This is a genomic window from Rhodococcus sp. NPDC055024, from assembly GCF_053608585.1.
Genome location: NZ_JBSGVT010000005.1, coordinates 285,770 through 337,720, shown reverse-complemented (window position 1 = coordinate 337,720; position 51,951 = coordinate 285,770). Strand labels below are relative to the sequence as shown.

General features: G+C 61.3%; 54 protein-coding genes (1 of these 54 running past the window's edge). 38 read left to right on the top strand and 16 right to left on the bottom strand.

Going from position 1 to position 51,951, the window contains the following annotated elements:
* The first annotated feature begins 9 nt into the window (after window positions 1-9).
* Window positions 10-4,218, top strand: coding sequence for an amino acid adenylation domain-containing protein (locus ACWF6P_RS14465; RefSeq protein ID WP_452621438.1), 4,209 nt, complete (start codon window positions 10-12; stop codon window positions 4,216-4,218).
* A gap of 166 nt (window positions 4,219-4,384) precedes the next feature.
* Here ACWF6P_RS14465 and ACWF6P_RS14460 read toward each other — a convergent pair whose 3' ends face one another.
* The 9 genes from ACWF6P_RS14460 to ACWF6P_RS14420 form a co-directional block, all read right to left on the bottom strand.
* Window positions 4,385-5,386 carry an alpha/beta hydrolase gene (locus tag ACWF6P_RS14460; protein ID WP_452621437.1) on the bottom strand — a complete coding sequence of 334 codons (1,002 nt, stop codon included), beginning with the start codon at window positions 5,384-5,386 and terminating at the stop codon, window positions 4,385-4,387.
* A gap of 208 nt (window positions 5,387-5,594) precedes the next feature.
* A complete protein-coding gene (locus ACWF6P_RS14455; protein WP_452621429.1) occupies window positions 5,595-6,455 on the bottom strand; it encodes an ABC transporter permease in 861 nt (286 codons plus the stop codon).
* Window positions 6,452-7,315 carry an ABC transporter permease gene (locus tag ACWF6P_RS14450; RefSeq protein ID WP_124566559.1) on the bottom strand — a complete coding sequence of 288 codons (864 nt, stop codon included), beginning with the start codon at window positions 7,313-7,315 and terminating at the stop codon, window positions 6,452-6,454. The genes ACWF6P_RS14455 and ACWF6P_RS14450 overlap by 4 nt, the downstream gene beginning before the upstream one ends.
* Window positions 7,312-8,283: an ATP-binding cassette domain-containing protein gene (locus ACWF6P_RS14445; protein WP_452621428.1), complete on the bottom strand. Its 972-nt coding sequence runs from the start codon at window positions 8,281-8,283 to the stop codon at window positions 7,312-7,314. Before ACWF6P_RS14445 ends, ACWF6P_RS14450 begins: the two co-directional genes overlap by 4 nt.
* Window positions 8,284-8,799: 516 nt before the next feature.
* Complete coding sequence (locus ACWF6P_RS14440) at window positions 8,800-9,759, bottom strand: diiron oxygenase (RefSeq protein ID WP_452621427.1); 960 nt, start codon at window positions 9,757-9,759, stop codon at window positions 8,800-8,802.
* A gap of 6 nt (window positions 9,760-9,765) precedes the next feature.
* Window positions 9,766-10,686 carry a prephenate dehydrogenase/arogenate dehydrogenase family protein gene (locus ACWF6P_RS14435; protein ID WP_452621426.1) on the bottom strand — a complete coding sequence of 307 codons (921 nt, stop codon included), beginning with the start codon at window positions 10,684-10,686 and terminating at the stop codon, window positions 9,766-9,768.
* Window positions 10,687-10,694: 8 nt separating this feature from the next.
* A complete protein-coding gene (gene pabB, locus ACWF6P_RS14430) occupies window positions 10,695-12,779 on the bottom strand; it encodes an aminodeoxychorismate synthase component I (protein WP_378447823.1) in 2,085 nt (694 codons plus the stop codon).
* Window positions 12,776-13,300 carry a chorismate mutase family protein gene (locus ACWF6P_RS14425; RefSeq protein ID WP_452621425.1) on the bottom strand — a complete coding sequence of 175 codons (525 nt, stop codon included), beginning with the start codon at window positions 13,298-13,300 and terminating at the stop codon, window positions 12,776-12,778. Before ACWF6P_RS14425 ends, pabB begins: the two co-directional genes overlap by 4 nt.
* A gap of 96 nt (window positions 13,301-13,396) precedes the next feature.
* On the bottom strand, window positions 13,397-13,873 hold the full coding sequence (locus ACWF6P_RS14420) for a hotdog fold domain-containing protein (protein WP_378534470.1): 477 nt from the start codon (window positions 13,871-13,873) through the stop codon (window positions 13,397-13,399).
* A 553-nt stretch (window positions 13,874-14,426) separates the two neighbouring features.
* Between ACWF6P_RS14420 and rpsJ the strand changes: the two genes are divergently transcribed.
* Genes rpsJ through rpsQ form a run of 11 tightly spaced genes read left to right on the top strand, consistent with a single transcriptional unit; the run spans window position 14,427 to window position 19,691 of the window.
* A complete protein-coding gene (rpsJ, locus tag ACWF6P_RS14415) occupies window positions 14,427-14,732 on the top strand; it encodes a 30S ribosomal protein S10 (RefSeq protein WP_003938093.1) in 306 nt (101 codons plus the stop codon).
* A gap of 17 nt (window positions 14,733-14,749) precedes the next feature.
* Window positions 14,750-15,406 (top strand): 50S ribosomal protein L3, encoded by a 657-nt coding sequence (gene rplC / locus ACWF6P_RS14410; RefSeq protein ID WP_003940826.1) that lies wholly within the window; start codon window positions 14,750-14,752, stop codon window positions 15,404-15,406.
* Window positions 15,403-16,077 carry a 50S ribosomal protein L4 gene (rplD, locus tag ACWF6P_RS14405; protein ID WP_003940723.1) on the top strand — a complete coding sequence of 225 codons (675 nt, stop codon included), beginning with the start codon at window positions 15,403-15,405 and terminating at the stop codon, window positions 16,075-16,077. Before rplC ends, rplD begins: the two co-directional genes overlap by 4 nt.
* On the top strand, window positions 16,074-16,379 hold the full coding sequence (rplW, locus tag ACWF6P_RS14400) for a 50S ribosomal protein L23 (protein ID WP_003940990.1): 306 nt from the start codon (window positions 16,074-16,076) through the stop codon (window positions 16,377-16,379). The genes rplD and rplW overlap by 4 nt, the downstream gene beginning before the upstream one ends.
* Before the next feature lie 39 nt (window positions 16,380-16,418).
* Entirely contained in the window at window positions 16,419-17,255 is an 837-nt protein-coding gene (gene rplB / locus ACWF6P_RS14395; protein ID WP_033231378.1) for a 50S ribosomal protein L2, read from the top strand.
* A gap of 13 nt (window positions 17,256-17,268) precedes the next feature.
* Window positions 17,269-17,550, top strand: a complete 282-nt coding sequence (rpsS, locus tag ACWF6P_RS14390; RefSeq protein WP_003940820.1) for a 30S ribosomal protein S19 — start codon at window positions 17,269-17,271, stop codon at window positions 17,548-17,550.
* The gene (rplV, locus tag ACWF6P_RS14385) at window positions 17,547-17,951 is read left to right on the top strand and encodes a 50S ribosomal protein L22 (RefSeq protein WP_003940717.1); all 405 of its coding nucleotides are present in this window, start codon (window positions 17,547-17,549) and stop codon (window positions 17,949-17,951) included. The genes rpsS and rplV overlap by 4 nt, the downstream gene beginning before the upstream one ends.
* Window positions 17,951-18,757 carry a 30S ribosomal protein S3 gene (rpsC, locus tag ACWF6P_RS14380; protein ID WP_003941003.1) on the top strand — a complete coding sequence of 269 codons (807 nt, stop codon included), beginning with the start codon at window positions 17,951-17,953 and terminating at the stop codon, window positions 18,755-18,757. Before rplV ends, rpsC begins: the two co-directional genes overlap by 1 nt.
* A gap of 3 nt (window positions 18,758-18,760) precedes the next feature.
* On the top strand, window positions 18,761-19,177 hold the full coding sequence (gene rplP, locus ACWF6P_RS14375) for a 50S ribosomal protein L16 (RefSeq protein ID WP_003940899.1): 417 nt from the start codon (window positions 18,761-18,763) through the stop codon (window positions 19,175-19,177).
* Window positions 19,177-19,413 (top strand): 50S ribosomal protein L29, encoded by a 237-nt coding sequence (rpmC, locus tag ACWF6P_RS14370; protein ID WP_003940734.1) that lies wholly within the window; start codon window positions 19,177-19,179, stop codon window positions 19,411-19,413. Before rplP ends, rpmC begins: the two co-directional genes overlap by 1 nt.
* Entirely contained in the window at window positions 19,410-19,691 is a 282-nt protein-coding gene (gene rpsQ, locus ACWF6P_RS14365) for a 30S ribosomal protein S17 (RefSeq protein ID WP_003941020.1), read from the top strand. The genes rpmC and rpsQ overlap by 4 nt, the downstream gene beginning before the upstream one ends.
* Before the next feature lie 78 nt (window positions 19,692-19,769).
* On the opposite strand, the gene ACWF6P_RS14360 is transcribed toward rpsQ, so the two are convergent.
* From ACWF6P_RS14360 to ACWF6P_RS14350, 3 genes are read right to left on the bottom strand one after another with little or no spacing between them, the layout of a single operon-like run.
* Window positions 19,770-22,928, bottom strand: coding sequence for a helicase HerA domain-containing protein (locus tag ACWF6P_RS14360; protein ID WP_452621424.1), 3,159 nt, complete (start codon window positions 22,926-22,928; stop codon window positions 19,770-19,772).
* Window positions 22,925-23,572 carry a hypothetical protein gene (locus tag ACWF6P_RS14355; RefSeq protein ID WP_452621423.1) on the bottom strand — a complete coding sequence of 216 codons (648 nt, stop codon included), beginning with the start codon at window positions 23,570-23,572 and terminating at the stop codon, window positions 22,925-22,927. Before ACWF6P_RS14355 ends, ACWF6P_RS14360 begins: the two co-directional genes overlap by 4 nt.
* Window positions 23,569-24,708, bottom strand: coding sequence for an endonuclease domain-containing protein (locus ACWF6P_RS14350; RefSeq protein ID WP_452621422.1), 1,140 nt, complete (start codon window positions 24,706-24,708; stop codon window positions 23,569-23,571). The genes ACWF6P_RS14355 and ACWF6P_RS14350 overlap by 4 nt, the downstream gene beginning before the upstream one ends.
* Window positions 24,709-25,470: 762 nt before the next feature.
* On the opposite strand from ACWF6P_RS14350, the gene rplN reads away from it, so the two are divergent.
* From rplN to truA, 21 genes are all read left to right on the top strand, one after another.
* Window positions 25,471-25,839 (top strand): 50S ribosomal protein L14, encoded by a 369-nt coding sequence (rplN, locus tag ACWF6P_RS14345; RefSeq protein WP_003940951.1) that lies wholly within the window; start codon window positions 25,471-25,473, stop codon window positions 25,837-25,839.
* Window positions 25,839-26,156 carry a 50S ribosomal protein L24 gene (gene rplX / locus ACWF6P_RS14340; protein WP_003941019.1) on the top strand — a complete coding sequence of 106 codons (318 nt, stop codon included), beginning with the start codon at window positions 25,839-25,841 and terminating at the stop codon, window positions 26,154-26,156. Before rplN ends, rplX begins: the two co-directional genes overlap by 1 nt.
* Window position 26,157: 1 nt before the next feature.
* A complete protein-coding gene (rplE, locus tag ACWF6P_RS14335; RefSeq protein WP_003940924.1) occupies window positions 26,158-26,724 on the top strand; it encodes a 50S ribosomal protein L5 in 567 nt (188 codons plus the stop codon).
* A gap of 4 nt (window positions 26,725-26,728) precedes the next feature.
* The gene (locus ACWF6P_RS14330) at window positions 26,729-26,914 is read left to right on the top strand and encodes a type Z 30S ribosomal protein S14 (RefSeq protein WP_003940698.1); all 186 of its coding nucleotides are present in this window, start codon (window positions 26,729-26,731) and stop codon (window positions 26,912-26,914) included.
* 464 nt (window positions 26,915-27,378) lie between these two features.
* Complete coding sequence (gene rpsH / locus ACWF6P_RS14325) at window positions 27,379-27,777, top strand: 30S ribosomal protein S8 (protein ID WP_003940873.1); 399 nt, start codon at window positions 27,379-27,381, stop codon at window positions 27,775-27,777.
* 14 nt (window positions 27,778-27,791) lie between these two features.
* Complete coding sequence (gene rplF, locus ACWF6P_RS14320) at window positions 27,792-28,331, top strand: 50S ribosomal protein L6 (protein ID WP_003940970.1); 540 nt, start codon at window positions 27,792-27,794, stop codon at window positions 28,329-28,331.
* Between the two features lies 1 nt (window position 28,332).
* Window positions 28,333-28,740, top strand: a complete 408-nt coding sequence (gene rplR / locus ACWF6P_RS14315) for a 50S ribosomal protein L18 (RefSeq protein WP_003940996.1) — start codon at window positions 28,333-28,335, stop codon at window positions 28,738-28,740.
* A gap of 31 nt (window positions 28,741-28,771) precedes the next feature.
* Window positions 28,772-29,443: a 30S ribosomal protein S5 gene (rpsE, locus tag ACWF6P_RS14310; protein ID WP_003940718.1), complete on the top strand. Its 672-nt coding sequence runs from the start codon at window positions 28,772-28,774 to the stop codon at window positions 29,441-29,443.
* Complete coding sequence (rpmD, locus tag ACWF6P_RS14305; RefSeq protein ID WP_003940751.1) at window positions 29,443-29,622, top strand: 50S ribosomal protein L30; 180 nt, start codon at window positions 29,443-29,445, stop codon at window positions 29,620-29,622. Before rpsE ends, rpmD begins: the two co-directional genes overlap by 1 nt.
* Before the next feature lie 2 nt (window positions 29,623-29,624).
* Window positions 29,625-30,068: a 50S ribosomal protein L15 gene (gene rplO / locus ACWF6P_RS14300; protein WP_138869531.1), complete on the top strand. Its 444-nt coding sequence runs from the start codon at window positions 29,625-29,627 to the stop codon at window positions 30,066-30,068.
* A gap of 257 nt (window positions 30,069-30,325) precedes the next feature.
* Window positions 30,326-31,645, top strand: a complete 1,320-nt coding sequence (gene secY / locus ACWF6P_RS14295; RefSeq protein ID WP_230812251.1) for a preprotein translocase subunit SecY — start codon at window positions 30,326-30,328, stop codon at window positions 31,643-31,645.
* Entirely contained in the window at window positions 31,642-32,187 is a 546-nt protein-coding gene (locus ACWF6P_RS14290) for an adenylate kinase (RefSeq protein WP_003940868.1), read from the top strand. The genes secY and ACWF6P_RS14290 overlap by 4 nt, the downstream gene beginning before the upstream one ends.
* Window positions 32,187-32,984 carry a type I methionyl aminopeptidase gene (map, locus tag ACWF6P_RS14285; protein ID WP_452621421.1) on the top strand — a complete coding sequence of 266 codons (798 nt, stop codon included), beginning with the start codon at window positions 32,187-32,189 and terminating at the stop codon, window positions 32,982-32,984. Before ACWF6P_RS14290 ends, map begins: the two co-directional genes overlap by 1 nt.
* A gap of 314 nt (window positions 32,985-33,298) precedes the next feature.
* Complete coding sequence (gene infA / locus ACWF6P_RS14280) at window positions 33,299-33,520, top strand: translation initiation factor IF-1 (protein ID WP_003418601.1); 222 nt, start codon at window positions 33,299-33,301, stop codon at window positions 33,518-33,520.
* A 90-nt stretch (window positions 33,521-33,610) separates the two neighbouring features.
* A complete protein-coding gene (gene rpmJ / locus ACWF6P_RS14275; protein WP_003938068.1) occupies window positions 33,611-33,724 on the top strand; it encodes a 50S ribosomal protein L36 in 114 nt (37 codons plus the stop codon).
* Between the two features lie 250 nt (window positions 33,725-33,974).
* Window positions 33,975-34,349 carry a 30S ribosomal protein S13 gene (gene rpsM, locus ACWF6P_RS14270; protein WP_003940834.1) on the top strand — a complete coding sequence of 125 codons (375 nt, stop codon included), beginning with the start codon at window positions 33,975-33,977 and terminating at the stop codon, window positions 34,347-34,349.
* Window positions 34,349-34,762 (top strand): 30S ribosomal protein S11, encoded by a 414-nt coding sequence (gene rpsK, locus ACWF6P_RS14265; protein ID WP_003940683.1) that lies wholly within the window; start codon window positions 34,349-34,351, stop codon window positions 34,760-34,762. Before rpsM ends, rpsK begins: the two co-directional genes overlap by 1 nt.
* Before the next feature lie 22 nt (window positions 34,763-34,784).
* Entirely contained in the window at window positions 34,785-35,390 is a 606-nt protein-coding gene (gene rpsD, locus ACWF6P_RS14260; RefSeq protein ID WP_452621420.1) for a 30S ribosomal protein S4, read from the top strand.
* 120 nt (window positions 35,391-35,510) lie between these two features.
* Complete coding sequence (locus tag ACWF6P_RS14255) at window positions 35,511-36,572, top strand: DNA-directed RNA polymerase subunit alpha (protein WP_003941016.1); 1,062 nt, start codon at window positions 35,511-35,513, stop codon at window positions 36,570-36,572.
* 29 nt (window positions 36,573-36,601) lie between these two features.
* Window positions 36,602-37,159, top strand: a complete 558-nt coding sequence (rplQ, locus tag ACWF6P_RS14250; RefSeq protein ID WP_020906897.1) for a 50S ribosomal protein L17 — start codon at window positions 36,602-36,604, stop codon at window positions 37,157-37,159.
* A 6-nt stretch (window positions 37,160-37,165) separates the two neighbouring features.
* On the top strand, window positions 37,166-38,050 hold the full coding sequence (gene truA / locus ACWF6P_RS14245) for a tRNA pseudouridine(38-40) synthase TruA (RefSeq protein ID WP_452621419.1): 885 nt from the start codon (window positions 37,166-37,168) through the stop codon (window positions 38,048-38,050).
* 58 nt (window positions 38,051-38,108) lie between these two features.
* On the opposite strand, the gene ACWF6P_RS14240 is transcribed toward truA, so the two are convergent.
* Entirely contained in the window at window positions 38,109-39,251 is a 1,143-nt protein-coding gene (locus ACWF6P_RS14240; protein ID WP_230812255.1) for an acyl-CoA dehydrogenase family protein, read from the bottom strand.
* A 57-nt stretch (window positions 39,252-39,308) separates the two neighbouring features.
* Between ACWF6P_RS14240 and ACWF6P_RS14235 the strand changes: the two genes are divergently transcribed.
* Together ACWF6P_RS14235 and ACWF6P_RS14230 are read left to right on the top strand one after the other, a co-directional pair.
* Window positions 39,309-39,887 (top strand): TetR/AcrR family transcriptional regulator, encoded by a 579-nt coding sequence (locus ACWF6P_RS14235; RefSeq protein WP_452621418.1) that lies wholly within the window; start codon window positions 39,309-39,311, stop codon window positions 39,885-39,887.
* 22 nt (window positions 39,888-39,909) lie between these two features.
* Complete coding sequence (locus ACWF6P_RS14230; protein ID WP_378447816.1) at window positions 39,910-40,467, top strand: NADPH-dependent FMN reductase; 558 nt, start codon at window positions 39,910-39,912, stop codon at window positions 40,465-40,467.
* A 16-nt stretch (window positions 40,468-40,483) separates the two neighbouring features.
* On the opposite strand, the gene eccE is transcribed toward ACWF6P_RS14230, so the two are convergent.
* Window positions 40,484-42,124 (bottom strand): type VII secretion protein EccE, encoded by a 1,641-nt coding sequence (gene eccE, locus ACWF6P_RS14225; RefSeq protein WP_452621417.1) that lies wholly within the window; start codon window positions 42,122-42,124, stop codon window positions 40,484-40,486.
* A gap of 96 nt (window positions 42,125-42,220) precedes the next feature.
* Here eccE and eccB point away from each other — a divergent pair, with 96 nt between their 5' ends.
* The gene (gene eccB, locus ACWF6P_RS14220; protein ID WP_452621416.1) at window positions 42,221-43,687 is read left to right on the top strand and encodes a type VII secretion protein EccB; all 1,467 of its coding nucleotides are present in this window, start codon (window positions 42,221-42,223) and stop codon (window positions 43,685-43,687) included.
* 14 nt (window positions 43,688-43,701) lie between these two features.
* Here eccB and mycP read toward each other — a convergent pair whose 3' ends face one another.
* Window positions 43,702-45,114, bottom strand: coding sequence for a type VII secretion-associated serine protease mycosin (mycP, locus tag ACWF6P_RS14215; protein ID WP_452621415.1), 1,413 nt, complete (start codon window positions 45,112-45,114; stop codon window positions 43,702-43,704).
* 14 nt (window positions 45,115-45,128) lie between these two features.
* The gene (eccD, locus tag ACWF6P_RS14210) at window positions 45,129-46,595 is read right to left on the bottom strand and encodes a type VII secretion integral membrane protein EccD (RefSeq protein WP_452621414.1); all 1,467 of its coding nucleotides are present in this window, start codon (window positions 46,593-46,595) and stop codon (window positions 45,129-45,131) included.
* A 237-nt stretch (window positions 46,596-46,832) separates the two neighbouring features.
* Between eccD and eccCa the strand changes: the two genes are divergently transcribed.
* Together eccCa and ACWF6P_RS14200 are read left to right on the top strand one after the other, a co-directional pair.
* A complete protein-coding gene (gene eccCa, locus ACWF6P_RS14205; protein WP_452621413.1) occupies window positions 46,833-50,837 on the top strand; it encodes a type VII secretion protein EccCa in 4,005 nt (1,334 codons plus the stop codon).
* Window positions 50,834-51,951, top strand: partial view of a type VII secretion-associated protein gene (locus ACWF6P_RS14200; protein WP_452621412.1) — the 5' portion only. It continues 385 nt past the right edge of the window; only the first 1,118 of its 1,503 coding nucleotides appear in the window; it begins with the start codon at window positions 50,834-50,836; the stop codon falls past the right edge of the window. The genes eccCa and ACWF6P_RS14200 overlap by 4 nt, the downstream gene beginning before the upstream one ends.

Below are 51,951 nucleotides of genomic sequence, written 5' to 3'. Positions count from 1 at the left end.
GTTGCGTCGGTGTTTGCGGATCTGCTGGGTGTGGATCGGGTGGGTCTTGATGATGATTTCTTTGCTTTGGGTGGTAATTCGCTGATCGCGACACGAGCAGCGGCAAGACTCGGTACTGCACTGAACACCAGGGTGGCCGTTCGCATCTTGTTCGATGCCCCCGCTGTCGAAGCGTTGGCAGCACGGCTCGGGTCCCATGCGGGATCAGGTGGACGGCCAGCGCTAATTGCGCAGGACCGCCCCGGGTATGTTCCGCTTTCGATGGCGCAGCAGCGGATGTGGTTCCTGAATCGGCTTGACCAAGCCTCAGCTGTGAACAATATTCCGGCGGCGATACGGCTGTCTGGCGTTCTGGATGTTTCAGCGTTGCAGGCGGCTATCTCAGATGTGATAGCGCGCCACGAGGTTTTGCGAACGCTGTATCCAGAATTCGATGGTGTCGGCTATCAACGGGTGCTCGGAGTCGGGGAATTCGAGTTGGATCTAACCCCCGTCTCGGTCGACGAATCTGATGTGCAAGCGAGCGTGACCCGCTTTGTCAGCGACGGCTTCGTTGTCACAGAGCAGGTTCCCGTGCGGGGTCGCCTGTTCGAAGTCGGTGAAGACGATTACGTATTGGTTCTGGTCGTTCATCACATCAGTAGCGATGGTTACTCGATAGCTCCGATGACGCGGGACGTGATGATTGCATACGCATCCCGGAGCGTGGGGCAGGCACCCAGCTGGGCTCCGCTACCCGTGCAGTACGCCGATTACACGCTATGGCAACGTGAGGTTCTGGGATCTGAGCACGATCCCACATCGGTAATTGCACAACAAATCGACTACTGGTCAAATGCCCTGGCCGGACTGCCGGAACAACTGTCGCTGCCACGAGACAGAGCGCGCCCAACCGTCGCCACGCATGACGGTGCGCGTCATGACTTTTCGGTTGATGCCGAATTGCACAGCGCTCTCAAAAGTCTCGCACAAAGATTGAACTCGACAATGTTCATGGTTGTGCATGCGGCATTGGCCATACTGTTGAGTCGCCTGTCGGGAACTCGCGACGTATCAATCGGTACCCCGGTTGCAGGTCGCGGCGAGCAGGAACTCGACGACTTGATCGGGATGTTCGTCAATACTTTGGTGTTGCGGACGCAGGTAGATCCGGCGATCTCGGTGGATGGACTGTTGGCATCGATACGGACGGTTGACATTGAGGCGTTCGATCACGCGGATGTTCCATTCGAGCGTTTGGTGGAAATACTCAACCCTGCACGATCACAGTCACACAATCCGTTATTCCAAGTAATGCTCGCCTTCCAGAATTTGGAACAGGTCGCATTGGAGTTCGGTGAGTTGAAGGTGTCAGGAGTCGAGTTCGATTCGGGATTCGCCAAGTTTGATCTGTCCGTCACCGTGGTCGAAAATATCGATGAGAGAGGCGCCTGCGGCGGAATGTCTTTCGGCGTCGACTACTCGACAGATTTGTTCGATGAATCGACCGTTGCGGGATTCATGCGGAGATTCGTATCGATCTTGCGCGCCTTCGCGGTACAGGATTCGGAGTCGGCTAGATCGGTGGGCGACATCGAGATCATGGACGATATCGAACGCACGCGAATGATCGAAAAGCGGAATTTGACCGAACATCGGCTGCCGACAAGTTCGTTGGTTGACCTGTTCGACGCGCAGGTTCGTCGGTCGGCCAACGAGATTGCCCTCACATGTGGCGAGCATGAGCTGACATATGCCGAGTTCGACGCAAGAGCTAATCGTCTTGCCAGGCATCTTATTTCGATTGGAGTCGGTGCTGAGACTCTCGTTGCTGTCGCGCTTCGCCGATCGCTTGAGATGATGATTGCGGTCTATGCGGTCCTCAAGGCAGGAGGCGCGTATGTTCCGATCGATCCTGATCAACCGGATGAACGCAATTCGTACGTTGTGGGCGCCGCCGACCCGATTTGTATGCTCGTCACCAGCGATGTCCAGATCGATTCCGCTGGCGTTCCAGTTGTTGTGATCGACGCCCTGGGTATCGATGCTCTTTCGGATTCTCCTGTCACGGACGAAGATCGGATTGCTCCGCTCCACGTTGAGAACGCGGCCTACACGCTGTTCACTTCGGGCTCAACAGGAAAGCCGAAGGGCGTTACGGTTTCCCACGATTCCGTCGTCAATCAGGTGAGCTGGATGCAGGAACGATACAAACTCGATGGCTCGGACGTCGTTTTGCACAAGACTCCGTTTACCTTCGATGCCTCGGTCTGGGAAATGTTTTGGCCCCTACAGGTTGGCGCGAGAGTAGTTCTCGTCGGGCCGGATGCGCATCGCCGACCAGAGCATCTGGCCGAGATGATTTCGAGTAACGCTGTGACTGTTGTTCAATTTGTGCCCGCAATGTTGTCGCCGGTCTTCACTAGTTCAGTGAAGCACGACCTCTCGCGTCTGCGCATGGTCTTTTCCGGTGGTGAGCAATTGCTTGCATCCACAGCAGCGTTGGTGTGGGAACGATCTGGTGCTGCGATACACAATCTTTACGGCCCTACGGAGTCGACCATCCAGGTGACCTCGCACGAGTACACAGCGGCGGAAGCGGCGATCGTCCCGATCGGCGTACCGGCTTGGAACACCCAGGTATTCGTTCTGGACGAGCGGTTGAACCCAGTCCCAGAGGGGGTTGCGGGCGAGTTGTACGTGGGAGGTGTGCAATTAGCGCGTGGTTACCATGGGCGCGCTGACTTGTCTTCTGACCGTTTCGTGGCCAATCCGTTCACAGGTGAGCTCTCGATCAACGAGCGTGGGCGTTCGATTGGTACTCGGATGTACCGCACCGGTGACATCGTTCGGTGGAGTCGGTCTGGGCAACTTGAATTCGTTGAGCGCAGTGACTTCCAGGTGAAGTTGAGGGGCCAGCGCATTGAGTTGGGAGAGATCGATGCGGCACTGACGACTCTTCCGTCGGTGAGCAATGGGGTCGTCGTCCTACACGAAGACCCCACGGCCGGGGCTAGGCTCGTTGCCTATTTGACTGGAGATACGGCAGCACGTATCAAGACCGAGGATGTTCGTGAAGAACTTGCGAACAGACTGCCTTCGTACATGATTCCATCGCAATTTGTCGTGTTGGATACGCTGCCACTCACGGCATCGGGCAAGGTGGATCGTCGGAAACTGCCTGAGCCAGTGCTCGAAGCAAGGCCATATCGTGCTCCGGGTACTGAGACCGAGAAACTAATTGTTTCCGTGCTCGAGGACGTGTTGGAAACTCGGATGGTCGGTCTTGACGATGACTTCTTCGAACTCGGGGGCAATTCGCTCATAGCTGCAAAGGTCGTCGCGCGATTGAGTGCTGCGGCGTCCGCCGATGTGCCGATTCGTGTGTTGTTTGCTCACTCCCGAGTCGAATCCTTAGCCGACGCTCTGGCTTTGGGGATCCGAGTAGGGTTTGAATCTGACGGCGGTGCAGCACTGAAGGTGGTCCTTCCGCTCCGAAGTAGCGGCTCGGAGTCGCCTCTGTTCTGTGTGCACCCTCTGATGGGGTTCGCATGGCCGTTCGCGCCTCTGGCTGGCTACATCGACCGATCAGTCCCCATCTACGGATTGCAGACACCGGTTCTGTCCGACGACGGGTTCGTCCCGACGCGTCTGACTGACTATATCGACCGGTACGTGTCGGAGATGATGCTGATCCAGCCTGAGGGCCCATATCGAATTGTCGGCTGGTCGTTCGGTTGCATTCTGGCTCAAGGAATTGCGGCCAGAATCGAGTCGCTCGGAGGATCGGTGGGCGCTTTGATTCTGCTTGACGGAACTCCCGAGAAGCGAGATGAGAACGAATTCGCAGATATGGTCCGGGTCGAGCTCTCGGCGCTCGGGTTGGACGTCGACCGAGACGAGCGGATTGATTCTCTCTCGGTCGAACGGGCTGCTGAAATCCTCGATTCCGTTCAAGGTGAACGAATCGGCTTGACCGTCGAGCGCGTGCAGCGATTGTTCGACAGCATCGCGCGTACGGCCACTCTGATCAACGAACATCAACCAAGTGTGTACACCGGACCGACGACGTTTGTTGCATCGCGGACCAGAAGTTCAGAAGTCGAGGGCGCAGACCGGTGGCGTCCATTCGTTCAAGGGGGATTGGCGACACACAGTGTCGACATCGAGCATATCGAGATGATGACGCCACATGGACTCACGAAGCTCGGCCCGATTGTCGGGGAGGCTCTCAAGTAGGCCATGGGTAAGTATCTGCCTCGCTCGTCTGCCGACGCGGGTGGTGGCAGATTTCGAACTACGTCGATGCACAATTTTGAGCTGCGGCAGGCGGGGATTCGCATAACAGAAGGGGTGGTGCAGTGGACCCTGTTGTCCACTGCACCACCCCTTGGGTTTGAGTTCGTCAGATCCCGAGGGACTGCGCAATAAATGGCCAGGACTTGTGTAGGTCGTCCTGCCAGTAGCCCCACGAGTGAGTGCCGGTCGGCCGGAAGTCCACTACGGCTGGGATCTTCAATTCGAAGAGGCGTTTGGCCATGTTCGAGGTGCAAAGGTTGGTTGCAAGCTCGATGGGGCTGCCGACAACGATTTGGTCGAACATCGCCGCGCGACCGTCTTGGATACGCGGATTTGCGGGTGTGTCATTAGGGAAACCGGGGAGTCCGCTACCGGTGCTCATGTAGATCTGTGTGCCACGCAGCTTTTCGGCATTGACTAGAGGGTCGTGTTCTCGCCAGCCAGGCCCGTCGAACGGTCCCCACATGTTCTGTACATCTTCGACGCCTCCGATCCATTCTGTGGTGGTCTTGATGAACTGTTGTCCGAGAGGATCACTCGTCTGAGCGCATCCACTGAATGCGGCGACGGAGTTGTAGAAGCCGGGGTATTCGATCGCAAGGTTGAGCACCGAAGTGCCTGACATCGAAATTGCGGCGATCGATTGTTGGCCGTTGCTACCGAGCTGCTTGTTCAGCAGTGGCGGGAGCTCCTTTCCTAGAAAGGTGCTCCACATGTTTTTTCCGAGCTTCGGGTCTTCCTTCTCCCAGTCGGTGTAGTACGACAGGCGACCACCTACAGGTGTTGCGACGTTGACATTCTTGTCCTGGAAAAAGTCGACGACGTCGGTCTGGTACTCCCATGTTGCCGAGTCTTCGCCGCCGCCGGCGCCGTTGAGAAGATAGAGGACGGGGCGGGGAACAGAATTGTCCGCGGGGGTGATGACCTGGATCGGAACAACGCGTTCCATCGACGCCGCGTACACGTTTACGATCTGTTGGCGATCGTTGACCTGCTCGACAGACTCGATGTAGGAACCATCCGATATGGACCTCGCTTCATCCCCGCCGCTCTGGTGAGCGACAGGCGACGCGCTTGCGATGCCGGCCGGAACCAGAGCGCACACCATCGACACGGCTGCGACGCCCGTCGCACGCCTCCATATGGACTGTCTCGTACGCGTCAAGTTAGATCCCTCTCGTTGCGCGGCACGGGAATGTCAATCTTCAACCCGGAGCCACTTGTTTTTCTCGAACTGTGAAGTCGGTTTTCGGGCCGAGATCGTTACGGCGCGATCAAATTCCTTGGCTCCATGAGGAGCCCCTGATCCGCCCTCGTCACGACATCGACGCGGCGCGCCGGTATCCACGAACTGCGGGGTACACAAAGACCGCGACCATGCCTAGTGACCAAATCAGGGTTTTGATCACGGGTTCGGCTACCGGGCCTCCGAGCGATAGCCCCTTCATCGCATCGATTGCAACCGACATGGGTTGTTCGGCAACTATGGGCTGCAGCCACTTGGGGTACGCGATCACTGGAACGAATCCGGAATTGAAGAACATCAAAAGTGTGCAGGAGATCGATACAATCTCGACGAGCGGCAGGTTGTCGGAGACAGTGGCCAGTGCCGTCACCATCATTGCGAAGCCGACACCGAAGATTATGGGTAACGCCAAGAGCGCAACGGCCGCGAGTGGGCCCTGGTTGAACCTGAATCCCAGCAGATATCCGACACCGAGGATCACAATTGATGTGACGAGAACGCGAACTGCTTCCGCGATCATTCGGCCTACGAGGCCTGACGCACGATGCGCAGGGAGCGTCCAGAATCTGCTCAAAAGGCCAGATGCTCTTTCGCCTTTGAGGCCGACTGCACTCGCAATCGACCCGAACATGGCGCCGACGAGAATGATCAGCGGAACTGTTCCGAAGATGCTCGACTGGCCGGTTGCTGCGGTGATCGAATTGCCCAAGACAACCCGAAACATCAAAAGCATGAAAGCGGGATATACGAGCGCCTGAATAGTCGTCGACGGATCCCGCAGCCAGGTGAGTAGCAGACGCCTTGCCTGTATCCCACTGTGCACGACGAGGGCCTTGAACGAGCTTTCCGGAAGCGCATTGTCGGGGTAGGGGAAGTTGAATCCCTCGACCGGACGAACAACCGCCATGAAACGATCTGTCGGCTCGCTCATGATCGCCTCATACTTGCCCAGAACGCCAACGGCGCAAAGAAGACGATCAATCCGACGGTCCAAGCGACGACCGGAAACAGGACATTCCAGGTGACGCCTCCTTGCGCAAGATCGCGCATGGCAAACGAGAACTGGGAGACCGGTTGATTACGCACGAATGGGCGTATCCATTCGGGGAAGCCGGTCTCGGGTGCAAAACCACAGGACAACATCCCCAAAATCAACTGTGGGAGTGTCAACGCCTGACTGGTTGCCTGTGGGCTCTTCGACAACGAACCGATCGCGTCACCCGCGAAGGACAGACAAGTGCTGAAGGCCAAGGCAATCGCACAAAACAGTGCGGCCTGGCCCACGCCCGCGGAGAACCGGAATCCAATCAGGTGCCCGAAGGTCAACGCCGCGGCGAGGGAGACTGTCGAACGTACGAAGCCGCTCGACTGACGGGACAATAGGGGTACGGGGCCGACGACTGGCATTGTTTTCATGCGGTTGCTGAAGCCGGTGATCGATTCTGTCGAAGACATCTGGGCAGCCGAGATCGATGTGAAGGCCATGGCTTGCAGCACGATGATCGGCATCAAGAACTGTGCGTAGTTAATGCCCTGAAGTTGCATGACGAACTTCAACGGGAGGTAGAAACCGATCGTGAAGATCAACGGCGCGATGACCGCGATCAACAGTTCGTAGCGCTTCACCATTGATTTGACGGTGCGTGCCGTCAATACCCACCACTGATTGATCGCTGAGGGGTGTGGTCGGCGGTGCTTGCCGACGCTCAAAGCTTCGGGGACTGCAATCTTGCTGCGCGTGTCTCCACGGACAGCCACCTGATCGACCCCGAATTTGGTTGTTGTCGTCACGGTGTCTCACTTACATGCTGTTCACCAGTGAGTGCGAGGAAGACATCATCGAGTGACGGGCGGCGAAGTGCGATGTCGGCAAGCGGTATCCGAGCATGATCGAGACGGCGAAGGGCTTCGGAGAGTGTTCCGGCACCGACAGGCGCAGGGATAGCGATTCGGCCGCTCTCTTGTGCCAGGTCGAATCGGAAGTCTCGGGGCACCAGATTTCCTAGAGCGTGGACCGCGTGGGCCAACTGCTTGAGGTCTGCAGGCACGATCTCGCAAAAGCTTGCGCCAGTTCGTGCCTTCAGTTGATCAGCAGTTCCCTCAGCGATAACTGCGCCTTTGTCGATGACGATGATGTTGTCGCTCAGGAGATCGGCTTCCTCGAGATACTGGGTGGTCAGGAGCACCGTGATGCCCTGCTCCTTCAGAGATTGAACGAGTGACCAGACACTCTGACGGCTTCGCGGATCGAGGCCGGTCGTCGGTTCATCGAGGAAAACTACCTCTGGGCGAACAACCAGGCCACACGCGATATCGATTCGTCGGCGCATGCCGCCGGAGTAGTTCCTGACTACTCGGGATCCAGCCTCGACGAGGTCGAATTGAGAGAGCAGGTCGGCGGCGCGCACCTTGGCGGACATTCGGTCGAGCCCCATCAACCTGCCGAACAACTCGATGTTCTCTCGGCCGGTGAGTGAATCGTCTAGGGCTGCGAATTGCCCGGTCATCATGATGGAGCGTCGAACCTCTGGAGCATTGCGCACGACGTCGTAGCCAGCCACCATCGCGCGTCCGCTGGTGGGGCGAATAAGTGTGGAGAGAACCTTCACCGTCGTCGTCTTGCCTGCGCCGTTGGGGCCCAAAATTCCCAGGACGGTGCCGCGTGGGGCCGTGAAGTTGATCCCTCGCAGCGCGTGCACGTTCTTGAAAGACTTGTGGACGTCTTCCACTAGTACTGCTGCATCCGTGGAAAAGGGCATCAACACTCCGCTGTCTGCATGGTCGGAACGGGCACGCGCTCCCGACGGGCGCACAGATGCCTTCTGTCTTCTATCTGTGATCTCCGGTCAGATGTTACCGGAGGGTCACGCGCTGGCCCGTTTGTCGGGCAGGTCCCAAGGTTGGGAGCCTCTCCAACTGCTGGTCCCGGCGGGGAGTTCACCCTCCAATTCACCTTGTGTTCGATGTCACAGGCGATTTGAGCTGTACGAATTGCTCGCGGATGTGCACTAATTACTCATTCTTTGAGCTGCTCGGCCGTAGCTGTCCTGATCTGGAGGAATTGGTTTATCTGGCTGACAAGTGTCGAACGGAATCGGGTTCTCCATGTGGGTTGATTCTTCATCGGACGAAACACGGTGTTATTCCGAAGCGCGTGTGGTGGTGTGACTGGGGATGGTTCTGACAATGCGATACCTCCTTGAGTTCGCGGATTTCGTGTAGGTGGCGTTAATTCCAAATCTTTGGATCTGTAAATAAGGAAAATTGATAAGGAATTAAGATTCCGTTGGCGACAATGGTTCGATCGTCAATTTTTTGCACAAGGATTGAATGCCGCTGTAGTCCTGCACGAACAGTTCGTTGCGCGGTTCCGATTCGACATCGTCGAGCATCTTCTGCCTGCCGGGTATGGCTTCGATCTCCATGATTGCTCGCCAAACGCCGAAGTCGGTTCCGCTGAAAGCGCGCATGGCGCCCTCGAAGCCTTCCAGTAGGTAGCTGCGATCTCCACGATCCAGGGAATCCCAGACCAGCACTGCCAGTTCCCTGGCAATCGAGGCATGGCAGTACTCGTCGCGAGCGTGCAACCGAATCGTCGCGCGGTTGATCGACTGCACGCCCGGGTCGTCCGAGATCAGGTCGAGGTATGCGGTGATCGATACCTCGGCGACGGTCATGAACGCCAACTGTGTCAGGGCGATCTTGCGCGGCCCGTCGGCTGCGTCGAGAGCTTTCGCGCGGGTACGGACCGTCAACACGTCGGGCAATGCCCTCGACGGAAGCTCCCAGCCCCTGCCTCGACGGGTCGCTGAGCTGGCATTGAAATGCATGAGCGTGTGATATTGCTCGTCGACCATCGCCTGATTGACCGCAACTGCAGCCGATTCTCCGAGCCCGACGCCGAGTCGGTCTTCGGCGAGAACGTCGAATCCGGGGTTGACGACGTACTTCTCGATGTCCATGACGTTCTTGTTGAACGCAATCCATGCCCAGGCTTGCAGGCGCTGCTTCTGCTCGGGACGCAATGCCAGGTAGGTCGGATGCTCCGCGAACGGGAGAAGCGCTTCGGGGTAGTCGGACAGCGACGAATCGAAGAGGTCGTCCAGTTCAGGCTCCGCCTTCTTCACCGTCGCCCGGCGCGCCCAATTGCTCGCAAGCCGGCTGACGATCGCACTCTCGACGGGATCGGAGGCGTCGTGATCCGGCAGGCTGGGCGGCCTCACCCCAGGTCTCATCGTGCCCTACTCTCTGTGCCCTTCGGCAATCTCGCGGTGCCCTTCGGCAGTCTCCCCGTGCCCTTCGGCAATGCGATCGAACAAGCTCTGGCACTCCGCGTTCAATTCGCCCGAGCGATCGTCGAGCGCTGCCTCGGCGGTTTTCATCAACGTCGTGAAGTCGCCGAGTGCCCTCGTTGCGGTGTCCACCTGCGCGGTTGCTTCCGCCAGCGCTTTCCGTGTTGCTCCTGCATACGGATTGCCCGCTTGCACGTCCCAATACACCTCCGGTTCGCCGCCGACTATCCGCGCGAGGAGCGCCAGCAGTGTCCGATGCGGGGGAGGAGCGACCGCAAGGAGTTCGTCCGCGGAAAGTCCGAGTTCGGCCAGGGCAACGCCGAATGCCAGCACCGACGCGTGGGTCAGTACCTGGGTCGCTGCGGCCAATCGGTCGTGCCGATCGGCGTCCATCACCGCGACCGACGCTCCCCACGAGCGCACGACGTCGAGGAACTTTGTGGTTTGCGGACCGTCGACGTACGGCACCGCGATGACGGATCGACCGCGCGGGCCCAGCGACGGGCGGTACATGGGGTTGAGTCCGAGAAACTCCTGTACTCGGCCGGCGTCGGCGATTGCTGCGTTCATTCGCGATTTGACGGACAGTGTGTCCACGACGAGAGCGTCGGACGTTTGAAGCGCCGGCAGTGCAGCTAGGGCGACCTGTTCGGGAACCGCGAGCACGATGATGCTCGAGGACTCCACGAGGTCAAGGACCCCGTCACTCGGCGCCGTGATGTCGCCGACGACTACATCCCTGCCAGCGTCGCAGCGGGCAGTGTCGACGACGGTGACCGTCAGGCCATCGGCGCGAAGCAGTTCTACGAACATCGCTCCGACGGCACCCCGACCGCCGACCACCGTCGCAGTACCTGATGCCGCCGTCATGGCTGGTTCTACCCGCCGTACTCGAGAACCCGAGAGGACACCGCATCGAGGGCACGGAGCAGCGTGGACGCCTTGACCGTGGTCTCGTCGAATTCTTCTTCCGGATCGGACAACGCGGTGATAGCACCGCCGATTCCGAAGGTCACGCCGCTCTCGGTGCAGACCAGCGACCGGATCACGATGGAAAGGTCCGCGGCGCCACCGAGAGCGAAGTACCCAATTGATCCCGAGTAGACCCCGCGCGGGCCGGATTCGAGGCGGTCGATGATCTCCATCGTCCGTACCTTCGGGGCGCCAGTCATCGATCCACCGGGGAAAGCGGCCCGGACACAGTCCACTGCCGACGATCCCGGACTCAGATGTCCACGCACGGTCGACACCATTTGATGAACGGATGAGTACGACTCGATCGCGAACAGCCTCGGAACGTGGACGCTTCCCGGAACGCAGACTTTAGTGAGGTCGTTGCGAGTGAGGTCGACGATCATCAGGTTCTCGGCGCGGTCCTTCTCGCTGTCGAGCAGGTCCTGCCGAAGGGCCGCATCTCGCGCCCGAGTGACGCCGCGCGGACGGGTGCCCTTGATGGGCTTGGACTCGACGTTGCCGTCCGCGTCGACACGTAGGAACCGCTCTGGTGAGGCCGAAACGACCGAGATGCCGGTGAAGTCGAGCAGTGCGCTGTACGGCGTCGGATTGATCGAGCGCAAATACTCGAACGCCCGCAGCGCGTCGATCGTCTCGTCGACGCTCGCCATGTTGGTCAGGCACACCTCGTACGACTCACCTGCCCGGATCTCCGAGAGGGCCGTACCGATCAATGACAGGTACTGATCGCGATCATGTCGAAGCCGAGCCTGTGTCCAGACCGTCTCGCTGATCAGTGGAACCGGGGTGCGTTCCGGAAGGTCCGCGCCGATCCGCGCCAAGGTGTCGATGGTCGATTCGAGCCAGTCGTCGTGGCCGGCGTCGCGGACTTTCTCGCGCAACCTCAAAACGTGAGTGCGGCCGGCAGTGTGATCGATGACGACGGCGCGATCGGCAAACACCAGGGCGGCATCAGGGGTGGGTGCCGGATGTACTGCCCGCCCTCCGGTCTGTGCTTTCAGTTCGTAGCCGAGATAGCCCACGTAACCGAGGTTGAAGTCGAGTTCCGGATGCGAGGGTACGAAGCGCGTCGCGAGTTGCGCGTCCAAGTAGTCGAAGAACGGAACTCGAATGTGCTCGTCGGACAAGCCTTTTCGGCTGACCGTCAGCACCCCGGCTTGTACGTCGTACGTGATGAATTCGGCCAGCGGACCCGCGGAATCGCCCAGAATCGAAAAGCGTGCACTCGGTTCCGCAGTGGCCGCGCGGTCCAGCCAGAACGCGTTGGGGCCGTCGGCGAACAGTGCTGCAAACGCCGCCGACGGGTCCACGGCAAAATCGAGGGTCACGTCGTCGACGTCGTAGTTGATGGCCGGCCGCAAGTCGGGCGTTTGTGGCGCCGGTTCGTGTCGGATCACGGAATCCAGAGTTCGTCCGACAGACAGATCGCGGAAGTTCGCGAGCAGATCGATGCCGAACTCGGTACTGATGGACTCCGGATGAAACTGCACGCCCCACATCGGCTTGGTCCGGTGTCGGACGCCCATGAGCAGTCCGTCGGAGGTCCACGCGGTACGGACGAAGGCATTCGGCAGATTCTCGACGGTCAATGAGTGGTATCGAACAGCTCGAAACGGCGACGGAAGTCCGGCAAAGATGCCCGAACCGTCGTGATCGATCAGCGAGATCCGGCCGTGCATCGGGACGGGCGCAACCACCACGTCTGCACCGAACAACTCGCACAAACCCTGATGACCGAGACAGACGCCGAGAAGTGGGAGGGGCGCTTCCTCGATGAAACGGCGGCTGATTCCGAAATCACGCTCGCGATCCGGCCGGCCGGGACCGGGGGAGATGACCACGTTGTCGTACGACGCGAGATCGAGGGAATCCCAGTCCGCGTCGTTGCGGACCACGGTGGGCACAACCCCGTTGACCTCGGTCAACAGGGTGAACAGGTTGTAGGTGAACGAGTCGTAATTGTCCACCAGAAGGGTGCGGGAACTCATGTCGATGATCCTGATCTCGGTCCGACGGATTCCCGAACAGTGTCCTCCTCCTCAACAGGTGCGTTGATCACCAGGTCTTCGAGTCGACAGGTCTCGGCAATCATCAGCTCGTACAGCGAGTTGAAGAAGTCGGGGGAGAGGTCGTGACTACGGGCGAATTCGCGTGCCCGTTCCTGCACGAGGCGAACTCGGCCGGGTTGCATCATCGGAACCTCGCGGGAGCGCTTCCACTCGCCGATGCGCAGGCAGAGTTCCAGCCGTTCTCGCACCGTTTCTAGAAGCAGGGCGTCGATGGCGTCGAGGTCGCGCCGAAAGCTGTCCAAGCCCTCGGCATTGTCCGGATATGCCCGGGTCTCCGTGCCTGATTCGGAACTCGTTGTGGTCAAGAACTCTTCCACGAGGCCTCCCGGTGGTCGGCGTGACGCGAGGTCGACAATGCGGTGTCCGGAACGCAAATCACCTCCGGACACCGGCACCCCGACCGACCATCGCCGTTCGGGGAGGTGTTCCACGATCGTCATTCGCCGAAACCTGCGGCGGCCCGAATTTCTGCGAAACCTGTTGGCGGGCGAATTCGCTTGCGATGCAGGCAGGTTCGTGACCGCCTACGTGGGTGCCTATTTGGGGGTGACCCAGGTGGTGATCTCGGCGTGGACTACTTCCTTGCCGTCCCGGTCGAAGATCGAGATGGGAACGACCAGTTCAGTTCCGCTGTCGATCGCCGCGAAGTCCGGCAAGGTCTCGAGGCGGGCGACTGCTCGCAGACCTGTTTCGGCCTTGGCGAGGTAGTCGACCTTCATCGACTTGGGGATCCAGCGGTGCGAGTTCGGAACCGTCGCTTCGCTCAGCATGCCCATTGCGACCTCCGCGAGATTGCAAGCTGCGATCGCGTGAAACGTGCCGAGATGGTTGTGGACACCCCACCATTTGGGGGAGCGGACCTCGCACAACCCTGGTTCCAGCTTGGTCACCCGAGGTAGAACGGAGGCGAAATAGGGCACGCGGATGGACATCGCCGCCGAGAAAACTGCATGTCCGAGGGCATTGTCCGGCAATTTCTGCCATCCGCGATAGGTAGGGCTGGAGGTAGTCATGGACATATCTTACTTCTGAGTAAGGTTGTTGTCGCGCAGCTCACTCGGAAAAGGCAGTTGGGGGGAGTTGAGGAATTGCGCCAGGTACGGCATACTGGTCGGGTTGCCTTGTCCGGGACGCGGTCGTTTGCGGCCGTGATCGGGTAAGGGTAAGACGTCACAGACGATCGATCGCAGATCCCGTCAAGGGTAATCGGGTCTACGACTGTGACCATGCAAGACGAGATGTAATGCAGGACGGAAGCAGTGCCTACTTTGTGTTCGACATCGAACACGTCCGGTGCACATCACGCGCCAGATGATCGAAAGATCGTCCGGCGCAGGATGAGTGAGAAGGCGACACGCCCGACCGCGTGTACCGGAGAACAATGACAAACGAACAGCGGCAGCAGATCCTGATCTCGATCCGAATCTCGGTACTCCCGAGAGCTTGGACTTGGTCCCGATCGCTTCAGTGTTCGTCGTGTCATCGTCCAGGCAAGGACTGTGCAGACGAGGTAGCTCGAGCCTGACCAGGCGGGCTACGAAACGCGGCAAGAAAAGGACACTAAGCGTGGCGGGACAAAAGATCCGCATCAGGCTCAAGGCCTACGACCACGAGGCGATCGACGCGTCAGCGCGCAAGATCGTCGAGACGGTAACCCGTACGGGTGCCCGCGTCGTTGGACCTGTGCCGTTGCCGACCGAGAAGAACGTATATTGCGTCATCCGCTCGCCGCACAAGTACAAGGACTCGCGCGAGCACTTCGAGATGCGTACTCACAAGCGGCTGATCGACATTCTCGACCCGACGCCGAAGACGGTTGACGCGCTCATGCGCATCGACCTTCCGGCCAGTGTCGACGTGAACATTCAGTGACGGCGGAGACAAAAACAATGACTGATACCAAGATCAAGGGAATCCTGGGCACCAAGCTCGGCATGACCCAGGTCTTCGACGAGAACAACCGGGTTGTCCCGGTCACCGTCGTGAAGGCTGGGCCGAACGTCGTAACCCAGATCCGTACCGAAGAGCGTGACGGCTACAGCGCCGTTCAGCTCGCGTTCGGCGCCATCGACCCGCGCAAGGTGAACAAGCCGACTTCCGGCCAGTTCACCAAGGCTGGTGTGACCCCGCGTCGCCACGTAGTGGAGCTCCGCGTTGCGGACACCTCCGACTACGAGGTCGGCCAGGAGCTCACCGCCGAGGTCTTCGAGGACGGCGCATACGTCGACGTCACCGGAACCAGCAAGGGCAAGGGCTTCGCCGGAACCATGAAGCGTCACGGCTTCAAGGGACAGGGCGCGTCGCACGGTACCCAGGCTGTTCACCGCCGCCCGGGCTCCATCGGTGGCTGTGCAACTCCCGGCCGCGTGTTCAAGGGCATGCGCATGTCCGGACGCATGGGTAGCGACCGCATCACGACGCAGAACCTCTCGGTCCACAAGGTGGATGCCGAGAACGGCCTGCTGCTGATCAAGGGTGCGATCCCCGGCCGCAAGGGCGGCCTCGTGATCGTCAAGAGTGCAGTGAAGGGTGGTGCACGGGCATGACCAGCACCGAGACCAAGTTGACCCTGGACGTCAAGGTCGCCGGCGGCAAGACCAACGGCACCGTCGATCTCCCCGCTGAGATCTTCGACGCTCCGGCCAACATCGCGCTTCTCCATCAGGTTGTCGTCGCGCAGCTCGCAGCTGCTCGTCAGGGAACCCACTCCACCAAGACCCGCGGCGACGTCCGCGGCGGTGGAAAGAAGCCGTACCGCCAGAAGGGCACCGGCCGCGCACGCCAGGGCTCGACTCGCGCACCGCAGTTCGTCGGCGGCGGAACCGTTCACGGCCCGCAGCCGCGTGACTACAGCCAGCGCACCCCCAAGAAGATGAAGGCAGCCGCTCTGCGCGGAGCCCTCTCTGACCGCGCACGCAACGAGCGCATCCACGTCATCACCGAACTGGTTGCAGGGCAGACGCCTTCGACCAAGGGCGCTATCGCGTTCCTCGGCGAGATCTCGGATCGCAAGAAGCTGCTGCTCGTCGTGGGTCGCCAGGATGTAGCCGCTTGGAAGAGCGTGCAGAACCTGGAAGGCGTGCATCCCATTGCACCCGACCAGCTCAACACCTACGACGTGCTCAATGCAGACGATGTCGTGTTCAGCGTCGAGGCACTCAACGCGTTCATCCACGGGCCCGCAGAGAGCGCTCAGAACAAGGAGGACGCCAAGTGAGCACCATCGCTGACCCCCGCGACATCCTGCTCGCTCCGGTCATCTCCGAGAAGTCCTACGGACTGATCGAGGAAGGCACCTACACCTTCCTGGTGCACCCGGACTCGAACAAGACGCAGATCAAGATTGCCGTCGAGAAGGTCTTCGGCGTCAAGGTGACCAGCGTCAACACCGCCAACCGTCAGGGCAAGCGTAAGCGGACCCGATTCGGTTACGGCAAGCGCAAGGACACCAAGCGCGCGCTCGTGACCCTGTCCGCTGACAGCAAGCCCATCGAGATCTTCGGAGGACCGGTCGCGTAAGCGCCGGGACTTGACGAGACATAGAGGACGAGAAGACTCATGGCAATCCGTAAGTACAAGCCGACAACACCGGGCCGTCGTGGCTCGAGCGTCTCGGACTTCGCCGAGATCACTCGGTCGACCCCCGAGAAGTCGCTGGTTCGCCCGCTGCACGGTCGCGGTGGACGTAACGCACACGGTCGTATCACCACCCGTCACAAGGGCGGCGGACACAAGCGTGCATACCGACTGATCGATTTCCGTCGCAACGACAAGGACGGCATCCCGGCAAAGGTCGCTCACATCGAGTACGACCCCAACCGCACAGCAAACATCGCACTCCTGCATTACGCAGACGGTGAGAAGCGCTACATCATTGCCCCCAAGGGCCTGGTGCAGGGTTCACCGATCGAGTCCGGTGCAGGCGCCGACATCAAGCCGGGCAACAACCTGCCGCTGCGCAACATCCCGACTGGTACCACCATCCACGGTGTGGAACTGCGTCCCGGCGGCGGAGCCAAGATGGCTCGTTCCGCAGGCGCCAGCATCCAGCTCCTCGGTAAGGAAGGCAGCTACGCCACGCTGCGTATGCCTTCCGGTGAAATCCGTCGCGTCGACGTGCGCTGCCGCGCATCCGTCGGCGAGGTCGGCAACGCCGAGCAGTCGAACATCAACTGGGGCAAGGCCGGCCGTATGCGTTGGAAGGGCAAGCGCCCGACCGTTCGTGGTGTCGTGATGAACCCGGTCGACCACCCGCACGGTGGCGGCGAGGGCAAGACCTCAGGTGGACGCCACCCGGTCAGCCCGTGGGGTAAGCCGGAAGGCCGTACCCGCAAGAACAAGGCAAGCGACAAGATGATCGTCCGTCGCCGCCGCACCGGCAAGAACAAGCGCTAGGAGGGAGTGAAGGATGCCACGCAGCCTTAAGAAGGGCCCGTTCGTCGATGACCACCTCCTCGCGAAGGTGGATGTACAGAACGAAAAGGGAACCAAGCAGGTCATCAAGACCTGGTCCCGTCGTTCGACAATCATCCCGGACTTCATCGGCCACACGTTTGCAGTTCACGACGGCCGCAAGCACGTCCCCGTGTTCGTTTCCGACTCCATGGTCGGACACAAGCTCGGAGAGTTTGCACCGACCCGCACGTTCAAGGGTCACATCAAGGATGATCGGAAGGCGAAGAGGCGATGAGCAACACCGAAACCGCCAACCCGACTGCCAAGGCCGTAGCGAAGCACGTTCGCGTTACGCCGATGAAGGCACGTCGAGTTGTGGACCTGGTCCGCGGGCGCTCGGTTGAAGACGCCCTGAACATCCTGAAGTTCGCGCCGCAGGCAGCGAGCGAGCCGGTCGCCAAGGTGATCGCCTCCGCAGCAGCCAACGCCGAGAACAACCTCGACCTCGACCCCAGCACGCTTGTCGTTGCTACGGCGTTCGTGGACGAGGGCGCGACCCTCAAGCGGTTCCAGCCGCGTGCACAGGGACGTGCGTTCCGTATTCGCAAGCGCACCAGTCACATCACCGTGATCGTGGAGAGCCTGCCGAAGACCGGAACATCGACCCGTAATCGCCGGAAGGGAAGTGCTCAGTAGTGGGCCAGAAAATCAACCCGCACGGCTTCCGTCTCGGCATCACCACCGACTGGAAGTCTCGCTGGTACGCAGACAAGCAGTACGCGGAGTACGTCAAGGAAGACGTCGCGATCCGTAAGCTCCTCGCCACCGGCATGGAGCGCGCAGGAATCGCGAAGGTCGAAATCGAGCGCACCCGTGACCGTGTTCGCGTGGACATCCACACTGCACGTCCGGGCATCGTCATCGGCCGCCGCGGCGCCGAAGCCGATCGCATCCGCTCCGAGCTCGAGAAGCTGACCGGCAAGCAGGTTCAGCTGAACATCCTCGAGGTCAAGAACGCAGAAGCTGAAGCACAGCTCGTCGCACAGGGTGTGGCCGAGCAGCTCTCGAACCGCGTTGCCTTCCGTCGTGCAATGCGCAAGGCCATCCAGTCGGCCATGCGTCAGCCCAACGTCAAGGGAATCCGCGTTCAGTGCTCCGGTCGTCTCGGCGGCGCCGAGATGTCCCGGTCGGAGTTCTACCGCGAAGGCCGTGTGCCGCTGCACACGCTTCGTGCGGACATCGACTACGGCCTCTACGAGGCCAAGACCACCTTCGGTCGCATCGGCGTCAAGGTCTGGATCTACAAGGGCGACATCGTCGGTGGCAAGCGCGAGCTCGCCGCCAACACGGCCGCACCGGCCGGGGATCGCCCGCGTCGTGAGCGTCCGAGCCGTCCGCGTCGTTCCGGTGCCACCGGTACCACTGCGACCAGCACCGAGGCCGGCCGCGCAGCGACCGCAACCGCCGATGCTCCCGCAACTGAACAGAATCAGGAGGGCTGACGCATGTTGATCCCACGGCGGGTCAAGCACCGCAAGCAGCACCACCCGAGCCGTTCGGGTGCCGCCAAGGGCGGTACCCAGGTGACCTTCGGTGACTACGGCATCCAGGCTCTCGAGCCTGCCTACATCACCAACCGGCAGATCGAGTCCGCTCGTATCGCCATGACTCGGCACATCAAGCGTGGCGGCAAGATCTGGATCAACATCTTCCCGGATCGCCCCCTCACGAAGAAGCCGGCCGAAACCCGAATGGGTTCCGGTAAGGGTTCGCCCGAGTGGTGGATTGCCAACGTCAAGCCCGGACGCGTTCTGTTCGAGATGACATACCCCAACGAGGAGATTGCTCGTGAGGCCCTGCGCCGCGCGATGCACAAGCTCCCGTGCAAGTGCCGGATCGTGACCAGAGAGGAGCAGTTCTGATGGCTACTGGAACCCCAGCAGCAGAGCTCCGCGAGCTCAGTGAAGACGAGCTGGTCACCCGGCTCCGTGAGTCGAAGGAAGAGCTTTTCAACCTTCGTTTCCAGATGGCTACCGGCCAGATGGACAACAACCGACGACTGCGCACCGTTCGTCACGAGATCGCGCGCATCTACACCGTCCTGCGTGAGCGTGAGCTCGGACTCGCTGTGGGTCCGGATGCAGGTGACGCGGCATGAGTGAGGAAAAAGCAGTGAGCACAGAAGAGCGCGCGAGCCGTAAGGTCCGTGTCGGATACGTCGTGTCCGACAAGATGGAAAAGACGATCGTGGTCGAGCTCGAAGACCGCGTCAAGCACAAGCTCTACGGCAAGATCATCCGCCGTACGACCAAGGTGAAGGCGCACGACGAGAACGGCGTTGCCGGCGTCGGCGACCGCGTTCAGCTGATGGAAACCCGTCCGCTGTCCGCGACGAAGCACTGGCGTCTGGTCGAGGTCCTCGAAAAGGCCAAGTAAGCCTGATCGATATCTCGAAACCCGACACAACAGAACGGCCCGCCTCTTTCGAGGCGGGCCGTTTTGTTGTGTGTGTGGCTATCGGGTGACGGTGAGTTCACCACGAGCGAGAGCGAGAACCTCTTCTTCTGTGGGTGGGCTCTTGGGGTGGTACGTCAGACACAGCGGTGTCTGAGTCTTCTGAAACCCCGAGCCTTCGATTGCCGCGTAGAACTGACCCGTTGGCAGGCGTCCGATGTCGTCGACTTGACCGCCTTTGACTCGTGCCATCTCCTTCGCGGACTCGATCTGGGCTGGACTGTTGAGCAAACCGTAGAACTGAGTCGCCGCGTTTCCGGGAATCCGGTTGTGCAGGCCCTTGGGTGCCTGCGTGGCGAACACCAAGCCCAACCCGTACTTTCGTGCTTGTGATGCCAGCGCGAGAGTGCTTTCGGTCGACGCGACTGTTTTGCCCGACGGCGCGAAGTTCTGGGCTTCGTCCATCACGAACAGTCCGCCGAGAGGACGATCGCCAGCAGGGTTCTTCTTGATCCAGGCAAACAACGCCATCTGCAGTTGGTTCACAAATCCGTGCCGCTGCTCGTCGGACGACAACCCGGAGAGGTTGACCACTGACACGCGAGCGCGCTTGCCCAAGGTCGGTGTCAAGAGCAGTCCGGGATCCATGGGGGAACCGGAGCCGCCGAACAACGGGTCGTTGGCCGTCGAAGCCTTCAGGTTTTCGGCCAGGTCTGCTGCGAGCGCTGCCGCATTGCGAAGATCACTGGTGCCGTCCGGCAGGTTTTCGAGCAGATCGATCAAGTCTGCGAGCGAGCCCTGTGAACGTCGCGCGAAGTCACCGACGGTCTGGGTGAGAACGGCGCGCAGGTGTTGCGGCCGAGTGCCTGAGCCGACCGCGCCTGCCCGTGGCGCCAATGCCGCGACGGCGGAATCGACTGCCGCATCGAGTTCGTCCGGGTCGTCGAGAATGCTCGCGAAGTCCGGTAGGGCCTGCAAACTCAACGGCCGTCCCCCGGCTCGTCTGGGCGTCCAGACAAGTACCTCAGTGTGCTCCAAGTACTCGGCTGCTTTGGCCTCGTCACCGGCCTGCCACTGTCTCGAGCCCGCAGGCCAGGCTGTCCCGAGCCGAGTCAGGTCGTTGTTGGGATCAATGATGATCGACGAGACTCCTTGCAGGGCGCACTCTTCGACGAGTCGGCGGATGAGGACGGTCTTGCCTGAACCCGAACCCGCGAAGATCGCAGTGTGCTTGCGCAGTGCCTCGAGTTGAACCGAGATCTGGCGGTTCGAGCCGACGGTAGTGCCGATCGGAACAGAGTGCGGTGCCAGAGCCGGTTCGGGCTCCACCAGGTCCGTGGGCGTAGGTACACCGGTCGGAGTACGGACGGGCACCGGTGACGCTTCGTCGGTTTCTCGATCGATGCCGCCGAGTGTTTCGTCGAAAAGTTCGACGCCGTGCGCTGGTTTGCGCGCCAGCAGCCACGACTCCAGACCGGGCGCGTTCTCTCGCAACAGACCTCGGATGGCGTGCAGAATCGCCTCGTCGTTCGATGACAGACGGACCGTCCGGCCGCCGGCTTTCTCGAAGGCTTGCACGGTGGCAGCCGTCTTTGCGCCAGTGGGCCAGGGGTGGTTGCGGATCAGGAACAGGCGACGGTTCGCGACGTCAGGATCCAATCCCGCTGCTGCGCTGGCTTTTTGGATCCGATTGAGGACCGCGACGGCGTTGGTTGCCGCGATGGACCGGTACGACCAGTGCTCTTCGGCCTCGGAGGCAGGCAAATGTTTCATTCGCGCATGAAGGGCCGGCTTCGCGCCGGGTTGCGCGTCGAGAGTCAGGACGTCGTCACCGAGCTGGCACTCGTGAATCCACGCAGTGAGCCCGTCTGCGAGAAGTGCCGGCAACTCCGAATCCTCGAGATCCGATTGGAGTACCGAACCGGTGGATTTCGCGATCAGTTCCGCGAAACGGCGGTCGAAGGTGGCGAAACCGTCCTCGGAAATCTGATCGCCGATTACCTGCACGGACCCACGGCTCGACGCTTCTGCGGCGGGAGTCTCGTCGAACGCGTGCAACTCGGAGACTTGGTCGGCGCTCAGACACGAGCGAATGTGTTTGTCCGCCATGACGAGCAGCTGGCGAGGTGTGTAGTTCGGTGCTTGAATGAATGCGGACTCCGTGATCGGCCAAGTCGGGTAGTCGGGTACAAAGCCCAGGTCCTGGTAACCGGCCGCGAATCGTCTGGCCAGCAGTGACCGGCCGATGTCCGACGACGGAATGCGCTCCAACGTCGCACTCCGCCGAAAGCGGTCCTGGACGGATGCTGTCGCTCGGGTAGAGATCAACTCCCATGCTGCAGAGAGGCAGGAGACCACCGACGCCGTACGACACATGGTTTCACGCAGTGCCATGAGCCCGTGCGCGATCTTCTCGACGAGCAGGTCCTCGTCGCCGTAGTCTTCATGATCGCTACCTTGACGAGATTGCGCTACCAATGTGTCGATCTGGTCTACCGCGAGCACCGTCGGCCCGGTGATCGCCAGCAGCCGCGAGATGTTCTCGGCGATTCCCTGGTGGCCGAGGTTCGCGACACGGATACCCCACCTGGAGAACTCCGCGGTGTCCACGCTGTCGATGGACTGCAGGTAGGCGTCGCCGGTGTCTTGAATCGCAGGTTCCGCCGACGACAGCAGCACCAGCGCCCGCAGGGTGTGCTGTGAAGATCGGCGGTGTCGCGGGTGCGCGCGGTAGAGCGCGGCTACGAAGGCTTCCAACGACTCTGACGTCAGCGTCTCGGCGCCGAGTATCGAGTGCCGGACCGTGTCGTCGACTTTCGCCTCGTCCGCGAGCCTACTGAGAAGCCAGACGAGTTGGGTCGGGTGCGCGACGGCCGGCCGGCCGAGATCTTCGAGCATCCCCACCAGAACCGAACGCCAGAAATCCTCGGCGTCGAGTAGGCGAATGAGGAAGAAGTAGCCACCTTTGCGCTGCACTTGCTCACGAACCTGGCCGAGTAGGTGCGTCTTTCCCGAACCGGCAGGACCGTGGACGACAACTCCGAGCGGGCTCGCGTCGCCGCCGCTGGCGCCGTCTCGGAAAGCGGCCATGACGTCTGCCATCGCATGTTCGTGCAACCCCTGGACGTGCAGATCGGTCTGCGGTGACCAGACGTCCTCCGGTGTTGGAGCCCAGCTGAGCCGGATCGATTCGAGCGCCGCCCGTTCCTCGGGTGTCATCTCGCCTCGATGGAGAACAGGTGGTTGTTCTGGTTGCCCAAGAACACTGCAGCGTCGTGATCTTCGACAGTGATCGTCTTCTGGTTCTCCTCGGGGATCAGATTGACTCCTGGTCGACGCTGGAATCCGATGACTGCAAGATCGAATTCCTCGCGGGATAAAGTCGGGAGCGTCGGCCGCAGCCTGGCCAGCCGTACCCAGGCGCCGGGGGAGGAGGCAAGGTCTTCGTATGCGCGGGCGATCAAAGCCTCCACGTCCATGCTGTTGTCCGCTGGTGCCGAAGGTGTTTCGGCTGACGATTCCGGCAGGAAGACTTCGGACACGCGCAAGTCGTTTCGATCGAGATGGCGTCGCAAACCTGCAAGCACCGTGAAGAGTGCCTTGGCCGGGCTGAACGAGCCTGCGGGCGCTTCGCTGCCGATCAACTCGGCCGCTCTGGCCCAACCTCGATCGGTGAGTGTGTGGGTGTACGGACGTACTCCGGTGTTGCTCTCGACGAGTCCCAACGAGTTGAGTTTGTCGCGGCCTGCTGCCCGAAGTTCTGGACCGAGGGTTTTGAGCTCGGGATTCGAGACCTCGCGGGATTCGGCCATCAGGACCAAGAGGACCAACGCCTCGTTAGGGGTCAGGTCGGAGTCGGTCACATCGATGTCCTTTCAGGTTGTGTGGGCACTGGCTGTGTGAGCTCTGGCCGTTCGGTCGATACTCGCGCGGAAGGCGGACGAGAATGGATCCGGCGCTCGACCGTTCCGTTCTCGCGGCGGCTGGAGAGAAGCGTTTCGACGGTGCGCAGAACAGCGTCGAGGTCGTCCGAGACCTGCTGATTGGTGAATCGTAGAACGGTAAACCCGTCCAGGTGAAGAGTGTTGTCCCGCAAACGATCTGCGGCGTACTTGTATGCAGACCTGTGGTCGTCGCCGTCGATCTCGACTATGCACTTTTCGTCAGCCCACAACAGGTCGACCCGGATGGGTGGGCGAAGCGGATTCGGCTGGTAGGTCGGATTCCATTGTCTGCCGACCGCCCACTGTGCCGTGGCCATGGCAGTTTCGAGTGTCAACTCGGCCTTACTGCCGGGATGTGGGCGACCGGCTACCGGGGGAAACGAGAGACGGGGCGCAATGCTCTCGCCGACCGCGTATGGCGTAGCGAGGGAGTCGAAGTCGACTGGAAGGTCGGGTGACTCCCACGGAACCGTCACGACCGGAAATCGATCGACGTCCGGAATCGGTGTACCGGTCAGCCACACCACTACGTCACCGTGCAAGTTCAGCCACTCGCACGCCCAAGAGAGCGCACGTTGCCGTTCGACGGAAAGGTCGTCCGGGGCGGCAAGCAACAGTGCGAGGCGACTCCGCCCGTACGAACTGGAGATGACTCGCGCGAGACCGACTGCGCGAGTCTCGCGCGAGAAAGTGCCGCAGGCGGGGCGTCTGCCCGCCACGGACGACGTCGCCAGCCATTCGACGAATGGACCGAAGTGATCGGATGTCGCCGCCAGTCGCCGCGCGAGTGCACCTGCTGCGAGAGTGTCGAGCTTGCTCGCGAAATCAACGGCATGCCCACCCGGGAGCCAGGCAGGGAACAGACTGAGCGCAGCCGATTCGAGTTGCCCAAGTATTTCGTCGACGATCCTTGCGGCTGTTGTCACGTCGGCGACCCGGTAGCTGACAATTGCGAGATCGCAGTCGGGCAGCGGGTCCGACCCGATCTGCAGAACGTCGAGGGGAGCGCCGCGGACAGCGGTGACCCCTGCCGACGGCAGCACAGACCAACGCATACTCGCCCCCTGACATAGTCGGCCCATCATTCCAAACCCGTCTGACACAGTCCGTGGCGGTCCGGGCATGCTTGCCGCCCGATCATGCTCATGCGGCATTGGGAGAAGTGCTTCCGACAGCAGATCGCTGGGCCGTCGTCTGGTTCAATTCTTCGCAGACGTCAGAGCCCGCTCGGAGAAGGTCCAAATCCGCATCGGCGCGGCCGCTTCGATCCGGTGGTGGAGCGACAACGCTCGAGGTGACGAGTGGTACTTGCCGCCTATCTGAGCGCTTTACGGCCACACGGCTTCCCGTAGCGCGGCCGCCTCGGTTTCGATGCATTCCTATTGCTGTGCCGCCCTATTGCTGTGCCGCCTTCTCGAGGGCGCAAGCGCTGTCAGGCTGCCAAAGACGATCAACTTACCTGCTACAGCTTGCGAGATCACGGTGGATTGCCCCATCAGAGCCTTTCTCGGTGCCCTCCGGCAACCATCCGAACGGTTCGATCTTTTCACATTCGAGGACAGCGATGTGCGGTCGTAGGCGTGATGTCGAGGGCGCCGGGCCGGATTTGGTAATCGGTGGACCCTTCCCTAGAATAGAACAGTTGCCTGTGGCAGAGGTGTGTCTTCACGTGCGCAGCTCGAACGGTGCTTGCAGTGATCGTCTCCCGGCGTCAGTCGGTGGGACTGCAGCTCAGACACGACGCAGGTGGCAACAATGACCGCGCGCACCGGGTCGGTAATCCGTTGCGCACGAAATTCCAGGTCTAGGGAGATCAAGTGATTCAGCAGGAGTCGCGAGTTCGCGTCGCTGATAACACGGGTGCCAAGGAAATCCTTTGCATCCGCGTTCTCGGCGGTTCGTCACGTCGCTACGCCGGGATCGGTGACGTCATCGTCGCCACCGTCAAGGACGCAATCCCCGGTGGAAACATCAAGAAGGGTGAGGTCGTCAAGGCCGTCATCGTTCGTACGACCAAGGAGCGCCGTCGTCCGGACGGTTCCTACATCAAGTTCGACGAGAACGCTGCAGTGCTCATCAAGGCTGACAGTGATCCCCGTGGAACCCGCATCTTCGGACCCGTCGGCCGTGAGCTGCGCGAGAAGAAGTTCATGAAGATCGTTTCGCTTGCCCCGGAGGTGCTGTGATGAAGGTGCACAAGGGTGACACCGTTCTGGTCATCGCCGGCAAGGACAAGGGCGCGAAGGGCAAGGTCATTCAGGCCTACCCCGCGACCGACAAGGTCCTCGTCGAAGGCGTGAACCGAATCAAGAAGCACACCGCGGTTTCCGCGAACGAGCGCGGAGCATCCTCCGGCGGCATCGTCACGCAGGAAGCCCCGATCCACGTTTCCAACGTTGCAGTCGTCGACTCGGACGGAAACCCCACTCGCGTGGGCTACCGCACCGACGAAGAGTCCGGCAAGCGCGTTCGGATTTCCCGGAAGAACGGGAAGGACATCTGACATGACCTCCACCGAAAACAAGGTCCAGCCGCGCCTCAAGGCACGCTACCGCGCTGAGATCAAGGACGCGCTCAACAGCGAGTTCGACTACTCGAACGTCATGCAGATCCCCGGCGTCGTCAAGGTTGTCGTCAACATGGGCGTCGGCGACGCTGCCCGTGACGCCAAGCTGATCAACGGCGCTGTCCATGACCTGTCGCTGATCACGGGCCAGAAGCCCGAGATCCGCAAGGCACGTAAGTCCATCGCGCAGTTCAAGCTCCGCGAAGGTATGCCCATCGGCGCACGCGTCACCCTCCGTGGCGACCGCATGTGGGAGTTCCTGGACCGCCTCGTGTCTGTCGCTCTGCCCCGTATCCGCGACTTCCGCGGTCTCTCGGGCAACCAGTTCGACGGCAACGGCAACTACACGTTCGGCCTCAACGAGCAGTCGATGTTCCACGAGATCGACGTGGACAAGATCGATCGCCCCCGCGGTATGGACATCACCGTCGTGACCACCGCAACCAACAACGAAGAAGGCCGTGCACTGCTCAAGCACCTCGGCTTCCCGTTCAAGGAGAACTGAGCGCATGGCTAAGAAGGCATTGGTCAACAAGGCCAACAAGAAGCCCAAGTTCGCGGTTCGCGCCTACACCCGCTGCCAGCGGTGCGGTCGCCCGCACTCGGTGTTCCGCAAGTTCGGCTTGTGCCGTATCTGCGTTCGCGAGATGGCTCACGCCGGCGAGCTTCCCGGAGTTCGCAAGAGCTCTTGGTGATCTGAGGCCCTCGGGCTTCGTCACACCACGCATCTGAATGGGCGTGGGTTCCTTTGGAACCCACGCCCATTCGGCGTTTGAACCGAGATGTGCGCTGAATGTGCATCGTGCTGATCCTGAAAAGAACTGTCCCGCTGCAACTCTGGGTCAAAATGATCCGTCGGCCGTAGATGCCGATCTTCGGACGCGAACGAGCAGTTCAGATTTCGGGACGCCTCGAAACCTTGCCCGGCAGTGCGTTCCTGGCGATGGTGAGTCGGGCCTCGTGACATCTCGGTGGACACCTGCGCCAAAGTTCCCTACACTAGAGCGGTTGCCGTGGCTGACGCATGCGTTCAGCTCGGTGCGGTAACTTACGCCGTCTGACACAAGTCGGACGGCCCAGCCGAATTGCTGGAGGCCCACGATCGGATTCGTCCGGTGTTGCATGGGAACCACAGCGAGAAAGGTGTCGAGGTCGACCTATGACCATGACTGACCCCATCGCAGACTTCTTGACGCGTCTGCGCAACGCCAACACGGCGTACCACGATGAGGTGAAGCTTCCCCACTCGAAGATCAAGGCGAACATCGCCGAGATCCTCAAGCGTGAGGGCTACATCTCCGATTTCCGTACCGAAGACGCTGAGGTCGGCAAGACCCTCATCGTCGACCTGAAGTACGGACCCAGCCGCGAGCGTAGCCTCGCCGGCGTGCGTCGCGTTTCCAAGCCCGGTCTCCGGGTTTACGCGAAGTCCACCAACCTGCCCAAGGTCCTCGGAGGCCTCGGCGTGGCCATCATCTCCACGTCGTCCGGTCTGCTCACCGATCGCCAGGCGGCCAATCAAGGAGTAGGCGGGGAAGTCCTCGCCTACGTCTGGTAAGGGAGGCCACCACAATGTCGCGTATTGGAAAGATTCCGGTCACCGTCCCCGCGGGCGTTGACGTCACGATCAGCGGCCAGGATGTCACCGTCAAGGGTCCCAAGGGCACCCTCGCGTTGACCATCTCCGAGCCCATCGCAATCGAAAAGGCAGAGGACGGCTCGCTGAGCGTCACCCGCCCCGACGACGAGCGTCGTAGCCGCGCGCTGCACGGTCTGTCGCGGACCCTCGTTGCGAACATCATCACCGGTGTTACCGAGGGTTACACGAAGAAGATGGAGATCCACGGTGTTGGTTACCGTGTGGCACTGAAGGGCAAGGACCTCGAGTTCGCGCTCGGCTTCAGCCACCCGGTGCCGATCGAGGCTCCCGAAGGCATCACCTTCGTCGTCGAGTCGCCCACCCGGTTCTCGGTGTCCGGCATCGACAAGCAGAAGGTCGGGCAGATCTCGGCCAACATCCGTCGTCTCCGTCGTCCGGACCCGTACAAGGGTAAGGGCGTGCGGTACGAGGGTGAGCAGATCCGCCGCAAGGTCGGAAAGACGGGTAAGTGATATGAGCCAGACTGCAAACCAGAAAGCCAAGCGGATTCCGCTGGGCAAGGATGCGTCCACCAAGCGTCGTCTCTCGAAGACGCGTCGTCACTTCCGTCTCCGCAAGAAGGTCTCCGGCACGCCCGAGCGTCCCCGCTTGGTCGTCAACCGGTCCTCGCGCCACATCCACGTCCAGCTCGTGGACGACCTGGCAGGCCACACCCTGGCCTCCGCGTCGACCATCGAAGCCGACGTGCGCGTGGCAGAAGGCGACAAGAAGGCTGCGAGCGCAAAGGTCGGTCAGCTGATCGCCGAGCGCGCCAAGGCTGCCGGCGTGGAAGCAGTTGTCTTCGACCACGGCGGACACGGCTACCACGGTCGCATCGCGGCCCTGGCAGACGCGGCTCGCGAAGGCGGGTTGAAGTTCTGATGACCAACATTTTCAACGGAAGGACAGCCTGATGCCGGGACGTCAAAGGCGTGACGGCGGAAGCGGACCCGCCGGACAGAATGGCCCCAACAGCGGTGACAACAGCAACGCTCGTGGAGACAACCGTGGTGGCGGCCGTGACCGTCGCGACGGTGGCCGTGGCGGAAACGCTGCGGAGAAGTCACAGTTCATCGAGCGCGTTGTCACGATCAACCGCGTTTCCAAGGTCGTCAAGGGTGGTCGTCGCTTCAGCTTCACCGCTCTCGTGATCGTCGGAGACGGCAACGGACTGGTCGGCGTCGGCTACGGAAAGGCCAAGGAAGTTCCCGCGGCCATCCAGAAGGGTGTCGAGGAGGCTCGCAAGAGCTTCTTCCGCGTCCCGATGATCGCCAACACCATCACTCACCCCGTTCAGGGTGAGGCTGCTGCCGGCATCGTCATGCTTCGCCCGGCAAGCCCCGGTACCGGTGTTATCGCCGGTGGCGCTGTGCGCGCCGTGCTGGAGTGCGCTGGAATCGCGGACATCCTGTCGAAGTCGCTCGGTAGCGACAACGCCATCAACGTCGTGCATGCGACCGTTGCTGCGCTCAAGGGTCTGCAGCGTCCCGAGGAAGTTGCGGCTCGCCGCGGCCTCACCCTCGAAGAGGTTGCACCCGCCGGCATGCTTCGCGCTCGCGCACAGGCTGCTGGGAGTGTGAAGTAATGGCAGATCTCAAGGTCACTCAGATCAAGAGCATCATCGGGACCAAGCAGAACCAGAAGGATTCTCTGCGCACGCTCGGTCTCAAGGGCATCCGTCAGACCGTTGTTCGTGAGGACAACGCACAGAACCGCGGTCTGATCAACGTGGTGCGCCACCTCGTAACAGTTGAGGAGGTCTAACCATGACCATCAAACTGCACCACCTGCGCCCCGCTCCCGGATCCAAGTCCAACAAGATTCGTGTTGGACGCGGTGAGGGCGGCAAGCGTGGTAAGACCGCAGGTCGCGGTACCAAGGGCACCAAGGCACGTAACACCGTGCGCGTGGGCTTCGAGGGTGGACAGATGCCGCTTCACATGCGTCTGCCCAAGCTCAAGGGCTTCAAGAACCCCTTCCGCACCGAGTACCAGGTCGTCAATGTCGGCGACATCGCCCGTCTGTTCCCCGAAGGTGGAGCAATCACGGTCGAGGATCTCGTTGCCAAGGGCGCAGTCCGCAAGAACCAGCTCGTCAAGGTTCTGGGCGACGGCGAACTGACTGTTGCCGTTCAGGTGACCGTCGACAAGTTCACCGGTTCCGCCAAGGAAAAGATTGCTGCTGCCGGTGGTTCCGCTACCGAGCTGTGAGTGATCACGCTTAGCTAGTCCGATGGCCGCAGCGCAGCGTTTGCTGCGTTGCGGCCATCGGCGTCTACGAGGTCGTGTCACAGATCGGTCGTGGATGCTCGGCCGGGTCAGTATTCTGGTCACCGAGTGGCAAATGTATCTTCGGCTTACCCGGTTTTCGTGGTCTGCCCGCTTAGTTCCCAAATGCTCACTGTTAGAGTTCAAAAGTTCGACAGGTCAAAACGATCTGTCTCCCTACCGTCGTGCCAGGAGGATCTTTGCTTTCCGCCTTCGTCTCGGCCCTCAGGACCCCAGACCTGAGGCGGAAGATCCTCTTCACCCTCGGCTTGGTGGCTCTGTATCGGGTCGGCGCTCTCATTCCGTCCCCAGGTGTCGACTACGGCCGCGTGCGTCAGTGCATCGATATCGCCAACTCGGGTGACTCAGCAGGTATCTACTCGCTGATCAACCTGTTCTCCGGCGGCGCTCTGCTTCAGATGTCGATCTTTGCGATCGGAATCATGCCGTACATCACGGCAAGCATCATCGTGCAGCTGCTGACCGTGGTGATCCCGAAGTTCGAGGAACTTCGAAAAGAAGGCCAGTCCGGTCAGGCCAAGATGACGCAGTACACGCGTTACCTGTCCATCGCTCTGGCCATCCTGCAGTCGACTGGCATCGTCGCCCTCGCGGCACGTGGCCAGTTGCTCCAGGGCTGTGACGACATCATCGCCGACAAGTCGATCTTCGGTCTTGTCATCATCGTGCTGGTCATGACTGCCGGTGCTGCCATGGTCATGTGGTTCGGTGAGGTCATCACCGAACGCGGCGTCGGCAACGGTATGTCGCTCCTCATCTTCGCCGGTATCGCATCGCGTATCCCGAGCGAGGGCAAGTCGATTCTCGACAGCCGCGGTCCACTGGTCTTCGCCTTCGTCTGCCTCGCAGCGCTGTTGATCATCGCCGGTGTCGTCTTCGTCGAGCAGGGTCAGCGCCGCATTCCGGTGCAGTACGCAAAGCGGATGGTCGGACGCAAGATGTACGGCGGATCCTCGACGTACCTGCCACTGAAGGTCAACCAGGCCGGCGTCATCCCGGTGATCTTCGCGTCTTCACTGCTGTACCTCCCGAACTTGATCGCACAGCTGACTTCGGCCAGCACAGCGGTCGACCCCAGTTGGTGGCAGCGCCTGATCAACACCTACCTGGTGAACCCGGCCAACCCGGTGTACATCGCGATCTACTTCGGCCTGATCGTCTTCTTCACGTACTTCTACGTCGCCATCACCTTCAATCCCGAAGAGCGCGCCGACGAGATGAAGAAGTTCGGTGGCTTCATCCCCGGTATCCGACCCGGTCAACCGACCGCGGATTACCTCAACTACGTGCTGAGTCGCATCACCCTTCCGGGTGCGATTTACCTCGGCACCATTGCTGTTCTGCCCAACCTGTTCCTCGATATCGGGAATGGTGGCGGCGCGCAGAACCTGCCGTTCGGTGGCACCGCGGTGCTGATCATGGTCAGCGTCGGTCTGGACACCGTGAAGCAGATCGAGAGTCAGCTAATGCAGCGTAACTATGAAGGGTTCCTCAAGTGAGACTTGTCCTCCTTGGTCCTCCCGGTGCCGGCAAGGGCACCCAGGCCGCTATCTTGTCCGAGAAGTTCGGCGTACCCCACATTTCGACGGGTGATCTCTTCCGCGCGAACATCGGTCAGGCCACCGCTCTCGGTGTAGAAGCAAAGAAGTACATCGACGCCGGTGAACTGGTACCGAGTTCGATCACCAACGACATGGTGAAGGCTCGCGTCGCAGAACCGGACGCAGCAAACGGATTCCTTCTCGACGGATTCCCGCGCTCCGTCGAACAGGCTCAGGCACTCGAGGGAATCTTGAAGGACCTCGACACCAAGCTCGACGGTGTCCTCTCCTTCGTCGTCGACGAGGACATCGTGGTCGAGCGCATGCTCGCCCGCGGTCGTGCAGACGACACCGAGGACGTCATCCGCAACCGCCTCCGGGTCTACCGCGACGAGACGTCACCGCTGTTCGACTACTACAAGGACAGCATCGTCTCCGTCGACGCGATCGGCGAGGTCGAAGAGGTCAACGCACGCGCACTGGCAGCGTTGGGTAAGTAATGGTCTTCGGGCGTAAGCGCAAGGTTGTTCCGTTCCGCTCCGCGGGCGAACTCGACGCGATGGCTGCTGCCGGCGCGATCGTGGGTTCGGCGTTGGTGGCGGTGCGCGCTGCGGCGAAGCCCGGTGTCAGCACTTTGGAACTGAACGCGGTCGCAGAATCCGTCATTCGTGACGCCGGCGCCGTGCCGTCGTTCCTCGGGTACCACGGCTTCACCGGTTCGATCTGCTCCTCGGTCAACGATCGCGTCGTTCACGGGATCCCTTCGTCTCAGGACATCCTGGCCGAAGGTGACCTCGTTTCGATCGACTGCGGTGCGATCCTCGACGGTTGGCACGGTGACTCTGCTTGGACGTTCGGTGTCGGCGAGATCAGCGTCGCCGATCAGGAACTGAGCGAGGCAACTCGGCTTTCGATGGAAGCCGGAATCGCGGCGATGATCGCAGGCAACCGTCTGACGGACGTTTCGCACGCGATCGAGGTCGGCACCAAGGCTGCCGAGAAGTTGCACGGTCGTTCCTACGGCATCGTCGACGGATACGGCGGACACGGAATCGGTCGCGAAATGCACATGGATCCGTTCCTCGCCAATGAAGGTGCCCCGGGTAAGGGTCCTGAATTGGTTGTCGGATCGTGCCTGGCGATCGAGCCGATGCTCACGCTCGGCACCACCGACACGGTGATTCTCGACGACGACTGGACTGTCGTGACCACCGACGGTTCCCGCGCAGCGCACTGGGAACACACCGTCGCTGTGACCGAAGACGGGCCGCGGATTCTTACCCTTCGGCCGGAGTAGTCGCCACAGTCGCTGACAAGTGTTGGCAGCGAGCATGTTTCACGTTCGAAAAAGTCCCAGCCTCATGTCGAGGCTGGGACTTTTTCGATGGGGGAGCGGTGTGTGTCGTCACCCTGACCGGAGGCGCATTTGGCCTGGTCGTTTACATCGCGTAACATGGCTAGGCGGTGCGCTATGCGCGTCGATAGTTCGTGTGCCTACGCCCGGATAGCTCCGGGATCGGGCTTGCGAACTGCCGACGATCTTTCCATTGCGTGCCAATGTAACGGAAGCCGATGCACGAAGCATGCCAAACCAAACGGATCGCGGAGGATATGGCTAAGAAAGACGGGGCCATCGAGGTCGAAGGACGAGTAGTCGAGCCGCTGCCCAATGCGATGTTCCGCATTGAGCTCGAGAATGGCCACAAGGTCCTCGCCCACATCAGCGGAAAGATGCGTCAGCACTACATTCGCATCCTCCCGGAAGATCGCGTTGTCGTAGAGCTCTCGCCCTACGATTTGTCGCGCGGACGCATCGTTTACCGCTACAAGTAACGAACTTCCCGGACCTGACCTGGGTCAGGGAGAAGTATGTCTGCTGCGGTTCATCGCGGCAGGCTGCGACAAAACAGGAGATCAGAAGACGTGAAGGTTCAGCCGAGCGTCAAGAAGATCTGCGAGAAGTGCAAAGTGATTCGCCGTAACGGTCGAGTCATGGTGATCTGCGAGAACCTGCGTCACAAGCAGCGTCAGGGCTAGATCTAGCTTTTCGAAGATCTGCTTGGCAACAAGCAAAGAAGACCTCCCAGTACCAGCCATTGTTGACGAGACCCCACGCGATCGTTCACCGATCGCCAAGGTCGGACAATGGTTCACCCCCGGCACGGAGGCCGGGGCCCCACTGAGTTAGTTGATGAGATCATCTGCGCCTTCGGGCGTCGGTACTCGGCAAGAGGCACAGGGGAAGGGCTGGGAGCAGACCTCCGCACACCGATAAGGAAATGCCACCATGGCACGTCTCTCTGGTGTTGATCTTCCTCGCGAAAAGCGCATGGAGATCGCACTGACATACATCTACGGCATCGGCCGTACCCGCTCCAAGGAAATCCTTGACGCCACCGGCGTCAGCCCGGATCTCCGGAGCAAGGACCTCTCGGACGAGGACCTGGCAAAGCTCCGCGAGTACATCGAGGAGTCGCTCAAGGTTGAGGGTGACCTTCGCCGCGAGGTTCAGGCCGACATCCGTCGCAAGATCGAGATCGGCTGCTACCAGGGCCTGCGCCACCGTCGTGGTCTGCCCGTGCGTGGTCAGCGCACCAAGACCAACGCCCGTACCCGTAAGGGTCCGAAGCGCACCATTGCCGGCAAGAAGAAGGCGAAGTAATGCCCCCGAAGTCACGTAGCACCGGTCCGAAGAAGACCCAGAAGACGCGTCGCAGGGATAAGAAGAACATCCCGCACGGCGCCGCTCACATCAAGAGCACCTTCAACAACACCATCGTGTCCATCACGGACCCCGCCGGAAATGTCATTTCCTGGGCGTCTTCGGGACACGTCGGCTTCAAGGGTTCGCGTAAGTCGACTCCCTTCGCCGCTCAGCTTGCTGCTGAGAGCGCTGCCCGTAAGGCGCAGGAGCACGGTGTCAAGAAGGTTGACGTCTTCGTCAAGGGACCGGGATCCGGTCGCGAGACCGCAATCCGTTCCCTCCAGGCTGCTGGCCTCGAGGTCGGCACCATTTCCGATGTAACCCCCCAGCCGCACAACGGCTGCCGTCCGCCCAAGCGGCGTCGGGTATAGCGGGAAGGATAGGTAGAAGAAAATGGCACGTTATACCGGACCCATCACCCGCAAGTCGCGTCGTCTGCGCGTCGACCTCGTTGGAGGCGACCAGGCATTCGAGCGTCGCCCGTACCCGCCCGGACAGCACGGCCGCGCGCGTATCAAGGAGAGCGAGTACCTGCTCCAGCTGCAGGAGAAGCAGAAGGCTCGCTTCACCTACGGCGTCATGGAGAAGCAGTTCCGCCTGTACTACAAGGAGGCGAACAACCGCCCCGGCAAGACCGGTGAGAACCTGCTTCGCATCCTCGAGTCGCGTCTCGACAACGTCGTGTACCGCGCAGGACTCGCTCGCACGCGCCGCCAGGCACGTCAGCTGGTCACGCACGGTCACCTTCTCGTGAACAACAAGAAGGTCGACATCCCGAGCTACCGCGTCTCGCAGTACGACATCATCGATGTCAAGGAGAAGTCGCTCACCACGCTTCCGTTCCAGGTTGCGCGTGAGACCGTCGGCGATCGCCCGGTTCCCGGGTGGCTGCAGGTTGTCGGCTCGCGTCTTCGGATCCTGGTTCACCAGCTTCCCGAGCGCGCGCAGATCGACATCGCTCTGCAGGAACAGCTCATCGTCGAGTACTACTCGAAGTAAGGTGCTCCGCACCCCGTGAGTGGTTGAGGAGTCTCCGGACTCCTCAACCACTCACGGGGCCGCAGGCCCTTTCCCATCGTGGGCGTCAAATAGTGGACGTCCGTACAGGAGGAAATACCAATGCTCATTTCTCAGCGACCCACGCTGACCGAAGAGGTCATCGCTGATAACCGCTCGAAGTTCGTCATCGAGCCCCTGGAGCCAGGTTTCGGGTACACGCTCGGCAATTCGCTGCGCCGCACGCTGCTCTCGTCGATCCCCGGCGCTGCTGTCACCAGCATCCGTATCGACGGCGTTCTCCACGAGTTCACCACCGTCCCGGGCGTGAAGGAAGATGTCACCGACATCATCCTGAACCTCAAGGGCCTCGTCGTGAACTCCGAAGAGGACGAGCCGGTCACCATGTACGTCCGCAAGCAGGGCCCCGGCGCTGTTACCGCAGGCGACATCGTGCCCCCGGCAGGCGTCACCGTGAACAACCCTGATCTGCACATCGCCACCCTGAACGACAAGGGAAAGCTGGAGATCGAGCTCGTTGTCGAGCGCGGTCGCGGCTATGTCCCCGCCGTCCAGAACAAGGCGTCCGGCGCAGAGATCGGCCGTATCCCGGTCGACTCGATCTACTCGCCGGTGCTCAAGGTCACCTACAAGGTGGAGGCCACTCGCGTCGAACAGCGCACCGACTTCGATCGGCTCGTTCTCGACGTGGAAACGAAGAACTCCATCACCGCACGGGACGCGCTCGCTTCTGCGGGCAAGACCCTGGTTGAGCTCTTCGGCCTGGCCCGTGAGCTGAACGTCGAAGCAGAAGGAATCGAGATCGGACCCTCGCCCGCCGAGGCCGATCACATCGCTTCCTTCGGACTCCCCATCGAGGATCTGGACCTCACGGTCCGCTCCTACAACTGCCTCAAGCGCGAAGGTGTTCACACCGTCGGTGAGCTTGTCGGCCGTACCGAGTCCGATCTGCTCGACATCCGCAACTTCGGACAGAAGTCCATCGACGAGGTCAAGGTCAAGCTGCATTCGCTCGGCCTGTCCCTCAAGGACAGCCCCGCATCCTTCGATCCCACCACCGTTGCCGGCTACGACGCCGCCACCGGAACGTGGAGTGACACTGATGCCGGTTCCTTCGGCGATGCCGAGGGTACCGAGGACTACGCCGAGACCGAACAGCTGTAGCAGCTCAGGTCCTTTACTAGGAGATCATCATGCCCAAGCCCAAGAAGGGTGCCCGCTTCGGCGGGTCGGCTTCCCACCAGAAGGCGATTTTCGCCAATCTGGCTACCGCGCTCTTCGAGCACGGTCGCATCACCACCACCGAGTCCAAGGCCAAGGCACTGCGCCCCTACGCCGAGAAGCTCGTCACGCACGCAAAGGCCGGCACGCTGGCTCACCGTCGTGAGGTGCTGAAGGTCATCCGTAACAAGGATGTCGTTCACACCCTGTTCGCCGAGATCGGCCCGTTCTACGCGGACCGTAACGGTGGATACACCCGCATCATCAAGACGATCCCCCGCAAGGGTGATAACGCTCCGATGGCAATCATCGAGCTCGTCAAGGAAAAGACCGTCACCTCCGAGGCTGATCGCGCTCGTCGCGTCAAGTCCTCGCAGGAAGCTCCCGCCGCAGAGAACGTCGTCGAGGCCGTAGAGGCCGACGCGACCGAAGCTGAGGTCGAGAACGCTGACGCAGTCGTCGAGGCCATCGAGGACGAGACCGCAACTGCGGCCGACGCTCCCGAGGCCGAAGAGGCCAAGAAGGACTAGTCTCCCTTGGTTTCGGCACACGCTGAATCGAACGAGCCCGCCGCCCCCACCGGGGACGGCGGGCTCGTTCGATTGCGGCTCGACATCTCCTATGACGGCACCGATTTCTCGGGTTGGGCCCGTCAGACCGACCTGCGCACCGTGTGCGGCGAGATCGAAGACAAGTTGGGAACGGTGCTACGGCAACCGGTTCAGCTCACTGTTGCCGGTCGAACGGACGCTGGTGTCCACGCAACCGGGCAGGTAGCGCACGTCGACGTCCCGGGCGAGTTGCTCCCGGACGACCCTTCGCGACTTGTGCGCAGGCTCGCACGATTCTTGCCCAAGGACGTTCGGGTCAAACAGATCTCGGTGGTTCCCGGTGAGTTCGACGCGCGCTTCTCGGCGATGCGACGCTATTACGAGTACCGGGTGACCAACGCGGCATTCGGCGTGGAGCCCCTGCGCGCACGCGATACCGTGTCGTACCCCAAACCACTCGATCTCGGCGCGATGCAGGAAGCGTCGAATCGGCTTCTCGGCCTTCACAACTTCGCGGCATTCTGCAAGCGTCGAGAAGGTGCCACGACGGTGCGGGAGCTGCAACGTTTCGACTGGGCACAAGAGGGCGCGGTATTCACGGCTTACGTGAATGCTGACGCATTCTGCTGGTCGATGGTTCGCAGCCTTGTAGGCGCAGTCCTCTCCGTCGGTGAGGGAAGGCGCACCGCCGACTGGGTGGCGGGTTTGCTCGACGAAACTTCGCGGTCCAGTTCCATCCTCGTTGCGCCGGCGCACGGACTTTCGTTGGTTCGCGTGGACTACCCCGACTACTCGGAACTGGCTGCCCGGAACGCGATTACCCGTGAGACCCGCGAGATTCCGTCTTCGGGTGGATGCTGCGGCGACTGATCGGCTGCATACAAAATGCCCTCCCACTCTGGTGTGGGAGGGCATTCGTATCGGGCGGCTATCCCGCCAGTTGGCGCGCGATGACCAGCCGCTGAATCTGGTTGGTGCCCTCGAAGATCTGCGTGATCTTGGCCTCGCGCATGTAGCGCTCGACGGGGAAGTCCTGGGTGTATCCGTACCCCCCGAATACCTGAACGGCGTCGGTGGTGACCTTCATTGCCGCGTCGGTGGCAACAAGCTTTGCGACGCTGGCATTGCGCGAATACGGCACTCCGGCGTCGCGGCGGCGGGCAGCATCGAGGTAGGTGGCACGGGCGGAGTCAACTGCGGCAGCCATGTCTGCGAGCACGAATCCGAGTCCTTGGTGATCGATGATCCGCTTGCCGAATGCCTTGCGCTCCTTCGCGTAAGCGACCGCGTCGTCGAGCGCGCCCTGGGCGATTCCGACGGCAACAGCAGCGATTCCGAGTCGACCGGAGTCGAGCGCGCTGAAGGCGATCGGGAGCCCCTGTCCGCGCTGACCGATCAATCGCTCGTCAGGAATGAAGGCGTCGTCGTAGTTCGCGGAGGCAGTGGGGACCGCGCGTAGCCCCATCTTCTCTTCTGGTTTACCGAAGCTGAGGCCCTCGGTGTCCTTGTCCACCAGGAGGCAGGAGACCCCGCGTGAGCCGTCGTCACTGGTGCGGGCGAAGAGATTGTAAAAGTCCGCCTTGCCGCCGTTGGTGATCCAGGCTTTCGAGCCGTTGACGCGGTAACCGCCTTCGGTGGGCGTCGCCTTGCACGACAACGCGGCGGCGTCGGATCCGGCCTGCGCTTCGGAGAGGCTGTATGCGCCGATGGTGTTGCCACCCAGCATGTCCGGAAGCCAACGGTTCTTCTGTTCGTCGGTGCCGAAGGTGAACAGCGGGAAGCATGACAGGCTGTGCACGCTCACCGCCACTGCCACCGCTGCCCAGCGTGAGGCGATCTCTTCGAGCACTTGGAGGTACACCTCGTACGGCTGATCGCCGCCGCCGAATTCCTCGGGGTACGGCAGGCTCAGCAGGCCCGCCTGACCGAGTGCGGGGAACACTCCGTCGGGATACTTCTCGGCCTTCTCATATTCGTTGACCTTGGGCGCGAGTACCTTGTCCGCGACATCACGCGTCAGTTCGATGAGATCGCGAGCTTCTTGGCTGGGCATCAGGCGTTCGACGGGCACGGTCGGCTCCTAGCTAGACAGTAGTACTGAGAACGATACTGCAGTACTGTCTTGCGTATGGCAAGGCTGGTTCGCAAGACGACTGCGCGCAGGGCGGAACTGTTCGATCAATTGGTCGAGCTGTTCCTGAGCGAGGGTTTCGCCCACCTCACGCTCGACGAGATCGCAGCTCGTCTGCACTGCTCCAAGAGCACCTTGTACACCGTGGCGGCCGGCAAGGAGGACCTCGTGCGGGCGGTGACAGTTCACTTCTTCCGTGCGGCGACCGATGCGGTGGAGAGTGCCGTGGCCGCAGAGGCGACGCCCACTCGTCGAGTGGCGGTTTATCTCGAAGCAGTCGGTGATCAATTGTCCCCGGCGTCCCGTCAATTCATGGAAGACCTGGCCGAATCGGTGTCGGCGAGCCAGGTCTACGAGAAGAACACGTCGATCGCTGCTGATCGTGTGCGATCGCTCATCGTCGAGGGAGTCGATTCAGGCGCATTCCGGCAGGTACACGCATCATTTGTCGCCGATGCCGCTGCGGCGACGATGGTTCGGATCCAGCAACGCGCGGTCTACCGGGCAACGGGATTGGACGATGCCAGCGCCTATCGGGAACTGGCAGCACTCATCACGGACGGGATCACTGCGTGATCAGTCGCTAGCATCGACGTTCATGGCACCTTTGAACGTCGAAGTCATCGTAGGTTCGGTCCGCGAAGGGCGAATAGGACGAGCAGTGGCGGATTGGTTTGTCGAGCGCGCAACCACGAACCCGTCGTGGAAGGTGTCGGTGATCGACCTCCGAGAGCTGTCGTTGCCCCAGGATTTCTCGGATTCACCTGCCACGGAGGTTTTCCGCAAGCGAATCGGGCGCGCCGACGCTGTAGTTGCCGTGACCTCCGAATACAACCACGGATATCCGGCTGCCCTCAAGACCGCATTCGATTCCGTGAAGCACGAGTGGCGGGCCAAGCCGATCGGCTTCGTGTCCTACGGCGGGATATCAGGTGGTGTTCGGGCCGTCGAACAGCTGAGGCAAGTAGTGGCGGAGTTGCACATGGTCTCGGTGCGTCAAAGCGTGACCATTCACCGGGTACGTAAGCAATTCGGACACGAGCCGTACGGCATCGATCCGATTGCGATCGATGCGACCGAGAAGATGATTCGTGAATTGCATTGGTGGGGGAGCGGATTGCGTACGCAGCGTGCGAGTGACCCATACCCCGGCTGATCGAGAACCTACGCGATCACGCCATCTGGTGAGCGTCGCCGGCTCGTGGACGACCGATGAACGAGGTCTCGGAAGCAATGGTCACCAGGGTCAGTTCGACGCGAGTGCGGCCGGTTTCGACCGTGATCCTGTCGCCGAGTGCGAATGGCTGGACTATCGAAATTTCAGGGTCGATCCGAGGCCATTGGCGCGGATGTCCGTACACGTAGATCGCGGTCACGCCGGCACGCGGAGGCAGCCCCTCGACTCCGTCGAACACGACAGTGTTGAAGGCGCCCTCAGGCCCACCGCCCTGACCGGACACGCGGAGTCGGTCGGGCACTCCCATGGAGTCGGTGAGCGCGGTCCAGGCTTCCGGTCGATCAGTGTGGATGAGTACTCGAGCGCCGGTCGCGATGGCTCTGAAGATCAATTGCTGAGCTAGATAGAGTTCGCCGGCGACAAAGACCGAGTTGACGCCGGACCCCGAAATTCTTGCTGTGACACCGTTCCCGTTTCGGTCGGAGCCGATGAGCTGGCCGCACCCGGCAAGGGGTAGCGCGAGTGAGTCGAGTGCGTCCGCGTCCATGCGGATGTGCGGCGTGATCGGATCCAGCGCCGTCAGCGCCGTCGGCAGGTTGGTCAACAGTCCGTCGCGTTGGCGCCCCCGTAACGAGACCAACCCGGCCAATGGTGCGTTCTCAGGTGGATTGCGCGTGGTGAAACGGCATGTCGCGCTGACCTTTGCCTCTCCGCTTTCGCCGTTGGGGCGCAACCGAATTGTCACGGATGTCCCGACCGTTGCCACTGCCCATATTCGAGTCAGGGTCGAGGTGGTGATGAAGCGGGGTTCAATCCCGTATCCCACGTTGGACACGCCGGGCAACGGGGTGCTTCGCCACGTTTCGGTGACCTCGTCGCTGTCCACTCCTCTTGTCACCTGGGCAGTGGACGAGGCAATTTCCGGTGCGGTCAGGATCCGCGCCTTGCATCCCGCTGTATCGAGAACCCGGATGACACGATTGGCGGCAACAGCGATCGCGCGGCCCGCGCCCTGTTCGCCCCCGCCGCGGCGCTCGACTGCTGCAGAACCCTCGAGAGCGTCGAAACGTAGTGCAAGCCACACACTTCTGGTGGCGGTGGCTGGTAGCGGTCCGATGAGTCGTTCGTAGACTTCGGTGGCCGGGGTTCCGGATGCGGCGCGATATCCGTGACTGACAATGTCGATGCCGGTGAGCGAGATGTCGTGCTGATGAAGACAATCCACGAGCGCAGCCGTGGGCAGAAGGTGGGACGCGTCGAACGAATGACGCCCGATCCTGGTCAGGTAGTCGCGCGGTGGAGCGATCTCGACGACAGCGACGAGTGAAGATCCGTCCACTCGCAGCCCGATCGACTGCTCGGAGGGGGTGTGAAAACTGACGATCGTTCCGCCGTCCACGTTCTTGTGGCGAAGATAGCGAAAGTACCTGGCAATCCAGGACATTACCGACCAACCGCCCACATGGAGCAGCATTGATCCGGCAACCACACAACCAATTGCCAGCGCCCAGAGCCAATCCAGCCCACTGACCATCGCGATTCCGCCCACACCGATTCCGAGAATCTGTGCCGACACGAATTCGCGCGCCGAAATCCTGTGCGACGACGGCCAATGCTTCAACCGCGATCGGTCCACGGTTCCTCCCCGATACCTGACCTGCCTACTACCCGAAATTTCCGCCCCAGCGAAACTGTACTGTGTCTTCGCAAGGGGATGTAAGGCACGGGGGGAATGATGGCTGCAACACCTACCACGCGCTGGCAGGTCAACGGATACCGTTTCTTGGTCAGGCGGATGGAACATGCGCTGGTAAGACGAGACGTACGGATGCTTCATGATCCGATGCGATCTCAGTCGCGCGCCTTCACCGTCGGAATAGTCCTCGCCGCACTGGGATTGGCGGGATGCGCAGTACTCGCTCTTTTTCGGCCACAGGACAAGATCGGTGATGCCGACATTGTGGTCGCAAAAGAATCGGGCGCAATGTTCGTCGCCATGGAGGGTACTTTTCGTCCTGTGCTGAACTTGGCCTCCGCTCGACTGATTCTGGGTTCGCCAGGAAAACCGGCAATGGTCAAGGCATCCGAGGTCGAGGCGAAACCCCGGGGCGCGCTCGTCGGCATTCCCGGCGCACCGTCCGCGCTGCCGGAATCGTCCGACCCGACCAACGCCTTGTGGACGGTATGCGATTCCGTCGGATCCGACGGGAGAAGATCGTTGACGACTTCGGTCCTGGTCGGCTCGTCCAATGTCGGTGATAACACGACATATCTAACGAATGACAGTGGATTTCTGGTGAAGTCGGGTTCCGATCACTTTCTCGTGTACGACGGGAAGCGAGCGGCAATCGATGTGGATAATCCGGCGATCATGCGGGCTTTGGGACTGGAAGGGGCACAGGCGCGTCCGATCAGTACCGGATTCCTCAATTCGATTCCCGAAGTCCCGCGCGTCGAGGCTCCGCGAATTCCCGAACTGGGATCAGCGCCCCGGTTTCCTCTGCAGAACAAGACTGTCGGCTCCGTCGTCCAGGTTTCGGTGGGTGCGGACCCGCAGTACTACGTGGTACTCGAGAACGGCATCCAGAAGGTCGGCGCGGCAGTTGCCCAACTGATCTACTTCTCGGATTCGCAGGGCGCTACCGGGATCACCAGCGTCACCCCAGATGCCATCAGTCGTATCCCCTCGGTGAGTGAGCTGGCCGTCGACTCGTTGCCGCTGGCGGCTCCAGCGGTACTCGACGATCACGACGCACCTGTCGGCTGTCTGGAATGGGGTCCCTCACCTGTCGTCGAGGGCGACGAAAGTGGTTCTGCAACGCTGAAACTCATCGCCGGATTGCAGGTTCCGATCCCGGAGGGTGGCAAGTTGGTGTCCTTGGCGCAGGCGGACGGATCGGGTGACAACCTCGACAGCGTCCATGTCGAACAGGGCTTCGGCGGGTTCGTTCAAGCGACCGGAATCGAGACGAACAGCACCAGACACGACGGAGTATTCTACGTAGCCGATACCGGTGTGAAATACGGGGTACCGGACGAAACTTCGGCTCGCGCCCTCGGATTGACGCGAACGCCTGATCGCGCGCCTTGGCAGATGCTCGATCTACTTGCATCAGGTCCTGCGCTCGAGAAGAGCAATGCACTGATAGCCCACGACGGAGTCGCCCCCGATTCAGCGCCGGCCGCTCCGGTGAACTGATCGCGTCCGACAGTTCAGAGATCGACATCCCGTCGTTCGGGAAGTCGCCGACGAATTACTCGACGTATGGGCATCGACGCCAACAGTGCCAGTAAGGCGAGAGTACCGACGGTTCCGGCTCCGACGAGTGCCGCGTCGCGAGATCGGTTGTCGGGGGCCGGTGGCGTGGGTAGGGGATCGATCGGTACCGACTGATGGTTGACCCTGACGCGTTCTCCTGGGACCAATTCGCCCGTGACCGCGGCGAGCGGATCGATGACGCCGTGACCGATGTAGGGATTCCAGCCCTGCGCCGGAGCGTGGGCGGTGGCTTCGATACGTTGTATGACCTGAAGTGCAGTCAGTTCCGGGTGAACCGACCTGACCAATGCAGCGGTTGCCGCGACATAGGGCGCAGCGAAACTGGTCCCGTTGAACGACTGCACGGCGCCGTCGGAACCGTAGACTCCGTTGGTCAGACCCGGCGACGTCGGGTGAAGTGAGGTGATTCCGGTGCCGGGCGCCGCCACATCGACCCATGGACCGCCGAGGCTGAAGGAGCTGGCGGCGCCATTGGGGTCTACCGACCCCACTGTGAGTACATAGTCGTCGTACCAAGCCGGACTGGCAATCGTCACAACCGAGTTCCATGGATCGGCTTGGGGATTGAGGGGATCCGGTGGTGGATTCTGGTTCTTGCAACCTCCGGATCCGACGTTACCTGCAGCTGCGACGACTACGACATTCTTCGCGATCGTGGCGTATTCGATTGCAGCGCCGAGTCGTTGGTCGTTGATCCCGTCCCCGGCAGGTTTACAGGCGACTTCGGAGATGTTGATGACGCTTGCACCTATGTCCGCAGCGTGACGGACGGCCGATGCCATGGTGTCGACGTTTCCGTACCCGGATGAGTTCTCGGCTACGGCCGGGCCTTCGCGTTGGCCGGCCACCGAGAAGGCGGCACTGGACTGCCTGATCGAGATGATCTGTGCGTCCGGTGCAGCTCCGGAAAATCCGGAACCCTCGACCTGCTCGGCGGCAATGAGACCGGCCACGACTGTTCCGTGTGAGTCACAATCGTCGGTGCCGTCGGAGGTCCCGACGTAGTCACCGCCGCCTTCGAGCGACGGTAGCCGAGGATGCCTGCTGACGCCGGTATCGATGACAGCAATTCGCTGTCCTGCCCCTCGGGTGATCGGCCACACCGAATCGAATCCCAGATCTTGTTGAGAACGTGGAATGTCCGCACCGTCACCACCTGCCACGGCTGGAACGCACAGGGTTCGTTGTTCGGTGGGTTGTGGAGGTGCAGGCGGACCGTCCTCCGGCAGCATTGCAGGATCGACGGGGGAAGGAACCGCGCTCGATGCGCCACCCGCCCCGGCGAGAACGCTGAAGGCAACGATCACGAGACTGGCGCAGATGTTTGTTGCACGTCGAATCACCATCGATCACCGATCGCTCAGAGGCCACGCATGAGCGCGAAGAGTCCGCTGACCCAGCAGATCAACGGAACGATTGCTGCAATCGCAGCGAGGTCCAACAGTTCTGCTGCTCGTCGCATCACGGGGCTGAATGTGTTCTGGGGGGCGAGGATTCCTAGAATCAGTGCCAGGAGGAGAACGATCATCGTGATGGCGAAGATGACCATGGCATAGTCGCGATGCGCCCATGCCATGTCGCCCAGGAGAACGAGAATCACCGAGATCCCGGCCGTGATGAGTGGGATCGCCTGCTGCGCGCCCGCGTAGGTACGCCCACGAAACATCAACACGACGGAAGTCGCGAAAGCGAGAGCAAGGTTCGGCCAGACGATCCCCTGACCAGACCAGGACCACGCGAGTGCGACGGCAGCGGTGAGCGTGACCACTGACGTGGCCACGATCAGCCCGGTCAGATAGCTACGGGCCCGCCCTGCCCTTTCGGCCAACTCGGTCAGCCCGGGTAGTTCGGGCTCGGGCAGTCCGTCACGGTCGTCGTCGAGGGGATTACTCGGTGTCGGAACCGGGGGGAGCGGTAGTCGCGCGAACAACATCGACAGTCGAGCGGTGAACGTCAGAACGATCAATGCGATGGCAATCACCGCGCCGCTGACGGTCGCGGTGCGCGCCTCGGGAAGCGTCGTCGTGACGGCAAAGTTGCCCACCGCCGCGAAAAGGACGACGAGAAGTGCGGTGAAAACAGCTAATCCGGCGCCGCATAGACGGAGGCAGATCAGAGTTACCGCGGCTGCAAATGCCGAACCGAGAAGCAGATGAGCCGAAAGAACAGTGCCGGGTACGCAGAGTGCGCCGGAGACGAACGCCAGTGGCACCGAAGCGCATCCGAGCGCGACCGCACTTGCCGTGTCTCCGTACACGCGCGCCGTCACGACCGCGGCGACGGTGAACACCAATGACGTGACTCCGCCGCAGACGGCGCCGATCAGTCCGGTATCGCCGAGGACCAGGGTGAGGGCCGCGATGAGCGCAGCGACGAGGGCGGCGGTCGAGCCGACAATGCGCGCGGTGATCGGAGTCCAGCGTCGGTAGATGTCAGCGTCCGTGGCTGCGACGGTGTACATGATGTCGTCGAAGAGTGGGGGTGGGGCAGCCGTGTCGGCAGCATCGAGTACGAGCAATTCCCCATCGCGGATTCCGTGCTCGTGCAACGACAGCGTCGGTGACAGCGGTGCCCTGCCGACTTTGGACAGAGTCCAGTCGACGGGCTCGAATTGCTCGGTGCTGTGGTCGAACTCGTTGAAATTGCTGTGATTGACAATAGTGTCCACAATGCCCGGAATGACCACCGCGAGTGGAACACGAAGCGGCACCGCAAGATCCACCTGTGAATGCGCTGAAAGTACCGTCAACCTGCACAGCTCGGCAGAATGATTCGCGCGTCGTCCGTTTCCGGTGTTCGCAGCGCTGGTTGTAGTGGTGCTGGTCAAGATCTATCCCCTCCTATGACGCGATTCCCCCTTCGCGTCACCCCAGTTCACCCGAACAATACGACATGAAGTGCGCGCCCGTGTCAGGAGAGCTCCGACAACAGGTGGTACCGACCCGAGTGTCGGTGTTGTGATCTACTCTTTTGCAATTGCGCGATCACGCCTTGGGGGGCGGGCCGGTGGTAGTCGGACGAGGCGCATGGCGGCATCAGCCGCAGCACCGATGGGGTGGGTGAATTGAGTACTGTCAGATTTGCGCGTCGAGCGCGCCGCGAATCGCCGCGCACACCGGGCGGCGAGGTGACGCTGCAGGCCCCACCGGAGATTCCTCGTGTCACGCCGGGAAACCTACTGACCAAACTGCTTCCGGTGATCATGGTGGTTGCGATGATCGGCATGGTGGCGCTGATGTTTTCTTCCGGCATGGCGCGCAATCCGATGTCCCTGCTGTTTCCGGTCATGATGATGGTGTCGATGCTCGGGATGCTTGCCGGGGGCGGTCGTAGCGGTGGAGCAAGAGCTTCCGAAGCGAACGAGGACCGCAAGGACTACCTGCGGTACCTGGATCAGATGCGCAGCGATGTCGCTGCGACGTCCGGTGCGCAGCGTGCTGCTCTTCAATGGAGCAATCCCGAGCCGTCGCTGCTCTGGACACTCGCCGGAACTGTGCGGATGTGGGAGCGTCAGATCACCGACTCGGACTACTGTCACGTTCGGGTCGGTCTGGGTACACAGCGATTGGCCACTAGACTCGTATCTCCGGAGACCGGTCCGGTCGAGGATCTCGAACCCGTCGCTGCTGTCTCCCTTCGGCGTTTCGTCCGTGCGCATTCGGTTGTACAGGACCTGCCGACCGCCGTCTCACTTCGCGGATTTGCTGCGATGTCCATCGAGGGGCAGCGAGATTCAGCTCGTGCGCTTGTCCGCTCGATGTTGATGCAGCTGTGCACTTTCCATGGTCCGGACACGGTCCAAGTTGCGGTGGTGTGCGGACCCGATACCGAATCCGAGTGGGAGTGGGTCAAGTGGCTCCCACACGTGCAACACCCGGAGTCTCAGGACGGCGCGGGCGCTTCACGCATGGTGTTCGGTTCGTATCTGGAGTTCGAAAGTTCCCTCGGGGAACCGCTTTCGATGCGGGCTCGATTCGCTCGCAACACTCCGGCGAGTGTGGGTGTTCCGCATCTCGTGTTGGTCGTCGACGGTGGGTTGCTCGAAGGTGACACCGGCCTGTTGTCCGAATCCGGGCTCGACTCGGTGACCGTCCTCGACCTGTGCGGGTTCTGCCCGCGACTGGCGGCGGCGCGCGGTTTGCGACTGGTCGTCGGTAGCGATCAGATCGGTGCGGTGAGCAGCGCAGGAGTCGAGAACTTTGCGACGCCCGACGCGGCGTCGACCAGCCTGGCGCAGTCGTTCGGACGTCGCATCGCACCGTTCCGTGCGGCATCACAGAACGCCGTCGACGCAGCTGACGACGACCGGTCTGTTCGGACCTGGAGTCAGATGTTGGGGATCGGAAACGTTGCGAGGTTCAATCCTGAGCATGGCTGGCTGCCACGTCAGGGACGCGATCGACTCCGCGTGCCGATCGGAGTCGGACAAGACGGAAACCCCGTCGAGCTGGATCTGAAGGAGTCGGCCGAGAACGGCATGGGCCCGCACGGGCTGTGTATCGGAGCCACCGGTTCCGGTAAGTCGGAGTTCCTGCGAACATTGGTGCTCGGCCTGATCGCGACGCACTCACCCAACGCACTGAACCTCGTCCTGATCGACTTCAAAGGTGGTGCAACCTTTCTCGGCCTCGAAGAGGCGCCGCACGTTGCTGCGATCATCACCAACCTCGCCGAGGAATTGGCGATGGTCGATCGTATGAAGGACGCCCTCGCCGGCGAAACGAACCGTCGACAAGAATTGCTGCGTGCGGCAGGAAACTTCGCAAACGTCTCCGACTACGAGAAGGCGAGGCTGGCGGGCGCTGCACTCGATCCGTTGCCTGCACTCTTCGTGGTTGTCGACGAGTTTTCCGAACTGCTCAGTCAACAGCCGGAATTTGCCGAATTGTTCGTGGCGATAGGGCGATTGGGTAGGTCACTTCACATTCACCTGCTGTTGGCCAGTCAGCGACTCGACGAAGGAAAGCTACGCGGCCTCGACAGCCATCTTTCGTATCGGATCGGTTTGAAAACGTTCTCGGCGAACGAGTCTCGTTCCGTCCTCGGCGTTCCCGATGCATATCACCTACCGGGCACACCCGGTGCGGGATACCTGAAGTCCGATGCGGCGGAGATCGTCCGCTTCCAAGGTGCCTACGTGTCAGGCCCGTACGAGGGCGAGCGGATAGTGCCCACTCGATTCTCGGTCGATTCTCCCGTCGAACTTGCGCCGCTGCCCTTTACAGCGACGCCGGTGGTCGGCCCGGAGGCTGTTGTCGTTCCCGTCGAGCCCGACGTCATCGACATGGGTGAAATCGGCGACGATGCACGTACTCTCATGGGAGTCCTCGTCGACCGCATGCGCGGTCACGGTCCACGTGCGCATGAGGTGTGGCTCCCACCGCTCGAGTCATCCCCGACGCTCGATCAGTTGTTGCCGCGGTGGGCGGCCGGTGATCAACCTCGCGGAAATCTGAGCGCACCCTTCGGCATAGTCGACAGGCCATTCGATCAGCGCCGCGATCTACTCGTCGCCGATCTCAACGGATCGACTGGCAACCTCGCGATCGTCGGTGGCCCACAGTCGGGAAAGTCGACGGCGTTGCGCACGTTGATCTTGTCGCTGAGCATGACGCACACGCCGGAACAGATTCAGTTCTACTGTCTCGACTTCGGTGGTGGAACGCTCCTCGGATTGAAAGATCTGCCGCACGTCGGATCGGTGGCAAACCGCTTGGATTCCGACCGCGTCCGGCGCACAGTTGCCGAGGTACTCGGTGTGGTCGCCAAACGCGAGCGACTGTTTCGTGACCTCGGCATCGAATCAATGGCCGATTTCCGTAGATTGCGAACAGCTGATCCCACCGGAGAGGGAGCGGCTGCGGGACTCCGAGAGGACCCGTACGGTGACGTCTTCCTCGTCGTCGACGGTTGGCCCAGCGTGCGTTCGGATTTCGAATCACTCGAGCCTCAGATAAACATGCTCGCCGGTCAAGGTTTGTCCTTCGGTGTGCACGTGATCGTCACGACGTCGAGGTGGGCCGAGATTCGGCCGGCTCTCAAGGACCAACTGGGTACGCGTATCGAACTTCGATTGGGTGATCCGGGCGATTCGGATGCGGGTCGCCAGAAAGCGAGCTTGGTGCCGGAACGTCGACCGGGTCGTGGCATCACTCGCGACGGACTTCACCTTCTCACCGGACTACCTCGAATCAACGGCACGCCAGGTAGTGAGAACTCTAGTGCGGCTGTGGCGGTGACCGTCGAACGTATTGCAGCCATGTCGAATTCGCGTCCGGCACCGACCGTGCGGATGCTTCCGGATTCGTACTCGCGGGCGGAACTTCTCGAAACTGTCGGGACTCGGTGGCCCTCACCGAGTGCGGCCGACGGTCGGTGCCTCACCGTACCGATCGGGCTCGGTGAGACCGACCTCGCCCCGGTGTACATGGACTTCCGGGAACACCCGCACTTCTTGATATTCGGCGACACCGCGTGTGGGAAGACATCTCTCTTGCGCGGAATAGCCGAAGGGATCATCGCGTCGAATACGCCGGCTCAGGCCAAGCTGATCATCGGTGACTATCGGCATTCCCTGCTGGGGGTGGTCGAAGGGAATCACCTCGGCGGGTACTCGGCGTCGTCGACGACATTCGGTGAGTTGATGGTCGACCTGGCTCGGATCGTGGCCGCCAGAATGCCGAATGCGGAGACGACACAGCAGCAATTACGGGAACGGTCGTGGTGGAGTGGGCCGGAGATTTACGTACTGATCGACGACTACGACCTTGTGGCCACATCGAGTGGTAACCCGGTGGCGCCGTTGCTCGAATACATCCCACATTCCAAGGACATCGGTTTGCATCTGGTGATCGCCCGCCGTTCCGGTGGCGCAGCCAGAGCTCTGTACGAACCGGTGATTGCGAGAATTCGCGACATGGCACCGGCAGGATTGATCATGAGCGGAAGTCGTGACGAGGGAAATCTCGTCGGCACTGTCCGCGCGTCGGCAATGCCGGAAGGTCGTGGGGTCTACGTTTCTCGCTCGCAAACCCAACTTGTCCAAGTTCCGTGGATGCCACCGCTGTGACCGTTCCGTCTGCGGTGTCGGTCTCGGTACATTGGGGTGCATCCAACATCTGGGTCGTATCGGGTCAACGCGAATTCTGTTGCAGTGCAGACCTCAGACGCGAACCGGCGTCGGGGCCTGGTACGACCGTTGTCAATGCAATCGATTTTGTCGACGACGATTATGTCGACGTGGACGGTCGGATTGTCCCGACCGTATTGGAGTTCGCCAGGCTGATCTCCAGCGCGATGGACGGGTGCGGAATCGTCGACGCAGACATTCTTTATCTCAGTCATCCCTCGGATTGGGGCGTCCCGCGCAGGCGCCGATTGCTGGATGCCGCACGGCGAGTGGCGCACGACGTCGTCCTCGTGCCGACCGCGATCGCGGCGGCGAGGTCGGCGCATACGGCCTGGCGATCGCGGTGTGTCGTCCTCGAACTGCGCGGCGGAATGGTGGTCGCTTCCGTAGTCGGTGAGGTTGACGGTGAACTACGAATCGACGGGGCACAAAGTTCGGAGATCGCAGACGTTGCGGGGTTGTTTTCCGCGATCGGGGACTTGTCGGTTCGGAACGCTGTGGTGTTGGTCGGGCCGCGCTCCCATGCGGTTGCGGCTTCGCTCGAACGTGGGTCGACGAATGTTCACGGGCACGCGAGCATTCGAATTCTGGACGAGAGCCGTGTGGCTTCGTCTCTGGTGGATCCTCGAGCACTCGTTCGCCAGACAATCGTGCGGGACAGTTCCGGCCGAATCGTCGACAATTCGGCTTTTGGTGCCGAGTGGGTAGGCGCTCCGGACATTGCGATGTCGGTTCCTCGCGCGGACTCGAATGCCCCTCTGCCGCGTCGTGTCGATGGGCACTTCGGAGGCCGTCGACGGTTCGCTGTGGCGCTTGTAGTGGGAGCCGTCGCCGCTGCGGCCGCGGCAACGATCGTGGTGTCCACTCGCGATCGAGGCGATTCTCCGTCGGCGGAGTCGGTCGCAGCTACGGCGGAAGACAATGTCGAGAACGTACAAGCGTCGAAAGAGCAGGGAAAGCCTGTCCCGAAGAATTCGCTGCCGTCGATCGAAGCCGGTGCCACGCCGGAACTAGTGCGTGTGGACCTGGGAAGCGTTGCAGCAGAACTGCCTTC

Coding starts and splice junctions, on each gene's coding strand:
- rplC (WP_003940826.1), top strand. CDS start 14,750: ATGACTGATACCAAGATCAAGGGAATCCTGGGCACCAAGCTCGGCATG.
- rplQ (WP_020906897.1), top strand. CDS start 36,602: ATGCCCAAGCCCAAGAAGGGTGCCCGCTTCGGCGGGTCGGCTTCCCAC.
- pabB (WP_378447823.1), bottom strand. CDS start 12,779: ATGAGTTCCCGCACCCTTCTGGTGGACAATTACGACTCGTTCACCTAC.
- infA (WP_003418601.1), top strand. CDS start 33,299: ATGGCTAAGAAAGACGGGGCCATCGAGGTCGAAGGACGAGTAGTCGAG.
- ACWF6P_RS14420 (WP_378534470.1), bottom strand. CDS start 13,873: ATGACTACCTCCAGCCCTACCTATCGCGGATGGCAGAAATTGCCGGAC.
- rpmD (WP_003940751.1), top strand. CDS start 29,443: ATGGCAGATCTCAAGGTCACTCAGATCAAGAGCATCATCGGGACCAAG.
- mycP (WP_452621415.1), bottom strand. CDS start 45,114: ATGGTGATTCGACGTGCAACAAACATCTGCGCCAGTCTCGTGATCGTT.
- rpmC (WP_003940734.1), top strand. CDS start 19,177: ATGGCTACTGGAACCCCAGCAGCAGAGCTCCGCGAGCTCAGTGAAGAC.
- ACWF6P_RS14350 (WP_452621422.1), bottom strand. CDS start 24,708: ATGCGTTGGTCTGTGCTGCCGTCGGCAGGGGTCACCGCTGTCCGCGGC.
- rpsE (WP_003940718.1), top strand. CDS start 28,772: ATGCCGGGACGTCAAAGGCGTGACGGCGGAAGCGGACCCGCCGGACAG.
- rpsQ (WP_003941020.1), top strand. CDS start 19,410: ATGAGTGAGGAAAAAGCAGTGAGCACAGAAGAGCGCGCGAGCCGTAAG.
- eccB (WP_452621416.1), top strand. CDS start 42,221: ATGATGGCTGCAACACCTACCACGCGCTGGCAGGTCAACGGATACCGT.
- rplX (WP_003941019.1), top strand. CDS start 25,839: ATGAAGGTGCACAAGGGTGACACCGTTCTGGTCATCGCCGGCAAGGAC.
- ACWF6P_RS14455 (WP_452621429.1), bottom strand. CDS start 6,455: ATGAGCGAGCCGACAGATCGTTTCATGGCGGTTGTTCGTCCGGTCGAG.
- rplF (WP_003940970.1), top strand. CDS start 27,792: ATGTCGCGTATTGGAAAGATTCCGGTCACCGTCCCCGCGGGCGTTGAC.
- ACWF6P_RS14360 (WP_452621424.1), bottom strand. CDS start 22,928: ATGACACCCGAGGAACGGGCGGCGCTCGAATCGATCCGGCTCAGCTGG.
- ACWF6P_RS14255 (WP_003941016.1), top strand. CDS start 35,511: ATGCTCATTTCTCAGCGACCCACGCTGACCGAAGAGGTCATCGCTGAT.
- ACWF6P_RS14235 (WP_452621418.1), top strand. CDS start 39,309: ATGGCAAGGCTGGTTCGCAAGACGACTGCGCGCAGGGCGGAACTGTTC.
- rpsM (WP_003940834.1), top strand. CDS start 33,975: ATGGCACGTCTCTCTGGTGTTGATCTTCCTCGCGAAAAGCGCATGGAG.
- rpsH (WP_003940873.1), top strand. CDS start 27,379: ATGACCATGACTGACCCCATCGCAGACTTCTTGACGCGTCTGCGCAAC.
- rplV (WP_003940717.1), top strand. CDS start 17,547: ATGAGCAACACCGAAACCGCCAACCCGACTGCCAAGGCCGTAGCGAAG.
- rplP (WP_003940899.1), top strand. CDS start 18,761: ATGTTGATCCCACGGCGGGTCAAGCACCGCAAGCAGCACCACCCGAGC.
- ACWF6P_RS14230 (WP_378447816.1), top strand. CDS start 39,910: ATGGCACCTTTGAACGTCGAAGTCATCGTAGGTTCGGTCCGCGAAGGG.
- ACWF6P_RS14330 (WP_003940698.1), top strand. CDS start 26,729: ATGGCTAAGAAGGCATTGGTCAACAAGGCCAACAAGAAGCCCAAGTTC.
- map (WP_452621421.1), top strand. CDS start 32,187: ATGGTCTTCGGGCGTAAGCGCAAGGTTGTTCCGTTCCGCTCCGCGGGC.
- rplO (WP_138869531.1), top strand. CDS start 29,625: ATGACCATCAAACTGCACCACCTGCGCCCCGCTCCCGGATCCAAGTCC.
- ACWF6P_RS14425 (WP_452621425.1), bottom strand. CDS start 13,300: ATGACGATCGTGGAACACCTCCCCGAACGGCGATGGTCGGTCGGGGTG.
- ACWF6P_RS14440 (WP_452621427.1), bottom strand. CDS start 9,759: ATGAGACCTGGGGTGAGGCCGCCCAGCCTGCCGGATCACGACGCCTCC.
- rplR (WP_003940996.1), top strand. CDS start 28,333: ATGAGCCAGACTGCAAACCAGAAAGCCAAGCGGATTCCGCTGGGCAAG.
- ACWF6P_RS14445 (WP_452621428.1), bottom strand. CDS start 8,283: ATGCCCTTTTCCACGGATGCAGCAGTACTAGTGGAAGACGTCCACAAG.
- rpsS (WP_003940820.1), top strand. CDS start 17,269: ATGCCACGCAGCCTTAAGAAGGGCCCGTTCGTCGATGACCACCTCCTC.
- rplE (WP_003940924.1), top strand. CDS start 26,158: ATGACCTCCACCGAAAACAAGGTCCAGCCGCGCCTCAAGGCACGCTAC.
- ACWF6P_RS14460 (WP_452621437.1), bottom strand. CDS start 5,386: ATGGTGTGCGCTCTGGTTCCGGCCGGCATCGCAAGCGCGTCGCCTGTC.
- rplB (WP_033231378.1), top strand. CDS start 16,419: ATGGCAATCCGTAAGTACAAGCCGACAACACCGGGCCGTCGTGGCTCG.
- ACWF6P_RS14435 (WP_452621426.1), bottom strand. CDS start 10,686: ATGACGGCGGCATCAGGTACTGCGACGGTGGTCGGCGGTCGGGGTGCC.
- rpsK (WP_003940683.1), top strand. CDS start 34,349: ATGCCCCCGAAGTCACGTAGCACCGGTCCGAAGAAGACCCAGAAGACG.
- rplD (WP_003940723.1), top strand. CDS start 15,403: ATGACCAGCACCGAGACCAAGTTGACCCTGGACGTCAAGGTCGCCGGC.
- rpsD (WP_452621420.1), top strand. CDS start 34,785: ATGGCACGTTATACCGGACCCATCACCCGCAAGTCGCGTCGTCTGCGC.